The sequence below is a fragment of the Rhizobium sp. WSM4643 genome (assembly GCF_025152745.1).
Classification (GTDB): Bacteria; Pseudomonadota; Alphaproteobacteria; order Rhizobiales; family Rhizobiaceae; genus Rhizobium; species Rhizobium leguminosarum_I.
Window position 1 is genome coordinate 4167523 of sequence record NZ_CP104040.1, and the last position, 55669, is coordinate 4223191.

Annotated in this window: 58 protein-coding genes and 1 pseudogene (2 of these 59 running past the window's edge); 20 read left to right on the plus strand and 39 right to left on the minus strand. The window is 61.9% G+C overall.

Annotated elements, in window-relative coordinates; translation table 11 throughout:
• The 6 genes from N1937_RS20555 to N1937_RS20580 all read left to right on the plus strand — a co-directional run.
• On the plus strand, window positions 1-113 hold the end of the coding sequence (locus N1937_RS20555) for a YkoF family thiamine/hydroxymethylpyrimidine-binding protein (RefSeq protein WP_170278729.1). 520 nt of this gene lie to the left of the window's left edge; the window shows 113 of its 633 coding nt (coding positions 521-633); its start codon lies beyond the left edge, outside the window; it ends in the stop codon at window positions 111-113.
• A 43-nt stretch (window positions 114-156) separates the two neighbouring features.
• A complete protein-coding gene (locus N1937_RS20560) occupies window positions 157-963 on the plus strand; it encodes an ABC transporter permease (protein WP_222292971.1) in 807 nt (268 codons plus the stop codon).
• Window positions 960-1772, plus strand: a complete 813-nt coding sequence (locus tag N1937_RS20565) for an ABC transporter ATP-binding protein (RefSeq protein WP_260056872.1) — start codon at window positions 960-962, stop codon at window positions 1770-1772. The genes N1937_RS20560 and N1937_RS20565 overlap by 4 nt, the downstream gene beginning before the upstream one ends.
• 67 nt (window positions 1773-1839) lie before the next feature.
• A complete protein-coding gene (locus N1937_RS20570; RefSeq protein WP_222292952.1) occupies window positions 1840-2850 on the plus strand; it encodes an ABC transporter substrate-binding protein in 1011 nt (336 codons plus the stop codon).
• A gap of 120 nt (window positions 2851-2970) precedes the next feature.
• Window positions 2971-4191 (plus strand): acyltransferase family protein, encoded by a 1221-nt coding sequence (locus N1937_RS20575; protein ID WP_260056873.1) that lies wholly within the window; start codon window positions 2971-2973, stop codon window positions 4189-4191.
• A 167-nt stretch (window positions 4192-4358) separates the two neighbouring features.
• Window positions 4359-5096 (plus strand): sugar transferase, encoded by a 738-nt coding sequence (locus tag N1937_RS20580; RefSeq protein WP_170281856.1) that lies wholly within the window; start codon window positions 4359-4361, stop codon window positions 5094-5096.
• Between the two features lie 157 nt (window positions 5097-5253).
• Here the strand turns inward: N1937_RS20580 and N1937_RS20585 are convergent, their stop codons facing one another.
• The 8 genes from N1937_RS20585 to N1937_RS20620 form a co-directional block, all read right to left on the minus strand.
• Complete coding sequence (locus N1937_RS20585) at window positions 5254-5661, minus strand: F0F1 ATP synthase subunit epsilon (protein ID WP_017966277.1); 408 nt, start codon at window positions 5659-5661, stop codon at window positions 5254-5256.
• The gene (locus N1937_RS20590) at window positions 5661-5900 is read right to left on the minus strand and encodes a hypothetical protein (RefSeq protein ID WP_003543462.1); all 240 of its coding nucleotides are present in this window, start codon (window positions 5898-5900) and stop codon (window positions 5661-5663) included. The genes N1937_RS20585 and N1937_RS20590 overlap by 1 nt, the downstream gene beginning before the upstream one ends.
• The gene (atpD, locus tag N1937_RS20595) at window positions 5900-7336 is read right to left on the minus strand and encodes a F0F1 ATP synthase subunit beta (RefSeq protein ID WP_017966276.1); all 1437 of its coding nucleotides are present in this window, start codon (window positions 7334-7336) and stop codon (window positions 5900-5902) included. Before atpD ends, N1937_RS20590 begins: the two co-directional genes overlap by 1 nt.
• Before the next feature lie 23 nt (window positions 7337-7359).
• Window positions 7360-8244 (minus strand): F0F1 ATP synthase subunit gamma, encoded by an 885-nt coding sequence (locus tag N1937_RS20600; RefSeq protein ID WP_017966275.1) that lies wholly within the window; start codon window positions 8242-8244, stop codon window positions 7360-7362.
• A gap of 28 nt (window positions 8245-8272) precedes the next feature.
• A complete protein-coding gene (gene atpA / locus N1937_RS20605) occupies window positions 8273-9802 on the minus strand; it encodes a F0F1 ATP synthase subunit alpha (RefSeq protein ID WP_017966274.1) in 1530 nt (509 codons plus the stop codon).
• Window positions 9802-10368: a F0F1 ATP synthase subunit delta gene (locus N1937_RS20610; RefSeq protein ID WP_017966273.1), complete on the minus strand. Its 567-nt coding sequence runs from the start codon at window positions 10366-10368 to the stop codon at window positions 9802-9804. The genes atpA and N1937_RS20610 overlap by 1 nt, the downstream gene beginning before the upstream one ends.
• 255 nt (window positions 10369-10623) lie before the next feature.
• Window positions 10624-11013, minus strand: coding sequence for an AGROH133_08824 family phage infection protein (locus N1937_RS20615; protein ID WP_017966272.1), 390 nt, complete (start codon window positions 11011-11013; stop codon window positions 10624-10626).
• A 79-nt stretch (window positions 11014-11092) separates the two neighbouring features.
• Complete coding sequence (locus N1937_RS20620) at window positions 11093-13309, minus strand: primosomal protein N' (protein ID WP_222279712.1); 2217 nt, start codon at window positions 13307-13309, stop codon at window positions 11093-11095.
• Window positions 13310-13630: 321 nt separating this feature from the next.
• On the opposite strand from N1937_RS20620, the gene N1937_RS20625 reads away from it, so the two are divergent.
• Window positions 13631-14563 carry a dihydrodipicolinate synthase family protein gene (locus N1937_RS20625; RefSeq protein ID WP_260056874.1) on the plus strand — a complete coding sequence of 311 codons (933 nt, stop codon included), beginning with the start codon at window positions 13631-13633 and terminating at the stop codon, window positions 14561-14563.
• Window positions 14564-14631: 68 nt separating this feature from the next.
• Here the strand turns inward: N1937_RS20625 and N1937_RS20630 are convergent, their stop codons facing one another.
• On the minus strand, window positions 14632-15582 hold the full coding sequence (locus N1937_RS20630; protein WP_170281859.1) for a GNAT family N-acetyltransferase: 951 nt from the start codon (window positions 15580-15582) through the stop codon (window positions 14632-14634).
• 139 nt (window positions 15583-15721) lie between these two features.
• Between N1937_RS20630 and N1937_RS20635 the strand changes: the two genes are divergently transcribed.
• Window positions 15722-16657, plus strand: coding sequence for a tyrosine recombinase XerC (locus N1937_RS20635; protein WP_260056875.1), 936 nt, complete (start codon window positions 15722-15724; stop codon window positions 16655-16657).
• Window positions 16658-16824: 167 nt separating this feature from the next.
• Window positions 16825-17901 carry a TraB/GumN family protein gene (locus tag N1937_RS20640; protein WP_026154365.1) on the plus strand — a complete coding sequence of 359 codons (1077 nt, stop codon included), beginning with the start codon at window positions 16825-16827 and terminating at the stop codon, window positions 17899-17901.
• A gap of 12 nt (window positions 17902-17913) precedes the next feature.
• Here the strand turns inward: N1937_RS20640 and N1937_RS20645 are convergent, their stop codons facing one another.
• The 19 genes and pseudogenes from N1937_RS20645 to sdhC form a co-directional block, all read right to left on the minus strand.
• On the minus strand, window positions 17914-18414 hold the full coding sequence (locus N1937_RS20645; protein WP_260056876.1) for a cytochrome b: 501 nt from the start codon (window positions 18412-18414) through the stop codon (window positions 17914-17916).
• 102 nt (window positions 18415-18516) lie between these two features.
• Window positions 18517-19923 (minus strand): dihydrolipoyl dehydrogenase, encoded by a 1407-nt coding sequence (gene lpdA, locus N1937_RS20650; protein WP_017966263.1) that lies wholly within the window; start codon window positions 19921-19923, stop codon window positions 18517-18519.
• 93 nt (window positions 19924-20016) lie between these two features.
• A complete protein-coding gene (locus N1937_RS20655; RefSeq protein WP_017966262.1) occupies window positions 20017-20769 on the minus strand; it encodes an SDR family oxidoreductase in 753 nt (250 codons plus the stop codon).
• Window positions 20766-21296, minus strand: coding sequence for a hypothetical protein (locus tag N1937_RS20660; RefSeq protein WP_222279718.1), 531 nt, complete (start codon window positions 21294-21296; stop codon window positions 20766-20768). The genes N1937_RS20655 and N1937_RS20660 overlap by 4 nt, the downstream gene beginning before the upstream one ends.
• Window positions 21293-21475: pseudogene (locus tag N1937_RS20665) on the minus strand (DUF4241 domain-containing protein); the annotation flags it as partial. The pseudogene N1937_RS20665 and the gene N1937_RS20660, both read right to left, overlap by 4 nt.
• Window positions 21476-21672: 197 nt before the next feature.
• On the minus strand, window positions 21673-22935 hold the full coding sequence (gene odhB, locus N1937_RS20670; RefSeq protein ID WP_222384454.1) for a 2-oxoglutarate dehydrogenase complex dihydrolipoyllysine-residue succinyltransferase: 1263 nt from the start codon (window positions 22933-22935) through the stop codon (window positions 21673-21675).
• Between the two features lie 39 nt (window positions 22936-22974).
• Entirely contained in the window at window positions 22975-23283 is a 309-nt protein-coding gene (locus N1937_RS20675) for a YciI family protein (protein ID WP_017966258.1), read from the minus strand.
• 15 nt (window positions 23284-23298) lie between these two features.
• The gene (locus N1937_RS20680; protein WP_026154364.1) at window positions 23299-26283 is read right to left on the minus strand and encodes a 2-oxoglutarate dehydrogenase E1 component; all 2985 of its coding nucleotides are present in this window, start codon (window positions 26281-26283) and stop codon (window positions 23299-23301) included.
• Between the two features lie 169 nt (window positions 26284-26452).
• The gene (sucD, locus tag N1937_RS20685) at window positions 26453-27355 is read right to left on the minus strand and encodes a succinate--CoA ligase subunit alpha (protein WP_222292922.1); all 903 of its coding nucleotides are present in this window, start codon (window positions 27353-27355) and stop codon (window positions 26453-26455) included.
• 13 nt (window positions 27356-27368) lie between these two features.
• Entirely contained in the window at window positions 27369-27710 is a 342-nt protein-coding gene (locus N1937_RS20690) for a DUF1579 domain-containing protein (RefSeq protein WP_222292921.1), read from the minus strand.
• A gap of 2 nt (window positions 27711-27712) precedes the next feature.
• Window positions 27713-28906, minus strand: a complete 1194-nt coding sequence (sucC, locus tag N1937_RS20695) for an ADP-forming succinate--CoA ligase subunit beta (protein ID WP_222279724.1) — start codon at window positions 28904-28906, stop codon at window positions 27713-27715.
• 34 nt (window positions 28907-28940) lie between these two features.
• Complete coding sequence (gene mdh / locus N1937_RS20700) at window positions 28941-29903, minus strand: malate dehydrogenase (RefSeq protein ID WP_003543522.1); 963 nt, start codon at window positions 29901-29903, stop codon at window positions 28941-28943.
• 175 nt (window positions 29904-30078) lie between these two features.
• Window positions 30079-31242, minus strand: coding sequence for a cell division protein ZapE (gene zapE, locus N1937_RS20705; RefSeq protein WP_222292917.1), 1164 nt, complete (start codon window positions 31240-31242; stop codon window positions 30079-30081).
• Window positions 31243-31305: 63 nt separating this feature from the next.
• Window positions 31306-31821 carry a protease inhibitor Inh/omp19 family protein gene (locus tag N1937_RS20710; protein ID WP_260056877.1) on the minus strand — a complete coding sequence of 172 codons (516 nt, stop codon included), beginning with the start codon at window positions 31819-31821 and terminating at the stop codon, window positions 31306-31308.
• A gap of 136 nt (window positions 31822-31957) precedes the next feature.
• Complete coding sequence (locus tag N1937_RS20715) at window positions 31958-32776, minus strand: nucleotidyltransferase domain-containing protein (protein ID WP_260058996.1); 819 nt, start codon at window positions 32774-32776, stop codon at window positions 31958-31960.
• A gap of 5 nt (window positions 32777-32781) precedes the next feature.
• A complete protein-coding gene (locus N1937_RS20720) occupies window positions 32782-33561 on the minus strand; it encodes a succinate dehydrogenase iron-sulfur subunit (protein WP_003567268.1) in 780 nt (259 codons plus the stop codon).
• A gap of 18 nt (window positions 33562-33579) precedes the next feature.
• Window positions 33580-35421 (minus strand): succinate dehydrogenase flavoprotein subunit, encoded by a 1842-nt coding sequence (sdhA, locus tag N1937_RS20725; RefSeq protein ID WP_222292912.1) that lies wholly within the window; start codon window positions 35419-35421, stop codon window positions 33580-33582.
• A gap of 6 nt (window positions 35422-35427) precedes the next feature.
• Window positions 35428-35808 carry a succinate dehydrogenase, hydrophobic membrane anchor protein gene (gene sdhD / locus N1937_RS20730; RefSeq protein ID WP_010020712.1) on the minus strand — a complete coding sequence of 127 codons (381 nt, stop codon included), beginning with the start codon at window positions 35806-35808 and terminating at the stop codon, window positions 35428-35430.
• 10 nt (window positions 35809-35818) lie between these two features.
• A complete protein-coding gene (sdhC, locus tag N1937_RS20735) occupies window positions 35819-36214 on the minus strand; it encodes a succinate dehydrogenase, cytochrome b556 subunit (protein WP_222292909.1) in 396 nt (131 codons plus the stop codon).
• A gap of 315 nt (window positions 36215-36529) precedes the next feature.
• Between sdhC and N1937_RS20740 the strand changes: the two genes are divergently transcribed.
• Entirely contained in the window at window positions 36530-37021 is a 492-nt protein-coding gene (locus tag N1937_RS20740; protein ID WP_222292906.1) for a hypothetical protein, read from the plus strand.
• 73 nt (window positions 37022-37094) lie between these two features.
• Here N1937_RS20740 and N1937_RS20745 read toward each other — a convergent pair whose 3' ends face one another.
• The 6 genes from N1937_RS20745 to N1937_RS20770 all read right to left on the minus strand — a co-directional run bounded on the left by N1937_RS20745 (window position 37095) and on the right by N1937_RS20770 (window position 42602).
• Complete coding sequence (locus N1937_RS20745) at window positions 37095-37448, minus strand: RidA family protein (protein WP_017966245.1); 354 nt, start codon at window positions 37446-37448, stop codon at window positions 37095-37097.
• Between the two features lie 186 nt (window positions 37449-37634).
• Entirely contained in the window at window positions 37635-38504 is an 870-nt protein-coding gene (locus tag N1937_RS20750) for a LysR family transcriptional regulator (RefSeq protein WP_222292903.1), read from the minus strand.
• 132 nt (window positions 38505-38636) lie between these two features.
• Window positions 38637-39701, minus strand: a complete 1065-nt coding sequence (locus N1937_RS20755; protein ID WP_222292900.1) for an ABC transporter ATP-binding protein — start codon at window positions 39699-39701, stop codon at window positions 38637-38639.
• Between the two features lie 10 nt (window positions 39702-39711).
• Window positions 39712-40551 (minus strand): ABC transporter permease, encoded by an 840-nt coding sequence (locus tag N1937_RS20760; RefSeq protein WP_222292898.1) that lies wholly within the window; start codon window positions 40549-40551, stop codon window positions 39712-39714.
• Window positions 40548-41432: an ABC transporter permease gene (locus N1937_RS20765; RefSeq protein WP_222292897.1), complete on the minus strand. Its 885-nt coding sequence runs from the start codon at window positions 41430-41432 to the stop codon at window positions 40548-40550. The genes N1937_RS20760 and N1937_RS20765 overlap by 4 nt, the downstream gene beginning before the upstream one ends.
• Before the next feature lie 93 nt (window positions 41433-41525).
• Entirely contained in the window at window positions 41526-42602 is a 1077-nt protein-coding gene (locus tag N1937_RS20770; RefSeq protein WP_130701914.1) for an extracellular solute-binding protein, read from the minus strand.
• 261 nt (window positions 42603-42863) lie between these two features.
• On the opposite strand from N1937_RS20770, the gene speB reads away from it, so the two are divergent.
• The 5 genes from speB (at window position 42864) to N1937_RS20795 (ending at window position 47379) form a co-directional block, all read left to right on the plus strand.
• The gene (gene speB / locus N1937_RS20775; RefSeq protein ID WP_222292896.1) at window positions 42864-43925 is read left to right on the plus strand and encodes an agmatinase; all 1062 of its coding nucleotides are present in this window, start codon (window positions 42864-42866) and stop codon (window positions 43923-43925) included.
• Between the two features lie 85 nt (window positions 43926-44010).
• The gene (locus N1937_RS20780) at window positions 44011-44808 is read left to right on the plus strand and encodes a transporter substrate-binding domain-containing protein (protein ID WP_222292895.1); all 798 of its coding nucleotides are present in this window, start codon (window positions 44011-44013) and stop codon (window positions 44806-44808) included.
• A 145-nt stretch (window positions 44809-44953) separates the two neighbouring features.
• Complete coding sequence (locus tag N1937_RS20785) at window positions 44954-45622, plus strand: amino acid ABC transporter permease (RefSeq protein WP_222292894.1); 669 nt, start codon at window positions 44954-44956, stop codon at window positions 45620-45622.
• On the plus strand, window positions 45619-46266 hold the full coding sequence (locus tag N1937_RS20790; protein WP_222292893.1) for an amino acid ABC transporter permease: 648 nt from the start codon (window positions 45619-45621) through the stop codon (window positions 46264-46266). The genes N1937_RS20785 and N1937_RS20790 overlap by 4 nt, the downstream gene beginning before the upstream one ends.
• A gap of 141 nt (window positions 46267-46407) precedes the next feature.
• Window positions 46408-47379: an ornithine cyclodeaminase family protein gene (locus N1937_RS20795; RefSeq protein WP_222292892.1), complete on the plus strand. Its 972-nt coding sequence runs from the start codon at window positions 46408-46410 to the stop codon at window positions 47377-47379.
• Between the two features lie 53 nt (window positions 47380-47432).
• On the opposite strand, the gene N1937_RS20800 is transcribed toward N1937_RS20795, so the two are convergent.
• The 5 genes from N1937_RS20800 to tsaD are packed head-to-tail and all read right to left on the minus strand — an operon-like array spanning window position 47433 to window position 50914.
• A complete protein-coding gene (locus N1937_RS20800; protein WP_222292890.1) occupies window positions 47433-48080 on the minus strand; it encodes a class I SAM-dependent methyltransferase in 648 nt (215 codons plus the stop codon).
• Entirely contained in the window at window positions 48077-48508 is a 432-nt protein-coding gene (locus N1937_RS20805; RefSeq protein WP_003543603.1) for an EVE domain-containing protein, read from the minus strand. Before N1937_RS20805 ends, N1937_RS20800 begins: the two co-directional genes overlap by 4 nt.
• A gap of 1 nt (window position 48509) precedes the next feature.
• Window positions 48510-48803 (minus strand): YciI-like protein, encoded by a 294-nt coding sequence (locus N1937_RS20810; protein ID WP_170278702.1) that lies wholly within the window; start codon window positions 48801-48803, stop codon window positions 48510-48512.
• Between the two features lie 9 nt (window positions 48804-48812).
• Window positions 48813-49796 carry an NAD(P)H-dependent glycerol-3-phosphate dehydrogenase gene (locus tag N1937_RS20815; RefSeq protein WP_222292888.1) on the minus strand — a complete coding sequence of 328 codons (984 nt, stop codon included), beginning with the start codon at window positions 49794-49796 and terminating at the stop codon, window positions 48813-48815.
• Window positions 49793-50914 carry a tRNA (adenosine(37)-N6)-threonylcarbamoyltransferase complex transferase subunit TsaD gene (tsaD, locus tag N1937_RS20820; RefSeq protein WP_222292885.1) on the minus strand — a complete coding sequence of 374 codons (1122 nt, stop codon included), beginning with the start codon at window positions 50912-50914 and terminating at the stop codon, window positions 49793-49795. The genes N1937_RS20815 and tsaD overlap by 4 nt, the downstream gene beginning before the upstream one ends.
• 72 nt (window positions 50915-50986) lie before the next feature.
• Here tsaD and hemC point away from each other — a divergent pair, with 72 nt between their 5' ends.
• The 5 genes from hemC to N1937_RS20845 all read left to right on the plus strand — a co-directional run.
• Window positions 50987-51916, plus strand: a complete 930-nt coding sequence (hemC, locus tag N1937_RS20825) for a hydroxymethylbilane synthase (protein ID WP_222292881.1) — start codon at window positions 50987-50989, stop codon at window positions 51914-51916.
• A gap of 7 nt (window positions 51917-51923) precedes the next feature.
• A complete protein-coding gene (locus N1937_RS20830; RefSeq protein ID WP_260056878.1) occupies window positions 51924-52631 on the plus strand; it encodes a uroporphyrinogen-III synthase in 708 nt (235 codons plus the stop codon).
• Window positions 52632-52698: 67 nt separating this feature from the next.
• Window positions 52699-53970 carry a COG4223 family protein gene (locus tag N1937_RS20835; protein WP_222292876.1) on the plus strand — a complete coding sequence of 424 codons (1272 nt, stop codon included), beginning with the start codon at window positions 52699-52701 and terminating at the stop codon, window positions 53968-53970.
• 4 nt (window positions 53971-53974) lie between these two features.
• Window positions 53975-55591 (plus strand): heme biosynthesis protein HemY, encoded by a 1617-nt coding sequence (locus N1937_RS20840; protein ID WP_222292869.1) that lies wholly within the window; start codon window positions 53975-53977, stop codon window positions 55589-55591.
• A 17-nt stretch (window positions 55592-55608) separates the two neighbouring features.
• Window positions 55609-55669, plus strand: partial view of a TerB family tellurite resistance protein gene (locus tag N1937_RS20845; RefSeq protein WP_017966226.1) — the 5' portion only. 425 nt of this gene lie beyond the right edge of the window; 61 of the gene's 486 nt are visible here — the first part of the coding sequence; it begins with the start codon at window positions 55609-55611; its stop codon lies beyond the right edge, outside the window.

Consider the following 55669-nt stretch of genomic DNA (forward strand, 5'->3'; position numbering starts at 1 on the left):
TTCGTGAGGCCTTCTGTCGCTTCGGCGACCCCGAAGGGCATGTGACCCTCGACATCACGGTGTCGGCCAATACAACGCCGCGCGTCTTTTCAGACGCGCAAAGGACGCTGTAGCACCTTGAATTTGCTGCCGACGAAAGCTTGAAATCGAACGCTGATGACACTGTCAAACCCATCGGATTCGCGCCTTGCCGCGCTCCGCGCCGCTCTCTACCGGGGCATACCCGCCTTGCTTGCCGGTTGCGTTTTTTTGGCGGCGTGGGAACTCTATGTCGATCTTTCCGGCATCAAACCATCCATCCTGCCGGCGCCTTCGCGCATCGTCATCCAGGGCTGGCTGAACCGCGAGGCGCTGATCGCCAATACCTGGCCGACGCTCGGCGCGACACTCGGAGGTTTCGCCCTGTCGCTTGGCTTCGCCTTCGCTGCCTCGATCCTCATGGATTTCGTGCCCTTCATGCGCCGGGCATTGCTGCCGATCTTCATCACCAGTCAGACCCTGCCGCTGGTGGCGATCGCGCCCCTCGTCGTCCTCTGGTTCGGCTTCGGCCTGTTGCCGAAGATCCTGCTGGTGGCGCTCGTCACCTTCTTCCCACTGCTCGTCGCCTTGCTGCAGGGTTATGAATCGACCGACCGTGACATCGCCGAATTGCTGAATTCGATGAAGGCGAGCCGCTGGCGGGTTTTCTGCCTGGCACGGCTCCCCTCCTCGCTGCCCTATTTCTTCGCCGGTCTGCGGATCTCGATCACTTATGCCGTGGTCGGCGCGATCTTTGCCGAATATGCCGGCGCCGCCCGCGGCCTCGGCATCTATATCCTCAATGCCAAGAACAATTTTCGTCCCGATCTCGTGCTCGCCGCCGTTATCGTCAGCGCCGTGCTGACACTCTGCCTCTTCGCAGCGACGCTGATCATTCAGCGCCTCGTCATGCCCTGGCAACCATCCGGGGAGCGGCGGCGATGAGCGATAGAATGGTTGAACTCAGCAATATCTCGAAGTCCTTCGACGGCATGAAGGTGCTGGACGATATTTCGCTCGCTGTCGAAAGCGGCGAGTTCGTTTCGATCGTAGGCCCATCCGGCTCCGGAAAATCGACCGTACTTCGATTGCTGACACAGGCGCTTCGGCCCGATTCCGGCACTATGCTTTTCAACGGCACGCCGCTGGAACAAGCGCCGCATTCCTTTGCCTTCATGCCGCAGCGCGATGCGCTGATGCCTTGGCGCCGGATCATCGACAATGCGGCACTCGGCCTTGAGGTGCACGGTATGAGCCGCCGCGCGGCCCGCGCCGCGATCGCGCCTCTGTTCGAGCGCTTCGGCCTCGCCGGCTTCGAGCATCGCCACCCCTCCGAACTGTCCGGCGGCATGCGCCAGCGCGCCGCGCTGCTGCGCACCGTCGTCCAGACCCAGGACATGCTGCTGCTCGACGAGCCTTTCGGCGCGCTGGACGCGCTGACACGCATGCAGATGCAGGAATGGCTGCAGGGCATGTGGACCGAACATCGCTGGACGGCGCTGCTGATCACCCACGACGTTCGCGAGGCCGTGTTCCTCTCCGACCGGATCTACGTACTTTCGGCCCGTCCGGCGCGTATCATCCGCGAATTCCGCGTTCCCCTGCCCCGTCCGAGAAGCATTGCCGATCTCGGCTCGCCGGCGGCCCAGGCGATCGAAACCGAAATCCTGCAAACCCTGCTTCATCCGCTGGAACAGGATGGTTTTGGGCCGGTCGGCCTAAAATCTGAATCCTATTCTAATTTAAAGAGTTAGAGCATGATGTCGTCCGAAAACCGCTCACACTTTTCGGCATCATGCTTAGAGACCTGAGGAGGTCACCATGCTGCTTCTCACCCGTCGCCAGACGATCTTCGCCGCCATTGCGGCAAGCCTCGCCGGCCGCACCGCCTTCGCCCAATCGGCGCCCGCAAAGGTCCGCATGGCGCTCGACTGGACACCCAACACCAACCATATCGGCATCTATGTCGCCAAGGCGAAGGGCTTCTATGCCGATGCCGGCCTCGATGTCGAAATTCTTCCCTTCACCGATACCAGCGCCGGAACGCTGGTGTCCAACGGCGTTGCCGATTTCGGCATCAGCAGCGAGATCGAAACCCTCACGCAACGCGCTGGCGGCGGTGACGTGAAGATGGTCTACGGCGTCGTCCAGACAGAAACGGCACGCCTGATCTTCAAGGGCGGACGCGACGACATCAAGAGCCCGAAAGACCTCGACGGAAAGACCTATGGTGGCTTTGGCGGCACCTGGGAGAGCGCGCTGATCTCCGCGATGATCCGCAATGACGGCGGCAAAGGCGACGTCAAGACCGTCACCCTCGGCACCTCCGCTTACGAGGCGCTGGACAATGGCTCGATCGATTTCACGCTGGAGATCTACACCTGGGAAGGCATCGCCGCCGAGCTGGAAAATCGGAAGATCGGCCGCTTCCACTATTCCGATTATGGCATTCCCGACGAGCAGACGACGGTCATTGTCTCCAGCGACGCCTATCTCTCCGCAAGCCGGGAGCACGCCCGCGCCTTCATCCAGGCGACACGAAAGGGTTATGCCTATTCCGTCGACCATCCCGACGAAGCCTGCGACCTGCTGATCGCTGGAAGCAACGGCGCACTGATGAATACGGAACTGGTAAAGGCTTCCCAGAAGGCATTGATCGAGGGGCACTTCCTAAAATCCGAGGCCGGTGTGATCGGTACGATCGACCCGGCAAAGGCCGACGCCATCGGCGGCTTCCTGGTCGAAAACGGCATTCTGGTCGATGCCAATGGCGCCGCACTCAAAGAGAAGCCGGATTTTTCCACCTATTATACCAACGAACTCCTCGCCTGAGCCCGCCCCTGCCTTGCCCGTCGCGGCTTTCCGCTGCAAAGTCCGAGACCCGGAGCATGATGTCGTCCGAAAACCGCTCACACTTTTCGGCATCATGCTCTGGGCAGGGCGGGGAACAAGATGCCACAACAGGAGAGACTGGCCGGAGCGGACTTTCTGCGCGCGACGGCCTGTCTGCTGGTGCTCGCCCACCACCTCGCGCTGCGGCTGGATATGCGCAGAATCCCCGATGAACTCGGACCGACTGCACACATCCTCCGCTTCGGCAATTTCGGCGTCGCCATCTTCTTCGTGCTCAGCGGCTTTCTTCTTGCCCATCCCTTCTGGCGCGCGCTCGACGCCGGCAGCGCCATGCCGAGCCTCCGGCATTACGCGATCCGCAGGGCGGCGCGCATCTCTCCGGGCTTCTGGTTCGCCGCCACCATCGGCTTCGCCCTCAGCCTGACGCTGCTTGCCCTGCCGCTGACGCCGGAGCTTGCACTCCGCTACGTCTCGGGGCTGCTGTTCATGAGCCAGTGGCATTGGCGCACCTTGTTTCCTGTCGAAGCCGACGGGCCGCTCTGGTCTATCCCCTTCGAGGTCACCAGCTATGTGCTCCTGCCGATCTGCTTTCTCCTGCTGTTCCGTCTGCCCGTCCTGAGGCAGCGCCCGTTGCTTGCCCGCTTCGCCTGGCTTTGCGTCATCGCAACCGTACTTCTCGCCCATGTGCTGATCCTGAGCTTGCTTCCGCTCGACGACATCGGACGCGGCTGGCAGTACGGCCTGCAGGGCGGGGCGAAGGAGTGGATGCCGAGATATAATCCGATCGGCTTCTTTGCCGTCTTCGCGCTCGGCGCGCTTGCCGCGGGCGTCGAGGTCATGCTGCCAACAAGACGCTCCTCCTGGTTCGATGCCGCAACGGCCCTGGCCCTCGCCGTTGCCGGCTACCGCCTCGTGATATCGCCCGGCGGCTCCGCCGAAGCTTACGGTTGGCTCGAAATCCCCTATGGTTTTCCGGTCTTTCCACTGGCGGTCGCAACGGCGCTCGTTTCGCTCAGCCATTCGCAACACCTGGGCAGGCTGCTCGACAACGCTCCAGTCCGCTACATCGCAAAGATCTCATTCGGCATCTATATCTGGCAGGAGATCATCCTGATATTGATCCAGAGGCTCGACTCAGGCTCGTTTGGCGTCGCCTCGGAGAATGTCGTTATCGGCTGGCTGCAATCTTGCGGGCTGGCGGCGGCGCTCATCCTTCTGGTCGCGAGCCTCAGCTACTTCCTGCTGGAAAAGCCGGCGATCGATTTCGGAAACCGGCTGACGTCGCGTCAACCCATTCGGGCTACTCCTTTCAAAGTATAAATTTCCCGCAAGCGCAACTACAGGCATTAAGGTTAACGCGAAATACTCCCATTTTTGGCGTCTTTAGGGTTATCAAATTTTTATTTATACCGATGACAAACGATACGTGACCCTGTATCTGTCTCACTGTTGTTCAGTACCGCATCTAAACTTCTGGACCTTGCGTAATGAATGCTTTTACTTCGAAGACGAATTCACGCTTCGATCCGTCTCAGCGTCAGGACAAAACCAAGATCCTGGTTATAGCGAACTCCAACATTCGCCAGCCGGATAGCTTTTCCCCTGTCGAAAGAAAAATGGCGGTGCGGCTGGGTGTGAAGCGGTTGATCGACATCGTCGCCTCCGTCAGCGCCCTCATGGTGCTGGCGCCGCTTTTTCTGGCAATCGCGCTTTTCATCAAATTCGACGATGGCGGTCCGGTGTTTTTTCGCCAGATCCGCTGGGGGATGAACGGCCGCAAGATCACGGTCTTCAAGTTCCGGTCGATGCGCGCCGAAGCTTGTGATCCGAGCGGCGTTCAACAGACGGTCAAGGGCGACAGCCGGGTGACCGGCATCGGCGCGGTGCTCCGCAAGACCAATATCGACGAGCTGCCCCAGCTTTTCAACGTCCTCAGGGGTGAGATGTCGCTGGTCGGCCCGCGCTGCCACGCCATCAACATGCGGGCAGCCGGCAAACTCTACGAGGAATTGGTGCCGGACTACCATCAGCGCCACATCATGCGCCCCGGCATCACCGGTCTTGCGCAGACACGCGGTTGGCGGGGCCCGACGACGCGACCGCTGGAAGCCCGCGCCCGCATCGCCTGCGATATCTATTATGTCAGGAATTTCAGCCTGCTGCTCGACCTGAAGATACTGCTCCGGACGGTCTCCATAGAGCTGCGCGGCGGCACGGGCTTCTGAGAATGATCAGGCATCGCCGCCAGAGGTAGGCGGTCCTACGGCGCCGCGTCTTAATTTCAGCTCGGCCGATAGCCCTGTTTTCCGCACATCGACAGATAAAGGCAGAAACAAAAAAGCGGCCATCGCGGCCGCTTTTTATGGATCTTACCGATTGTAATCAATCCTGTTGAACGACGCCGCGCAAATGCGTCAGTTCCATGATGAAGTGTTCGAGCTTCGACTTGTGCTCGTGCAGTTCGGCATGTTCGAGCTCCTTGCGGGCAGCCTCGATGCGGCGCGTCAGCTCGTCCTTGTGGAGCTCCTCGACTGGAACCGCGGATTCGGCCAGCAATGTACAGCCAGTCGGCAGGACATCGGCGAAACCGCCGAACACTACGTAATCCTGCTTCTTGCCGGAGGCCGAGCGCACGCTCACGACGCCCGGCTTGATCGTCGTCATCGTCGGTGCATGGTTTGCCATGACCGTCATCTCGCCTTCAGTCGCGGGGATAACGACCTCGGTCACCATCTCCGACAGCAGCAGGCGCTCCGGCGAAACGAGCTCAAAGTTGAAATTGTCAGCCATCAGTGACTTACCTTCTCGGCTATGGCTTTCGCATCTTGCAATTTAGTCCCGCAGAACGGGCAGTGCATTATCGCTTGGTCGAGATAACCGAGGCCTTCCTCGCTTTGAACCAGACCCACCACCATCATCAGCACGCCGTTATCGGCGCGATAGACGGTCGGCGCGGCTGGTTCCGGAAGATCCGCCACGACCCCTTTCAGGGAGTCGCAGCAGAATATCTCGTCTAGCGCATCGCTCATTAAGCGGCTGCGAGCTTCTTGGCCTTTTCGACCGCTTCTTCCATCGAGCCGACCATGTAGAAGGCGGCTTCCGGCAGGTGATCGTATTCGCCGTTGACGAGGCCCTTGAAGCCCTTGATCGTGTCTTCGAGAGCAACCAGCTTGCCCGGCGAGCCGGTGAAGACTTCGGCGACGAAGAACGGCTGCGACAGGAAGCGCTCGATCTTGCGGGCGCGGGCGACAGCAATCTTATCCTCTTCGGACAGTTCGTCCATGCCAAGGATGGCGATGATGTCCTGGAGAGCCTTGTAGCGCTGCAGCGTCGACTGGACCTTACGGGCGACGTCGTAATGCTCTTCGCCAACGACCATCGGGTCGAGCATGCGCGACGTGGAGTCGAGCGGATCGACGGCCGGGTAGATGCCTTTTTCAGCGATCGAGCGCGACAGAACCGTCGTTGCGTCAAGGTGGGCGAACGAGGTTGCCGGCGCCGGGTCGGTCAAGTCGTCGGCCGGAACGTAAATGGCTTGGACCGAGGTGATCGAGCCGGTCGTCGTCGTGGTGATGCGCTCCTGCATCTGGCCCATGTCGGTTGCGAGCGTCGGCTGATAACCGACGGCAGACGGGATGCGGCCGAGCAGAGCCGACACTTCGGAACCTGCCTGCGTGAAGCGGAAGATGTTGTCGACGAAGAACAGAACGTCCTGGCCCTGGTCGCGGAAGTGTTCGGCGACCGTCAGGCCGGTCAGGGCGACGCGGGCGCGGGCGCCCGGCGGTTCGTTCATCTGACCGTAAACCAGCGCGGCCTTCGAGCCTTCGCCGCCGCCATGCTTGTTGACGTTCGATTCGATCATTTCGTGGTAGAGGTCGTTGCCTTCACGGGTGCGTTCACCGACGCCCGCAAAAACCGAGTAACCACCATGCGCCTTGGCGACGTTGTTGATCAGCTCCATGATCAGAACCGTCTTGCCAACGCCGGCGCCGCCGAAGAGGCCGATCTTGCCGCCGCGTGCATAGGGAGCCAGAAGGTCGACGACCTTGATGCCCGTGACCAGAATCTGCGATTCCGTCGACTGCTCGACATAGGACGGTGCATCCTGGTGGATGGCGCGCTTGTGAGCGGTGACCAGCGGACCGGCTTCGTCGACCGGCTCACCGATGACGTTCATGATGCGGCCGAGCGTCTCGTTGCCGACCGGAACCATGATCGGAGCGCCGGTATCAGCGACTTCCTGGCCGCGGACGAGACCTTCGCTCGAGTCCATCGCGATGGTACGGACGACGTTTTCGCCAAGGTGCTGCGCAACTTCGAGAACCAGGCGGTTGCCGTTGTTGGTGGTTTCCAGCGCGTTCAGGATCTTCGGCAGTTCGCCTTCGAAAGCAACGTCGACGACGGCGCCGATAACCTGGGTGACTCTGCCGACAGAGCCGATCTTGGGGGTAGCTGCCTCAGCCATTTTCTGACCCTCTTTTCCTAGCCTCAGAGCGCTTCCGCGCCCGAAATGATTTCAATGAGTTCCTTGGTGATCTGCGCCTGACGCTGGCGGTTGTAGCTCAGCGTCAGCTTGTTGATCATCTCACCGGCATTACGCGTCGCATTGTCCATAGCGCTCATCTTGGCGCCCATCTCGCCCGCAACGTTCTCGAGGAGCGCGCGGAAGACCTGGACGGAGATGTTGCGCGGGATCAGATCTTCGAGGATCGATGCCGGATCCGGCTCGTATTCGTAGACGGCGCCTGCGTGGGCGGCATCTTCGGCCTGGACAGCTCCCGCCGAAGCCGGGATGAGCCGCTGCGCCGTCGGAATCTGGCTGATCACCGACTTGAATTCGGAGTAGAACAGCGTGCAGACGTCGAACTCACCGGCAGCATACATCTCGATGATGCGCTTGCCGATCTGGTCGGCATTCTCGAAACCGACGCGCTTGACGTCGCGCAATTCCTTGCGCTCGATGATCAGCGACGCAAATTCGCGGCGAAGGATGTCGTAACCCTTCTTGCCGACGGTGAAGATCTTCACCGTCTTGCCTTCGGCAAGCAGCTTGCGGACATGTTCGCGTGCAAAGCGTGCGATCTGCGAGTTGAAACCGCCGCAAAGACCACGTTCGGCCGTGCAGACCACCAGCAGATGGACTTTGTCCTGGCCGGTGCCGGTCATCAGCGTCGGCGCACCGTCGGCATCGGCGACGGCCTTGGCGATATTCGCCAGAACCGCACCCATGCGCTGCGAGTAAGGCCGGGCGGCCTCGGCCGCCTCCTGCGCACGCCGAAGCTTCGCCGCGGCGACCATTTTCATCGCCTTGGTGATCTTCTGCGTCGCCTTGACGGAGGCGATCCGGTTTTTCAGATCCTTAAGTGAAGGCATCCGTGATCCGTCCTAACTTAGGGCCTGATTACGAGAAAGACTTTGCGAAGCTATCGAGAGCAGCGGTGAGCTTGCCCTTGGTATCGTCGCTGATTGCCTTTTCCGTGCGGATCGCGTCGAGGATGGCGGAGCCTTCCGAACGCAGATATGAGAGGAAGCCCTGCTCGAACTTGCCGACCGAAGCGACCGGCAGCTTGTCGAGATAGCCGTTGACGCCTGCAAAGATCACGGCGACCTGCTCTTCCGTCTTCAGCGGCGAGAACTGCGGCTGCTTCAGGAGTTCGGTCAGGCGCGCACCGCGGTTCAGCAGGCGCTGCGTCGCAGCGTCGAGGTCCGAACCGAACTGGGCGAAGGCGGCCATTTCGCGATACTGGGCAAGCTCGCCCTTGATCGAGCCGGCAACCTGCTTCATCGCCTTGATCTGTGCCGAGGAGCCGACGCGCGAAACCGACAGACCGACGTTCACAGCCGGGCGGATACCCTGGTAGAACAGGTCGGTTTCGAGGAAGATCTGGCCGTCGGTGATCGAGATCACGTTGGTCGGAATGAAGGCCGAGACGTCGTTGCCCTGCGTTTCGATGACCGGCAGAGCGGTCAGCGAACCGGCGCCCTTGTCGTCGTTCATCTTCGCAGCGCGCTCGAGCAGGCGCGAGTGCAGATAGAAAACATCGCCCGGATAGGCTTCGCGGCCCGGCGGGCGGCGCAGCAGCAGCGACATCTGGCGGTAGGACACGGCCTGCTTGGACAGGTCGTCGTAACCGATCAGCGCATGCATGCCGTTGTCACGGAAATATTCGCCCATGGCGCAGCCGGCAAAGGGCGCCAGGTACTGCATCGGCGCCGGATCGGAAGCGGTGGCGGCGACGATGATCGAATATTTCAGCGCGCCGCGCTCTTCGAGCACCTTGACGAACTGGGCGACAGTCGAACGCTTCTGGCCGATGGCGACGTAGACGCAGTAAAGCTTTTCGCCTTCCGGACCGTTTTCGTGAATGGCCTTCTGGTTGAGGAAGGCATCGAGAAGAATCGCGGTCTTGCCGGTCTGGCGGTCGCCGATGACCAGCTCGCGCTGGCCGCGGCCGACCGGGATCAGCGCGTCGATGGCCTTGAGGCCGGTCGACATCGGCTCATGAACCGACTTGCGCGGAATGATGCCGGGAGCCTTGACGTCGACGCGCGAACGGCGCGTCGCGTTGATCGGGCCCTTGCCGTCGATCGGATTGCCGAGCGCGTCGACGACGCGGCCGAGCAGCTCCGGACCAACCGGAACGTCAACGATGGCGCCGGTCCGCTTGACGGTGTCGCCTTCCTTGATGTCACGGTCGGAGCCGAAGATGACGACGCCGACATTGTCGGATTCGAGGTTCAGAGCCATGCCGCGGATGCCGCCCGGGAACTCGACCATTTCACCGGCCTGGACATTGTCCAGACCGTAGACACGAGCGATACCGTCACCGACGGAGAGAACCTGGCCGACTTCCGAGACTTCTGCCTCTTTGCCGAAATTTTTAATCTGGTCTTTGAGAATTGCGGAAATTTCCGCGGCGCGGATATCCATCAGCCAACCTCTTTCAATGCGAGCTTAAGGGTAGAGAGTTTGGTACGAAGAGACGTATCAATCTGACGGGACCCGACCTTAACGATCAGACCACCAAGAATTGACGGATCAACCGTGACGGCAATCGTCACGTCTTTGCCGGTAACGCTCTTGAGTGCCACCTTCAATTCGGTTTCCTGCGCTTGCGAAAGCGCATGCGCCGAGGTGACCTCGGCGGAGATTTCACCGCGATGATTCGCGGCGATGATGCGGAAGGCCTTGATCATGCCCGGTAGGGCAAACAGGCGGCGGTTGCGCGCCACGACCTTCAGGAAATTGGCGAAGAAACCGCTGATGCCGGCCTTCTCGCTGATGGCGACGATCGCCTTCAGCTGGTCTTCAGCTGAGAAAACCGGGCTTGCGACGAAGCGCTTCAGATCGGCGCTCTCATCCAGCATCGCCTGGAAACGGTCGAGATCGGCGGTGACGCTGTCGACGGCGCCCTGCTCGAGCGCCAGTTCGAAAAGCGACGAGGCATAGCGTTCTGCAACACCAGAAGTAAGCTGGGACGTGTCTGCCACTGGCACAAATTTCCCTGATTTCAACCCAAAATCCGGCTCTCGGCGGGCGCCGAACCTATGATCTTGAATTCGTTTTGATTTCCCCCAGAAATCACAAGAGAAGCCTCTTGCTTCTTCCGAAATTCGGGGTCCGTCTAACATAGGATGTTCGGACTCGCAACACGCGTAATGCCTGAATACGCCTTTCGCATGAATTTCTGTCTGCAAAATCGCGCAATGGCCTGAAAGCAGGCCAAACGAGCCATCTGCCGGCAGCGAGAGTCACGTCTGGATGAAGCCGAAAACGTAGAGCAGCGGTAGCGCCGCCAAGGCGATCTGCACAACCAGGAGTAAATAGTTGACGAGATTACTCCCCTTATCGGACAGGATCGAGATGACACGGGCAAAGGCTGCCATCGCGAAGGAGGCGCCGAGCGCCATGTAGATCCAGTCCTGGGCGAGCATGATCGCCGACAGCCCGAAGCCGAGATAGAAACCGCCCATCGAGCGCCCCTCGCCGAAGCCTTCCGGCCGCCCCTCCTGCGCCTGCAGACCCAGAAGACGGAAAGTATGGCCCGGCGCGAACATCATGATGAAACCGGCGAGCGCCGTGAAAGCGGCGGAACAAAAGGCAAGCTGCTCGCCAAACTCCGTCGGAAAATAAAACTCCATGCGTCAGCCCCAAATCACCCGGATGAATCAGTGTTTTATGGCATGGGCCGAAAAAGGAGGGAATGGCGGCGCCATTCATTTAGAGAAAACTCTGCGGATCGATATCCAGCTGCACCTGCACCGATCCGCGCTCCTTGGGCGATTGCGACAGCAGTGCCCGCAGGAATCCCTGCATGTCCGAGTTCCGCCGGCCGTGCACCAGAAGACGGAAGCGGTGGCGGCCGCGCACCAGCGCGAGCGGCGCTTCGGCCGGACCGAGCACCGAGATGCCCGAAACCTGTGGGGCGGCGTTGCGCATGCCGCGCGCATGGTTTTCGGCGTCGTGGCGAGTTTCGGCCGAGACGATGATCGATGCCAGCCTGCCGAAGGGCGGCAATAGGGCGCGTTCGCGTTCGGTGATCTCGCGCTCGTAGAAGGCGTCGGAATCGCCGGAGACAATTGCCTGCATGACAGGATGCTGCGGCTGGTAGGTCTGCAGCAGCCCGTGACTCTCGAGGCCGGTGCGCCCGGCCCGGCCCGTCACCTGCGACAAGAGCTGGAAGGTGCGTTCGGCCGCGCGCGGGTCGCCATTGGCAAGGCCGAGATCGGCATCGACGATTCCGACCAGCGTCATCAGCGGAAAATTGTGCCCCTTGGCCACGAGCTGAGTGCCGATGACGATATCGGCTTCGCCCTTGGCGATCGCTTCCAGCTCCAGCCGCAGCCGCTTCACCCCGCCCATGATATCCGAGGAGAGAACGATCGTCCGCGCCTCCGGGAAATGCCGTTCCACCTCCTCGGCGATGCGCTCGACGCCTGGCCCGCAGGCGACGAGATGGTCGAGCGTGCCGCATTCCGGGCAGGCCTCCGGCGTGCGCTCGGCATGGCCGCATTGATGGCATTGCAGCTGCTTACGGAAACGATGCTCCACCAGCCAGCTCGAACATTGCGGGCATTGGAACCGGTGGCCGCAGACCCGGCAGAGCGTCAGCGGCGCATAACCGCGCCGATTGAGAAAGAGCAGCGCCTGTTCGCGCTTTTCCACAGTCTTGCCGATCGCCCGGATCAGCACCGGCGACAGGAAGCCGCCCCGCTCCGGCGCATGCCGGCGCATATCGATGAGATGCAGGTCCGGCATTGCTGCATCGCCGAAACGCGTCGGCAGGTGAACGGTGCTGTAGCGCCCGCTCTGGCCGTTGACCTGGCTTTCGACCGACGGCGTCGCCGACACCAGAATGACCGGAAAATCGCCGATGCGGCCGCGCACGACAGCCATATCGCGAGCATTGTAGAAGACGCGATCCTCCTGCTTGTAAGCGGGATCGTGTTCCTCGTCGACGATGATCAGGCCGAGATCCTCGAAGGGCAGGAAGAGCGCCGAGCGCGCGCCCGCCACCACCCGCACTTCGCCGGTCACCGCCTGACGCCAGACCTTTTCGCGCATGCGCGGCGCAAGATCGGAATGCCATTCGGCCGGCTTTGCCCCGAAGCGGTCCTGGAAGCGCTCCATGAAACTGGCCGTCAGCGCGATCTCCGGCAGCAGGATCAGCACCTGCTTGCCGCGTTTCAGCGTTTCGGCAATCGCCTCGAAATAAACCTCGGTCTTGCCGGAGCCGGTCACCCCGTCGATCAGCGACACCGAAAATTCGCCCTTGCGGACGTCGGAAACGATCTCTTCGGCCGCCTGCTTCTGCGGCCCTTCGAGACGTGCGGCGGCAAAATTCGGATCGGGCATCGCCACCACCGGCGGCGGCGGCAGGAAGATCGTCTCGAAGATGCCGAGCGTGATCAGCCCGTCGACGACACTCGTCGAGACACCCGCCGCATGCGCAAGGCCGCTGCGTGTCCAGGAAAAGCCGTCGGAGGCCGTATCGAGCACCCGGGCGCGCGCCGGCGTCATCCGCTCCGGTTCGCCGCCGACGAGCTTCAAGCCCTCCACCATCGGTTCCGGCTCGAAGGCGTTCGGTGCCCGCAGCGCCATGCGCGCGACCAGGCCGGGCGGCGAGAGCGTATAGGTCGCCACCCAATCGATGAAATCCCGCATCTCCCTGGCAAGCGGCGGGCAGTCGAAGACATGGCTGATCGGTCGAAGCTTCTTCGGATCGACGCCGTCCTCGCCGCCGTCCCAGACGACGCCGATCACCTGCCGCGGCCCGAGCGGTACCTGCACGACCGAGCCGGGCTCGACCGCCATGCCATCCGGCACTGAATAGGAATAGGGTTTCGGCGCCGGCATCGGCACCAGCACGGGAACCGTTCGGTTCGCGGGCGGTGCCTCGAAAAGCGCGCCAAAGAGATCGGACGAATCTGTGCTCATCGCGCGAGACCATGCCCGCAAATCGATGGAATTGGAACCGCAAAGACGAGGCGATGCGTTCCGCGTCATAGCGACGATTTAAAGATCCGAGCCCGGTTACAATGCAGCGAATTTTGTCTTAGCTCTCTACGGTGAAGCCCTTGCGCATGATCACCCCGCGGTTGCAAATGGAGTGTGCAGTCGCATGGGGGACGGCATGCCCGATGACGCCGAGCTGATCGAGACCATGCAAGCCGCCATCGACGATCGCACGATTGCCGAAAAGGTTTTTGTTCGAAATGCCGAAGCGCTGTTCTTCGGCCGCTGAATTGGAGAGCACCAATGGCCAGACTGACCGAAGATGCCAAGGGCGTCTATGTGATCGCCGTGACCCCCTTCACCGATGACGGCGCGCTCGATCTCGCCAGCATCGAGAGCATGGTCGATTTTTACGAAGGCGCCGGCGTCACCGGCCTGACGGTGCTTGGCCAGTTCGGCGAGGCCCCGAAGCTGACCGCCGAGGAATCGCGGATAGTCGTCGAACGGGTGCTGAAGCGCCTCGACGGCCGCCTCCCCGTCGTCGTCGGCGTTTCGGCGCCAGGGCTTGCGCCGATGAGCGAACTCGCCGAAGCCGTCATGGGTGAGGGTGCGGCCGGCGTCATGGTCGCGCCACCCTGGACCATCAAGACCGACGATCAGGCTTTCGCCTTCTATCAATCGGTCGGGGAGGCCCTGGGCGATACACCCTTCGTGCTGCAGGATTATCCGCTCACCACCAATGTGACGATCGCGCCCAAGGTCATCGAGCGCATCGTCAACGAGGTGCCGGACTGTGTCATGCTCAAGCACGAGGATTGGCCGGGTCTTTCGAAGATCTCAGCACTTCGCGCCGCCAGCGACAAGGGCGCCATGCGGCGTATCTCGATCCTTTGCGGCAATGGCGGGCTTTTCCTGCCCGAAGAAATGGGCCGGGGCGCCGATGGCGCCATGACCGGCTTTTGTTATCCGGAGATGATGGTTGGCGTCGTCGAGGCCTATGCCGCCGGAAATCCCGATCGCGCCCATGCGATCTTCGACGCCTATCTGCCACTCGCCCGCTACGAACAGCAGCAGGGCATCGGTCTTGCCTCGCGCAAATATGTGCTTGCCAAGCGCGGTGTGATCAAGTCCGCCACCCTGCGCAAGCCAAGCGCCAAGCTGTCGGCGCTCGATATTGCCGACGTCGAGCGCTTGCTGGCGCGCCAGGCCATCCGCCTCAAGGAAATCGGGGCGTGAAGCACCGGTCAAATCCGAAGCCGCTGGATCATCGCTGCGGATATCGATCGTCATGGCAATGCCGGTGGTTAGATGGCAGGAACCGGAATTTCGCGGCGCGTCGGCGCAATCGGCAGGCCGACCGGCACGAAACTCGCGTCACCATTTCTCGCCATGTCGTGTACCGTATGTTTCTCCAGCGCCTTTGTCACCTCGTTGAGGTCGCCGTCCAGCTGTTCGGCCGGAATGAGATTGCCGATGACGAAATCGAAGCGGTCGCCGCGTTTGTTCAGCAGTTCATGAAAGACCGTCATGTCGCGAAGCTCCGTCGACCATTTCGCCAGCCAGTAGAACAGGCCGGAATTGCGTGCCGTCACATGGACGGGAAGGATCGGAAGATTGTATTTGCGCGCCAGCCCGACGGCCGAGGTCTTCCACGGACGTTCGTTCAGCCGGCCGTTCGCCCAATAGGCGATGCGGCCTGAGGGAAAGAGCACTGTCGCCTTGCCTTCCCTGACCGCATGGTTGGTCAGCTGCAGCGTTTCGCGCGCCTTCGGCTTGCTCTTATGCTCCTCCCGCCATTCGACGGGAATGATCATCTCGGCAAACCGTGGATTGACGCGGATGGCATCGCGATTGGCAAAGAACATCATGTCCGGCCGGCGCGCTTTCAACAGATCGAACACGGCAACGCCGTCGGCGATGCCGGTCGGATGGTTGCTGACGAGGATGAAGCCGCCGGTATCGGGAATGCGTTCGCCGTTGGTGATGCCGATGTCGAGTTTCAGCATGTCGCTCATATATTCGAACGACTGGAAGCCCGGCATTTTGGCGACCGCATTGGCGAATTCGAGCGCCTTGTTGTAGCGCAGCAGCGTATAGAGGAACGGCCGCATGAGCGGCCAGAGCGGATTTTTCACGATCCTCTGGCCGCGTTCGGCAATCAGCGTATCGACGATATGACCGGGCTTTCCCTGTGAAACGAGAGCGATCGCTTCCGCGAGCTGTCCGAAAGCCGTCATGGAATCGCGCCGTGCCATGAAAGATCCTGTTTATGGGGTATAAGCTATCGCAGTACAATATGATCGAAGGATGACAAAGGCTTGGCCGGCATTAGCAATTCCATAACTGTTCCTGCTCCAAATTGGCGGACTTGAAGGCAAAATCAAGGCCCGCAACGTGAACGAACTGCTTGTTATCGCCGATCAGCGCCTGATGGCGGAACGGGCCGCGTGGCTCGAAAACCTCGCCAGGGAGCGCCGTCTTTCCGAGCATACTCTCGACGCCTACGAGCGCGATACCCGCCAGTTTCTGACCTTTCTGACCGGCCATCTCGCCGGCCCGGCGACGCTCGGCGATATCAGGGAGTTACGCCCCGCCGATTTCCGCGCCTTCCTGGCGGCCCGGCGCAAGCAGGGCTCCGGCGCCCGATCGCTTGGCCGCAATCTCGCCGGTCTTCGCTCACTGCTGCGCCATCTCGAAAAGAGAGGCCTGGTCAACGCCGCCGGTGCTGCCGCGGTGCGCTCGCCGAAACAACCGAAATCGCTGCCCAAGCCGCTGTCGGACACCCAGGCGATCAACGTCGTCAGCGACGACGCCCAGCTCCATGACGAACCCTGGATTGCGGCCCGCGATGCGGCGGTCATGACGCTGCTCTACGGCTGCGGCCTGCGCATCTCCGAGGCGCTGGATCTTACGCCCGCCGACCTGCAGAAGGGCGCGACGACTCTGCGCATCACCGGCAAGGGCAACAAGACGCGGCTGGTGCCGCTGCTCTCCGTGGTTTTCGACGCCGTCGAGAAATACCGCACGCTCTGCCCATATCATCTCGAAAGCGGCGAGCCGCTGTTTCGCGGCGCCCGCGGCGGCAAGCTGCAAGCGGCAATCATCCAGCGGACCATGCAGAAGATGCGCAGCGCCTTCGGCCTGCCGGAAACGGCGACACCGCATGCATTGCGCCACTCCTTTGCCACCCACCTGCTGGCCGGCGGTGGTGATCTGCGCACCATCCAGGAATTACTCGGCCATGCCAGTCTTGCCACAACACAGGTCTATACCGGCGTCGATGCATCGCGGCTGCTCGAGGTGTATGATCGGGCGCATCCGCGCGCCTAGCGCATCGGAGAAGTACGACGCGCAAATTGAAAGTGTTAAAGCGCATGGCATCGATCCAATTGAATGTGAGGCGCTTTAAGCTTTCGTTAAGGCCTTCTCTTAAAGGAATATGCGCAAGCCGAGCGTAGAGCATGAAGCCTACGGAGCATGTGATCGGAACACCCATCATGACGACATCAATCGGCCGCCGGACGTCTTACCTCGCAGTGCCGGCCAATCTGTTGCTCTGGCTGATCGCGGCCTTTCACATGCTGCTTCTTGCCGCCCTGTTTGCCGCCTTCCTGACGGCAAGGCCGGCGGCGGCCGAAGATGTCGCCTGCACCGGCCGCAACCTGATGGTCGAACTGCAGCAGAGCGACCCTGCCCGCTATGCCGAGGCGCTGAAGGAAGCCGACGCCACGCCGAACGGCAAGGGCATCTTCTGGAAAATCGAGAAGCCGGGACTTGCACCCTCGTGGCTGCTCGGCAGCATGCATGTCACCGATCCGCGCGTGCTTGCCCTGCCGCCGCGCGCCCAGGCAGCCCATGACGCCGCCGACACCATCATCATCGAATCCGACGAGATCCTCGATGAGCGGAAGGCGACCGCCGCCCTGCTCGCAAAGCCAGAGCTGACGATGTTCATCGACGGCACGACGATCGATAAGCTGCTCTCCCCCGAGGACTACAAGCGCCTCGAGACCGGCCTCAAACAGCGCGGCATCCCGATCAGCGCCGTTTCCCGGATGCGGCCCTGGATGATTTCCAGCGCCGTCGCGCTTCCGGCCTGCGAAATCGCCCGTAAGGCGAAAGGCGGGCAGTTCCTCGACCAGAAGATCGCCACCGACGCCGTTGCTCAGGGCAAGCAGGTCAAGGGGCTGGAGACGCTTGCCGAACAGATCCAGGCTATGGCCGATCTGCCGGTCGAATTCCATCTAAAATCGCTGATCGAGACGCTGGAACTCGGCGACAAGATGAGCGATGTCGTCGAGACGATGACCGACCTCTACCTCTCCGGCGATATCGGCATGACCATGCCGATGCTGAAAACCGTGACACCGGAGGAGGAAGGCGAAAACAGCGATTATGCCGCCTTCGAACAGCGCGTCATCCTCGACCGCAACAAGGTGATGGCCGAGCGCGCCGCGCCCATTCTCGACGGCGGCAACGTCTTCATGGCCGTCGGCGCCCTGCACCTGCCCGGCAAGGAAGGCGTTATCGAGCTGCTGCGCCAGCAGGGCTTCACCGTGACCGCGGTAAACTGAGCCCGTCGGCGCTCAGCCGAGCGTCATGCGGCGCAGAACATTGCTTTTCCAATAGAACTGATGGACGAGGGCGCCGGCGACATGCGCCGCGATCAGCGCCCAGAGAATGATTTTCAGCACATCCGCGTGGAACGAACCGGCGGCATCGATACCGAAATAGTAGGCGGCGACGCCGGAAAGCGGCATCGCGAAGATCAGGATGTAAAGGCCGGCATGGGCAAGCCTTGCTGCAAGACGGAAGATCGCCGGCTCCTGCGCGATCTCATCCGGAACGCCCTTCGTAAAACGCAACCCGAGCCTGAGCGCAGCAAGCACCAGAATGGCGATGCCGACATAGGCATGGATATTTGCCGATGAAATCTGCTCGGGCGTCGGCACCTGGCCCCTGCGCATGAGGCGATGCCAGATATTCATGCCATCGGGAAACAGCAGGTTGAAGAAGATCAGCAGCGCTATGGCCCAGTGAAGAAAACGCTGGCTCAGGCTGTAACTCATGATGGGCGGCTGCTGCATTTCTGGACCTTCAAGGGATGCTGAACTCAACGATACGCAACAACTAAAACAGCCGCCTGCCTTCCGGCAAGCGGCCATATGCTTTGTTACGAATATGTAAGATTACATATGGATCGGCTTGAAGAAGGTTGCGAGCGCAGCCTCTTTTACCGCTTCCGACATTGTCGGATGCGCGTGGCAGGTACGGCCCAGATCTTCCGACGAACCGCCGAACTCCATCAGCACGGCGATCTCGTGGATCATCTCGCCGGCGCCGAAGCCGACGACATGGCCGCCGAGCACCCGGTCGGTTTCCTTGTCAGCAAGGATCTTGACGAAGCCGTCCGTTGCCAGCATCGCGCGCGCCCGGCCGTTCGCCGTGAAAGGGAACTTACCGACCTTGTAGGCGACGCCTGCCGCCTTCAGCTCTTCCTCGGTCTTGCCGACGGAAGCGATTTCCGGCTGGGTGTAGACGACGCTCGGAATGACCTCGTAGTTCACATGGCCATGCTGTCCGGCGAGGATTTCGGCAAGCGCCACGCCCTCGTCTTCCGCCTTGTGCGCCAGCATCGGACCCTTGACCACATCGCCGATCGCATAGATGCCTGCGACATTGGTCTTGAAGTGACCGTCGATCTCGACACGGCCGCGGTTGTCGAGCGTCACACCGGCTTCTTCGAGGCCAAGACCGGCCGTATAGGGGTTGCGGCCGGTGGCGATCAGCACGACCTCGGCGTCGAGCGTCACCTTGTCGCCGCCCTTGACGGGCTCGAAAGTGACCTTGGCGCCCTTGTCGCCCTTTTCGACGCCGGTAACCTTGGAACTGAGATTGAATTCGATGCCCTGCTTGGCCAGCATGCGCTGGAATTGCTTGGAGACTTCGCCGTCCATGCCGCCAAGGATGGTGTCGAGATATTCGACGACGGTGACTTTGGCGCCGAGGCGCGACCAGACGGAACCGAGCTCGAGGCCGATGACGCCGCCGCCGACGACGATCAGCGTTTCCGGCACCTTCTCCAGTGCGATGCCGCCGGTGGACGAGATGATGGTCTTTTCGTCGATCTCGACCTGCACGCCGGGAATGCCGGCGACGTCGGAGCCGGTGGCGATGACGATGTTCTTGCCTTCGATCTCCTGCACCTTGCCGTCATCGGCGGTGACGGAGACCTTGCCGGCCGAGACGATCTTGCCGGTACCCTGGAAGGAGTCGATCTTGTTCTTCTTGAAGAGGAAAGCGACGCCGTCGACATTCGACTTCACCGTCGCATCCTTGTGGGCCATCATATTGCCGAGATTGAGCGTCGGCGCCGGGACGTCGATACCGAGTGCGCTCATCCCGTGGCCGGCCTGATGGAACATTTCGGAGGCATGCAGCAGCGCCTTCGACGGAATGCAGCCGACGTTCAGGCAGGTGCCACCATAGGTCGCCCGCTTTTCAACGACGGCGACCTTGAGGCCAAGCTGGGCCGCCTTGACGGCACAGACATAGCCACCCGGGCCGGTTCCGATAATGATCACATCGTAGGACATTGCTTCTTTCCCTTTGGATTTCGTTTAATCGGCCGCGTGCGACATCAGGCCGAGGAACTCGAGAATATATTGCAGGCTGTTTTCCCAGTCGTTCTAGCGGCCGCCGCTCACATTGAGGATCGCGCCGGTGATATAGGAGGCCGAAGGCGACAGAAGATAGAGGATCGCATCGGCCACCTCCTCGGGCGTGCCCGCGCGCTGCATCGGGATCGACGGCGCCAGCTCGCGCGGCCGATCCGGCAGGCCGCCGGAGGCATGAAGGTCGGTTTCGATGACGCCGGGCCTTATCGCATTCACGCGGATACCCTCGGCTGCGACCTCGCGCGCCAGCCCGACGGTGAACGTATCGATCGCCGCCTTCGAGGCGGCATAATCGACATATTGCGTCGCCGAACCGAGGACCGCCGCCATCGACGAGATGTTGACGATCGCGCCGCCCTTCCCGCCATGCCGGCTCGACATGCGACGTATGGCCTCTGCGGCGCAGAGGATCGACCCGGTCACATTGACGCGCAGCATGCGCTCGATCCGCTCTACCGACATCTCGTCGACGCGCTGCGGAAAATCGACGACGCCGGCATTGTTGACGAGCCCGTCGAGCCGGCCAAAATGCCGGTCGACCGCAGCAAACATCGAGACGATATCCGCAGCCTTGCCGACATCGCCCTGGATCGCCACGGCCTCACCGCCATCCTCGACAATCGCAGCCACGACGGCATCCGCGGCTTGACGGTTGGCGGCGTAGTTCACCGCAACACGCCAGCCCTGGCGCGCGGCGAGCCGCGAAGCCGCGGCGCCGATACCCCGGCTTCCGCCGGTAATGAGAACCACAGGTGCATCGCTCATGTCGCACACTCCTTAAATGTCAGCACGTCCCAGGGTGCCACCACGGCCTTGCCCTCGCCCCAGGCGCTGGATTCGCGGATGGCGGGACCAAGGCCGGGGAGCACGAGCTTTTCGGCCGCCGCAGCGCCTTCAGGCTGCAGATTGTCCATCTCGCCATCGGCATCCATGCCATAGACGGCGCCCTGCCAAACCGTGCAGGCATCGAGATCGGCGCCGGTCGCATCCCCTTCGGGGCAGTTGAACATCAGAATGCCGATGGCGCGCACCGGATCTTCCGAGGGCATGACATAACCGTCCATCACGACGGATGTCTTGAGCGCGCTGACCTTGAACTGGTTGCTGGCGGCGGCCGATGGAGAATTCAGCGGCGCAAAGCGCAATTCATAGGCGCCGTCACGATCGACGTAGACCGCCCGTTCCTGCTTGCATGCCGCACCGAACGTGGACGCCGGAACGGCGAAAAACGCAACGGCTGCGATTGCAGCCACGCCTTTCCGTCTCGTCGTGATCACGATCCTTCCGCTCATTGCAGCTTCGGCTCCTTCCGCCCGTCGGCATTCTCGAGGAAGCTGAAATCCGTCAGCAGCACCAGCGCGCGGCCGTCCCTGTCGAGCCCCCAGAAAACCGGATAGAGACCGTCGCCCCAGCCGCTCCAGAACACTGCGACATTGCCCTTTTTGCGGGCAACAGGCCGGTGCAGCGCATAAGGCAGCCGAGGCGGAGACTGGGACATGCGCGGCGGCAGCGCAAAGAAGAAGGCGCGCCGCTCGCATGATCCGGTTCCGCATCGAAAGCGCTCCCCTTGAGCAATTCCAGCAAAAGTGTGCAGCGGTTTTGCGTTCGGAATTGCGTGAAAACAAATAGTTAGAGTATTTCCGTGATTCGAAGAAAAACGGAAATACTCTAGAGATCGAGAACCAGACGTTCCGGATCTTCCAGGCTTTCCTTGACGCGCACGAGGAAGGTGACCGCTTCCTTGCCGTCGACGATGCGGTGATCGTAGGACAGCGCCAGATACATCATCGGGCGAATGACCACCTGACCGCCAATCGCAACCGGCCGCTCCTGGATCTTATGCATGCCGAGAATGCCGGACTGCGGCGCGTTGAGGATCGGCGAAGACATCAGCGAACCGTAGACGCCGCCATTGGTGATGGTGAAGGTGCCGCCCTGCATGTCGGCCATGGAGAGCGAGCCGTCGCGGGCTGCCTTAGCAAGGCGGCCGAGCTCCTTTTCGATTTCTGCGATCGACATCTGGTCGGCGTCGCGGATGACAGGAACGACGAGGCCTTTATCCGTGCCGACGGCCATGCCGACATGGCAGTAGTTCTTGTAGATGACGTCGGTGCCGTCGATTTCGGCGTTGACGGCCGGCAATTCCTTCAGCGCATGCGTCACCGCCTTGGTGAAGAAGCCCATGAAGCCGAGCTTGACGCCATGCTTCTTCTCGAAAATGTCCTTGTACTTGTTACGCAGATCCATGACTGCCTTCATGTCCACCTCGTTGTAGGTGGTCAGCATGGCGGCGGTGTTCTGCGCGTCCTTGAGGCGCTTGGCGATCGTCTGGCGCAGGCGCGTCATCTTCACGCGCTCTTCGCGCGAGGCATCCTCGACCGTCGACGGGCCGCGCGCGGCGGCAGGCGTTGCTGCGGGTGCGGCCGCCGGAGCGGAAATGCCCTTGGCGACGGCGGCGATGACGTCGCCCTTCAGCACCTGGCCGCGCTTGCCGCTACCGTCGATCTGATCGGCGGAAAGATTGTTTTCGGCAAGCATCTTCGAAGCCGCCGGAGCCGGCGGCATGGTGGAGACGGAGGCGCTCGACGACGACGCAGCAGCAGCAACTGGCGCTGGCTGGGCAGCCGCCGCCGGGGCTGGCTGCGCAGGCGCGGCGGCCGGTGCGGCAGCAGCCGGCGCGGCCGCAGCGGCAGCACCTTCGGCGATCTGGCCGAGCAGCGCGCCGAGGCCGACGGTCTCGCCGGCAGCAACGACGATTTCCGAAAGCGTGCCGGAGGCCGGTGCCGGAACTTCGATGGTCACCTTGTCGGTTTCAAGCTCGAGAATCGGCTCGTCGGCCTTGATGGCGTCGCCGACCTTCTTGAACCAGGTGCCGACGGTTGCCTCGCTGACGGATTCACCGAGAGTTGGAACGCGGATTTCTGTGGCCATTGTTCAGATCCTGATTTCGTGTGTTTTCGTTTATGCGTTTCAGACGGCGGGCGGCCGCGAGATGATCGAGGGCATCGGCAGGATATCGAAGCGGAAACCGAAACCGGAAGCGATGATAGGATCGCCGTCGGCAAGAAGCTGTGCCGCTGCTTGATCCTCGACTTCGACGATCGCCATGCCCCAGGCGCCTTCACCCTCGAAGACCGGGCCGACGACGATTGCCGATCCCGCAAGGGCGTTCCGATGCCAGTATTCGGCATGGCGTTTCATCGCCGCCATTTCCTCCCCGGTCCCGTCATGCGGGAAAGTGGGGCGCGGCGGCTGTAATCTCAGAAAGAAATAAGCCATTGCGCCCCCCTTGTTTTAACCGCCCAATGCATCCTCGAGGAATGCCGCGAGCTGCGACAGATGCTTGGACATCAGGCCCGTCGCCGGCGAGGCGGCGGCCGGACGGCCGGTATAGCGGACGCGCTGGTACTTCGCGTCGATATGGGCGAGCACCCATTCGAGGAAGGGGTCGATGAACGACCATGCGCCCATGTTCTTCGGCTCTTCCTGGCACCAGACCATCTCGGCATTGCGGAAGCGCGACAGCTCGTTGATCAGCGCCTTTGCCGGGAACGGATAGAGCTGCTCGACGCGTAAGAGATAGACGTCGTCGATGCCGCGCTTTTCACGCTCTTCGAGAAGATCGTAATAGACCTTGCCGGAGCACATGACGACGCGGCGGATCTTGTTGTCCTTCTGCAGCTTGATCGGGCCGTCCTTGATCACTTCGGCATCGTCCCAGAGCAGGCGATGGAAGGCAGATTCGCCGGCCATTTCGGCAAGCGTCGAGACCGCCCGCTTGTGGCGCAGCAGCGACTTCGGCGTCATCAGGATCAGCGGCTTGCGGAAGTCGCGCTTCAGCTGCCGGCGCAGGATGTGGAAGTAGTTCGCCGGCGTCGTGACGTTGGCGACCTGCATGTTGTCTTCGGCGCAAAGCTGCAGGAAACGCTCGAGGCGGGCCGAGGAGTGTTCAGGACCCTGGCCTTCATAGCCGTGCGGCAGCAGGCAGACGAGGCCCGACATGCGCAGCCACTTGCGTTCGCCCGACGAGATGAACTGGTCGAAGACTACCTGCGCACCGTTGGCGAAATCGCCGAACTGGGCTTCCCAGAGCGTCAGCGCATTCGGACGCGCGAGCGAGTAGCCGTATTCAAAACCGAGCACGGCCTCTTCCGAAAGCATCGAATTGATGACTTCGTAGCGCCCCTGCGTCGGCGAAAGATTGGCGAGCGGGATGTAGCGCTCTTCGGTTTCCTGATCGTAGAGAACGGAGTGGCGCTGCGAGAAGGTGCCGCGCTCACAATCCTGACCCGAGAGGCGGATCTTGCTGCCTTCGACGCAGAGCGCACCGAAGGACAGCGCTTCAGCCATCGCCCAGTCGATACCCTCGCCGGTGGCGATCATGTTGGCGCGGTTTTCCATGAAGCGCTGGATCGTCCGGTGCGCATTGAAGCCCGCCGGGATCTCCGAGAGCTTGCGGCCGATCTCCTTCAGCGTCTTCATCGGCACGGCGGTCTTGCCGCGGCGCTGCTCGTCGGCATTGTCGGCCGTGCGCAGGCCCGACCACTCACCATCAAGCCAGTCGGCCTTGTTCGGCTTGTACTGCTGGCCGGCCTCGAATTCCTGTTCGAGATGGAGGCGCCAATCGGCCTTCATCTTCTCGACTTCGCCGTCCGTGAGCAGACCCTCGGCGACGAGGCGGGCCGCATAGAGCTGCAGCACGGTCTTATGGGCGCGGATCACCTTGTACATCTTCGGCTGCGTGAAGGACGGTTCGTCGCCTTCATTGTGGCCGTAGCGGCGGTAGCAGAAAAGGTCGAGCACAACGGGCTTGTGGAACTTCATGCGGAATTCGGTGGCGATCTTGGCCCCATAGACCACCGCTTCCGGATCGTCGCCGTTGACGTGCAGGATCGGCGCCTCGATCATCTTGGCGACGTCGGACGGATAAGGCGACGAGCGCGAGAAGGCCGGGTTGGTGGTGAAGCCGATCTGGTTATTGATGATCACATGCATGGTGCCGGCGACGCGGTGACCGCGCAGACCGGAAAGGCCGAGGATTTCGGCAATGACACCCTGGCCGGCAAAGGCCGCGTCGCCATGGATCAGCAGCGGCAGCACCTTGGCGCGTTCGGAAAGCGGGATGATGTCGCCGTCCCAGACGGTTGCGTTCATATCCTGCTTGGCGCGGGCCTTGCCCATGACGACGGGATCGACGATTTCGAGATGCGACGGGTTCGCCGTCAGCGAAACGTGGATCTTGTTGCCGTCGAATTCGCGGTCGGAGGAGGCGCCGAGATGGTACTTGACGTCGCCCGAGCCCTCGACTTCGTCGGGAGCGGCCGAGCCGCCCTTGAACTCGTGGAAGATCGCCCGGTGCGGCTTGCCCATGACCTGGGAGAGCACGTTCAGGCGGCCGCGATGGGCCATGCCGAACACGGCTTCCTTGAGGCCGAGATGGCCGCCACGCTTGAGGATCTGTTCCAGCGCCGGGATCAGCGATTCGCCGCCGTCGAGACCGAAACGCTTCGTGCCCTTGAACTTGACGTCGAGGAACTGTTCGTAGCCTTCGGCTTCGACGAGCTTGGCAAGGATCGCCTTTTTGCCTTCCGGCGTGAAGGCAACACCCTTGTCCGGTCCTTCGATGCGCTCCTGGATCCAGGCCTTTTCTTCCGGGTTGGAGATATGCATGAATTCGACGCCGAGGGTCGAGCAATAGGTGCGCTCGAGGATTTCGATCATCTCGCGGATGGTCGCGTATTCCAAGCCGAGCACGTTGTCGATGAAGATCTTGCGATCGTAATCGGCGGCCGTGAATCCGTAATTCTCCGGCGAAAGTTCGTGATAGTCGTCAACGGGAGCGGCGATGCCGAGCGGGTCGAGCTTGGCATGCAGGTGGCCACGCATGCGGTAAGCGCGGATCATCATGATCGCGCGCACGGAATCGCGCGTCGCCTGCAGCACCTCGGTGCTATCGGCAGGCTTGCCCTGAGCTTCGGCCTTGGCCTTGACCTTGGTCTCGATCACCTTCTCGACGATGCCCCAGTCGCCATCGAGAGCCGATACCAGATCGCCGCCGGCCGGAATCGGCCAGTTCTTCTTGCGCCAGGAAGCGCCCTTGGCCGCCCTCTTCACATCGCTGGGATCCTCCTCCAGCGCCTTGAAGAAGGACCGCCACTGATCGTCGACCGATGCCGGGTCCTCTTCATATCGCGCATAAAGCTGCTCGATATAGGCAGCATTGGCGCCATCCAGAAACGAGGTGATCTGAAACTGCTCGTTGGCTTCTTGCCGTGCCATGGTGATATGCGGACGCTTCCGTCCGCCTCCTGACTTTGATGAATTTGCCGGCTTGATGGCCGGCTGCCGCATTCCGATTGCCGCCTGTCCGCGGCGCATCTGCTGGTGTCGTGTCGTCGAGGCCGGGCGGGAGCGCAGATGCCGTTCCTCCGCCCGGTCTATAGGTGGCTTAGCCCTTGAGGACTTCAACCAGCGTCTTGCCGAGGCGGGCCGGGGATGGCGACACCTTGATGCCTGCCGATTCCATCGCCGCGATCTTCGATTCCGCATCGCCCTTGCCGCCGGAAACCACGGCGCCGGCATGGCCCATGGTGCGGCCCTTCGGGGCCGTACGCCCGGCAATGAAGCCAGCCATCGGCTTCTTGCGGCCCTTCTTGGCTTCGTCCTTGAGGAACTGGGCTGCCTCTTCTTCAGCCGCACCGCCGATTTCGCCGATCATGATGATCGACTGGGTGGCTTCGTCGGCCAGGAACATTTCCAGGACGTCGATGAACTCGGTGCCCTTGACCGGGTCGCCGCCGATGCCGACGGCCGTCGTCTGGCCGAGACCTTCATTGGAGGTCTGGAACACGGCTTCATAGGTCAGCGTGCCCGAGCGGGAAACGATACCGACCGAACCCTTGCGGAAGATCGAGCCCGGCATGATGCCGATCTTGCATTCTTCCGGCGTCAGGATGCCCGGGCAGTTGGGGCCGAGCAGGCGCGACTTGGAGCGGTCGAGGCGAGCCTTGACCCGCACCATGTCCATGACCGGAATACCTTCGGTGATGCAGGTGATGAACGGGATCTCGGCGTCGATCGCCTCGATGATCGCATCGGCGGCTCCTGCCGGCGGAACATAGATGACAGTCGCGTTGGCGCCGGTCTTTTCCTTGCCCTCGGCAACGGTTGCGAAGATCGGCAGGCTTTCGCCCTTTGCGCCGGTCCAGGTTTCGCCGCCCTTCTTCGGGTGGATACCGCCGACCATCTGGGTGCCGTAATAAGCGAGCGCCTGTTCGGTGTGGAACGTGCCGGTCTTGCCGGTTAGGCCCTGAACGAGAACCTTGGTGTCTTTGTTGACGAGAATGGACATGCGAGGCCTTTGTTTAGGAGAGGTTGGAAGACGTGGAGGACGCGCGACGATAGACGCCGCTGACGACCTCCTGCCAAGTATCGCTGCCTGCAGGCGAAAAGCTGACGCCCATCCGGTAGCAGTCTTCATTTTCAAATGTGAATACGGTGCGCTGGCTGCCGCGCTTACCATCGCGCGTCTGGCGATAGCGCTGCTCGAGAAAGAACCCGCCGAACAACGCCTCACCAGAAAAGTCAGCACTGGCCTTGCCTTCACTCGTCCACGCCGACGCCGCGACACGCTCGTCCCCTTCCCACACGCCGGCGAAGGCGTTGAGGCGGAAATGAGCAGCGGAGGGCGTGGACTGGAAGGTCATGATCAGCCGTTGATCGCCGCGACGATCTTCTTGGCTGCATCGTCCAAGTCGTCAGCCGCCGTGATCGCCAGACCCGACTCGTTCAGGATCTTCTTGCCGAGTTCGACATTGGTGCCTTCAAGGCGCACGACGAGTGGAACCTTGAGGCCGACTTCCTTGACCGCGGCAATCACGCCCTCGGCAATGACATCGCACTTCATGATGCCGCCGAAGATGTTGACGAGAATGCCTTCGACCTTGGGGTCTGCGGTAATGATTTTGAAAGCAGCAGCAACCTTCTCCTTGCCGGCACCGCCGCCGACGTCGCAGAAGTTAGCCGGCTCCTTGCCGTAGAGCTTGATGATGTCCATCGTTGCCATGGCAAGGCCCGCGCCGTTGACCATGCAGCCGATATTGCCGTCGAGCGCGACATAGGCGAGGTCCCACTTCGAGGCCTCGATTTCCTTGGCGTCTTCTTCGGTCTCGTCGCGCAGCGCCTTGACGTCGTCGTGACGGAAGAGCGCATTGCCGTCGAAAGACATCTTGGCATCGAGGACGCGCAGATGGCCATCCTTCATGACGATCAGCGGATTGACCTCCAGCAGAGCCATGTCCTTCTCGCCAAAGGCCTTGTAGAGCGCCGGGAAAAGCGCCTTGGCGTCTTCGGCGGCAGCGCCGTCGAGCTGGAGAGCCTTGGAGATTGCAGCAACGTCAGCAGCCGTCACGCCGGCTTCCGGATCGATGGCGATCGTCTGGATCTTTTCGGGCGTATCGTGGGCGACAGCTTCGATGTCCATGCCGCCTTCGGTCGATACGACGAAGGCAACGCGGCCGACCGAGCGGTCGACAAGGATCGAGCAATAGAGTTCGCGGGCGATGTCGGCGCCGTCTTCGATGTAAAGGCGGTTGACCTGCTTGCCGGCTTCGCCTGTCTGGGCAGTCACCAGCGTGTTGCCGAGCATTTCCTTGGCATGGGCGACAACTTCGTCGATCGACTTGGCGAGACGCACGCCGCCCTTGGCTTCCGGCGACAGCTCCTTGAACTTGCCCTTGCCGCGGCCGCCGGCATGGATCTGGCTCTTGACCACGTAAAGCGGACCGGGAAGCGACTTGGCGGCAGCTTCGGCTTCTTCAACCTTGAGAATAGCCACACCCTCGGCAACCGGGGCGCCATAGCCCTTCAGCAGAGCCTTGGCCTGATATTCATGAATGTTCATGGGTGTATCCCTATTTCGATTACTTCAGCGCCAATCACTTCAGGGCAGGCGCGATGTTGATGCAGGCTTCGCAGAGACCGGCGACGGCGCCGACGGACTTGTCGAAGGCTTCCTTCTCGGTCTTGTTGAGATCGATCTCGATGATGCGCTCGACGCCGCCGGCGCCGATGACGGTGGGAACGCCGACATACATGTCCTTGACGCCGTACTGACCGGAGAGGTGGGCAGCGCACGGCAGCACGCGCTTCTTGTCCTTGAGGTAGGATTCGGCCATCTCGATCGCCGAGGCGGCCGGCGCATAATAGGCCGAGCCGGTCTTCAGCAGGCCGACGATTTCGGCGCCGCCGTCACGGGTGCGCTGGATGATCTCTTCGAGACGTTCCTTGGTGACCCAGCCCATGGTGACGAGGTCGGTGAGCGGAATGCCGCCAACCGTCGAGTAGCGGGCGAGCGGCACCATCGTGTCGCCGTGGCCGCCGAGAACGAAAGCCGTGACGTCCTGGACGGATACGTTGAATTCCTTGGCGAGGAAGAGGCGGAAGCGCGAGGAGTCGAGAACGCCGGCCATGCCGACGACCTTGTTGGCGGGAAGGCCGGAAAACTTCTGCAGCGCCCAGACCATGGCGTCGAGCGGATTGGTGATGCAGATCACGAAAGCGTTCGGGGCATATTTCTTGATGCCGGCGCCGACCTGCTCCATGACCTTGAGGTTGATGCCGAGAAGATCGTCGCGGCTCATGCCGGGCTTGCGGGCCACACCTGCCGTGACGATGCACACATCGGCGCCCTCGATCGCGGAATAGTCGCTGGCACCCGTCAGATTGACGTCGAAGCCTTCGACCGGCGACGACTGGGAGATATCGAGACCCTTGCCCTGCGGAATGCCGTCTGCGATGTCGAAGAGGACGATGTCGCCCAGTTCCTTCAGGCCGGCGAGGTGTGCCAGCGTGCCACCAATCATGCCAGAACCAATGAGTGCGATCTTGTTACGCGCCATTTCGCTGTTTCCTTTGCGATCAAATTCGTCGAACGGACGCCAAGGCACCGCCCAATGACGCAATCGCATAGACCCAAAGCCTAAAAATGGCAATTCATTATTTTTGATGCAGCGTTTTCAATCGTTTAGATACAAAAATCCTTACGTAAACGTAAGATCTTCTGTCACCGAATTGTTACTCTGCGGCGCGTCTCTCATGGTGCAGCGCAAGATATTCCGCACTGCGCATCTCGAACAGGCGCGAAGCCGTGCGGTCAAATTCGAAGCCCTCGATGCCCCGCCGTTGCAGCAGCAGTTCCTCCGGCATGGCCGCCGCGGAAATGTAAAGCCGCACGGCATGATCGTAGAACGTATCGACCATAATGATGAACCGCTTGATCTGGTTCCGCTTTTCCGGTCCAAGCAAGGGAATGTGATCGACGAAGACCGTATCGAAACGCTCGACGATCGCCAGGAAGTCGACTGCCCCGAGCGGCTTGTCGCAGAGATCGGCAAAAGAGAACCGCGCCATGCGGTCGACGGCGAGCGGCACATGGATGTGGCGCCCCTTCATCGGAATATCCAGCGGCTGCGCCTTGCGCCCATGCAGCGCCTGCGTCCAGGACGCATCCATCGCCATGTCGTTATGGTCGTTGATCGGCACCAGATAGACGGGCTGGCTGCTCAGCTTCTCCATCCGGTAGTCGGTCGGCGAATCCAGGGTGACGACATCGACATGCTGCTTGAGCAGGGCAACGAAGGGCAGGAACAGGCCGCGATTGAGACCATCCGTGTAGAGATTGTCGGGTTCGACGTTCGAGGTCGCGACCAGCACGCATCCGCGCGCGAAAAGCTCGGAGAACAGCCGCGACAGGATCATCGCATCGGCGATGTCGGTGACCGTGAACTCGTCGAAGCAGAGCAGTTCTGCCTCGTCGTAAAGCGCTGCGGCGACCGGCGGCATCGGGTCGGCCTGTCTCGTCTCGCCGTTCTTGAGCTTCAGCCGGTGCGCCGCGATGCGGTTGTGCACATCCGCCATGAATTCGTGGAAATGCGCCCGGCGCTTCTTCCTGCACGGCGCCATCGCGAAGAACATGTCCATCAGCATGGTCTTGCCGCGCCCGACGCTGCCGTGGATATAAAGCCCCTTGATGCCGTCTGTGGATTTCTTCTTGGCGGCAAACAGCCAGCCGAGCGCGCTCGATTTTGCCGCCGGCAGCCGCTGCTTCAGCCCGGCGAGGACCCGGTCGAGGCTCTTTGCCACGTCCAATTGGGCAGAATCGACCTGGAGGGCGCCCGATGCGGTCAGCGCTTTAAGCTGTTCGCAGACGCTGAGCGCATAATCCGGCATTGGTTGCATGAGCGCATATCCGCCTGTCAGTCAACGGCGGAGACCCGCCGGAGCATTTACCGCGCCGGTTGTTTACCGGCTGAGGCTGATCGACTGGCCCGTGCTCGTCTGTCCCTGGAAGCGGTTGTCGGCCATCTTGTAGACGCTGCCAAGCTGGTTGCCCGAGCGGTCCTTGAGCAGCACCTGCTTGCCGGCGACCTCCCAGGAGCCCATCGCCGTCAGCTCGCCGACGCAGCCCCGCGTGCCGCCGCGCGAACCGCTGCCGAGATTGGTGAGCGTCAGGAACATGTCGCAGCTGCCGTTGACACGCCAGCTTCCGACCATCGATTCCTTGGTAATATCGAGCGCATTCGCGGCCATTGCCCCAGGCTGAGCGCCCGGCATCGGCGACGCCGACGCTGGTGCGGCCGGAAACTGCGAGCTGCCGGTCGGCGGCGGAAGCTGCCCGCCCTGCACCGAGGGCACCGGCTGCGCCGTCAACGGCGCCGGCACCGAGTTTGAGCTGGAGTTGTAATTATATGCCGTCCGATCACAACCGGCTAGCGCGAGAGCCACCACCAGACCTGTCATCGCATATCGCAACTGCATCATCATACTCCTGAATTCGGCCATCGCCGCAGAGAAACGGGCGTGAGACAAGTCCGATTATCGTAATTCGCTTTGGTTAATCAAGTCGGGCGGCATAAATTGCCCGCGACAACACCTAACCGAAAAACGATACAGTTCAACTGTCCCGCTGCAAAACTTCCTGCACATAGAATTTGTCAGCAAGGTGTTGCCCGCGTTCATCTCTGTCAGGATCCCTGTCGAACTCGCGCAATGTCTCGGAATAGCGCTCCAGTGCACCCTGCAGGAACACTTGCACCAGTGCCGGTGGCAGGCCCACACCCATTTCGCGCGTCTGCTTCTTGACATGCACGAGGTCGAGTATCGCCGCCCGAAGTTCCGGCGCGATGGAGATCGTCTCAAGGCATTCCAGCATATTCATCGGCGGCAGCGCGCGATATGAACGCTGCCGCATCCATTCGAGCGCGATCGCCGGACGCAGGGCATAGAGCAGCGTCTTCAGCTTGATCACGTCTTCGCCATGGCTTTGAAAATGCCGCCGCATAAGTCCGACATAATGCGCAGCGACCTTCTCCGGCACCATGACGTGATCAAGAAACGCGCCGAGACGGGAGCGAAAACCAGCTTCCTCTTCGTAGGCGATCGGCGATTTCAGCCATTCAACCACCACGGCGTTTCCCTTGAGCGCGAGCCGCAACGCCTTTCTGAGATCCCAGCCGCCTGTATCGATATCGCCAATGATCGGGAACTCGATGACATCGCGCGCCGAAACAAGAGCAAGATGATGTTCGACGGGACGGATGTAGACAAAGCGACAATCATAATCGCTGTCGGGAGATGGAAAGCCCCAGGCGCGGCTGCCACTTTCGATCGCAAAACCGATGCGGATGCCCTGTTCGCGCACCGATGCAAGCCGCGACCTGATCTCCGTGACGGCTTCGGGATCGAAGCCGTCGATTCCGCCATCGGTATGCATGCTGATCAAACCCGGCGCTCGACCATCATCTTCTTGATTTCGGCGATTGCCTTGGCCGGGTTAAGACCCTTCGGACAAGTCTGCGCACAGTTCATGATCGTATGGCAGCGATAGAGGCGGAACGGGTCTTCGAGATTGTCGAGGCGCTCGCCGGTCGCCTCGTCTCTGGAATCGATCAGCCAGCGATAGGCCTGCAGCAGAACGGCCGGACCGAGATAGCGGTCGCCGTTCCACCAGTAGCTCGGACAGGAGGTCGAGCAGCAGGCGCAGAGGATGCATTCATAAAGGCCGTCGAGCTTCTGCCGGTCCTCGTGGCTCTGCTTCCACTCCTTGGCCGGCGCCGGCGACACCGTCTTCAGCCATGGCTCGATCGAACGATGCTGGGCATAGAAGTTGGTGAGGTCCGGAACCAGATCCTTGACGACGGGCAGATGCGGCAGCGGATAAATCTTCACCGCACCCTTGATATCGTCGAGGCCCTTGGTGCAGGCGAGCGTGTTCGTGCCGTCGATATTCATCGCGCAGGAGCCGCAAATGCCCTCGCGACAGGAGCGGCGCAGCGTCAGCGTCGGGTCGATCTTGTTCTTGATGTAGAGCAGACCGTCGAGCACCATCGGCCCGCAATCGTCGACATCGATGTAGAAGGTATCGATCGACGGGTTCTGACCATCGTCCGGGCTCCAGCGGTAGACGCGGAATTCGCGGGTGTTCTTGGCGCCCGCCGGCTTCGGCCAGACCTTGCCTTCGCGCATCTGAGAATTCTTGGGGAGAGCGAGTTCAACCATGTCCGGTTCCTCTTGAGATCAGTACACGCGAGCCTTCGGCTCGATCTTATGCGGATCGATGCCTTCCGCGATCAGCTCGGTGTGGACCGGCCGGTAATCGAGTTTCACGTCGCCTGCCTCGTCCACCCAGGCGAGCGTGTGTTTGCGCCAGTTGACGTCGTCGCGGCCGGCGAATGCACCCTCGGCATAGTCCTCGCGGGCATGCGAACCGCGGCTCTCCTTGCGGGCCTCAGCGCCGTAGATCGTCGTGATGGCGTTGGCCATCAGGTTCTGCAGCTCAAGCGTCTCCACGAGGTCGGAGTTCCAGATCATCGAGCGGTCGGTGACCTTGATGTCCTTCATCTCGCCCCAGATTGCCGAGATACGCCGGCAACCGGATTCCAGCGATTCCTGCGTGCGGAAGACGGCCGCGTCTTCCTGCATGGCACGCTGCATCTTCTCGCGCAGTTCTGCCGTCGGCGTGCCGCCGCTGGCGTGGCGCAGACCGTCGAAACGGTCCATGATCTTGTCGCAGGCGGCGACATTGAGATGCGGGATCGGCGCGGCGCGGTCGATCACCTCGCCGGCGCGGATCGCCGCGGCGCGGCCGAAGACCACCAGGTCGATCAGCGAGTTGGAGCCGAGGCGGTTGGCGCCGTGCACCGAGGCGCAGCCGGCTTCACCCACAGCCATCAGGCCGGGGATGATCCGTTCGGGATTGGCGCCGTCGGCGTTCAGCACTTCGCCCCAATAATTCGTGGGAATGCCGCCCATATTATAGTGAACGGTCGGCAGAACCGGGATCGGCTCGTGCGTGACGTCGACGCCGGCGAAGATCTTGGCGCTCTCGGAAATCCCCGGCAGGCGTTCATGAAGAACGGCCGGATCGAGATGGTCGAGATGCAGGAAGATGTGGTCCTTCGCCTTGCCGACACCGCGGCCCTCGCGGATCTCAAGCGTCATGCAGCGCGAAACGACGTCGCGCGAGGCAAGGTCCTTGGCCGAAGGCGCGTACCGCTCCATGAAGCGCTCGCCCTCGGAGTTGACGAGGTAACCGCCTTCGCCGCGCGCGCCTTCGGTGATCAGACAGCCCGAACCGTAGATGCCGGTCGGGTGGAACTGAACGAATTCCATGTCCTGCAGCGGCAGGCCGGCACGCGCCACCATGCCGCCACCGTCGCCGGTGCAGGTATGGGCAGATGTTGCCGAGAAATAGGCGCGGCCGTAGCCGCCGGTCGCCAGCACCACCATCTTGGCGGCAAAGCGATGGATCGTGCCATCGTCGAGGCACCAGGCGATGACGCCGGTGCAGCGGCTGCCGTCTTCCGACATGATCAGGTCGAGCGCGAAATACTCGATGAAGAATTCGGCATTGTTGCGCAGCGACTGGCCGTAGAGCGTATGCAGGATGGCGTGGCCGGTGCGGTCGGCAACGGCGCAGGTGCGCTGGACCGGCGGGCCTTCGCCGTAATTCTGCATATGGCCGCCGAACGGGCGCTGATAGATCTTGCCTTCCTCGTTGCGCGAGAACGGCACGCCGTAATGCTCGAGCTCATAGACCGCCTTCGGCGCTTCCATGGTGAGATACTGCATGGCGTCGACGTCGCCGAGCCAGTCGGAACCCTTGACGGTGTCGTAGAGGTGCCACTGCCAGCTGTCCGGCGTCATGTTGCGCAGCGAGGCGGCGATGCCGCCCTGGGCCGCGACCGTATGCGAACGGGTCGGGAATACCTTGGTGATGCAGGCCGTGCGGAAACCCTGCTCGGCCATGCCGAGCGTCGCGCGTAAGCCCGCGCCGCCGGCGCCGACGACGATCACGTCGTAGGAGTGATCGACATACTTGTAGGCCTTGCCGTTCTGGGCGGGGGAAGTCGGTGCCATGTCAGCTTATCCTACGAATGCGATTTTCAGAATGGCGAAGAGACAGAGGCCGGCGATCACGATCGCAAAGAACGTGTTCAGCATCAGGAGAGCGATCTTGCCGAACTCGCCATGCACGTAGTCCTCGATGATGACCTGCATGCCGAGCTTCATATGGATGACGCCAGATATTACCATCAGGCCCATGACGACCGCTACAAACGGGTTCGACAGCGCGCGAACCACATCCGCATAGGGCGCGCCGGCATAGGCGATCATGAAGATGACGAAGAAGAGGATCAACGGAATATTGGAGACTGCGGTCAGCCGCTGACGCCAGAAATGGCTCGTGCCTTCCTTGGCGGAGCCGAGCCCGCGAACCTTGCCGAGGGGGGTGCGCATATCCATGAGAGGACCTTCAGAAGCGAATGAGGAAGCCGATCACCCAGACCAGCACGGTCAGACAGACCGACCCGATGATGTTGGCGATGGCGAGCTTGGTCGAGAATTCTTTCTCGAGGCCGTAGCCGAGATCCCACATGAGATGGCGGAAGCCGCCGAGCATGTGGTGCAGCAGCGCCCAAGTGTAGCCGAGAAGCACGAGCTTGCCGAGAAGGCTGCCGAGCACCCAGTTGGCCCAGTCGTAGGAGCCCTGGCCGCTCGCCGCCGCGATCAGCCACCAGGCGACGAGCAGCGTGCCGACGTAGAGCGCGCTACCGGTGATGCGGTGAACGATGGACATGACCATGGTGGGAATAGGTTTGTAAATCTGCAGATGCGGCGATAGGGGCCGGTTATTTGTCACATTCGCCATCAGAACCTCGCGGCGGCTTCTCTGCGCTCCCGGATTTCGGAGCATGCTCAGTCAACCACACGAATGACAAAATTCTCTGTGTGCGTTGCATCAATTGCGACGTTTAATCACCGGGAACGCCGACGACAAGCACAATCGCTGTCTGCTTTTAATTTAATCGATTCGCGTTACCGGGAAGTTTGCAGGCTAAAGAAACTGGTCTCTTCCGCTCAAATTTTGTGCCGGTTGTCCGACCTGAATGGACATGCTCCGGATTTTGGCGCAATCTGGCGTTAACGATTTGTTAGGGATCGGAATTCCGGAGGCCGGCCACCCATGTTTCGCAGTCTGTCCGCACTCGCCCTGCTTGCCCTGTCCGCGCTTGCTGCACTTCCCGCCGAAGCCGGTGACCGCCGCGACGATCATCGCTTTCCCGGCCACCGTCACGATTTCCACGGTGGATTATTCCTCGGCGAACGTATCGGCTGGCGCGATCGCGGCATCCGTTTCGACAACGCCTATCGATATCGGAACCGCAAAGCACGGATGCCGTTCCTGAAACAGTTTTCATCGCCGGCAACCAATCGCTTCGCCCGCAGCAATCTGATCGTCGTCGTGCCCCAGGCGCAGGGTGGTGACGGCGGCACCTATGCCGGCTCTTCTTATGTCTATCAGGCTGATGGCGGAACCTATGTCGGCGGCGACGGCTATGGCTTCTATCCCACAGCACAGCCTGAGCAACTGGCACCGAAGGCGAAAGTCATCGATATCGCGGTGCAGGATGATCCCTGCGCCTACGAGGCCAATGTCTGTGTCATCCGGCCTTAGCGCATGATGCCAAAAGTGCGGAATTCCGCTCGGCTTCGCTGACAAGGCTATGAGGATGACGAGCGCAGGCGGCTCAAATTTGCCCGGCCCTACTCTTTCGCGACGCGGCCACGTCAATACGGATGGCGCACATCGGCGGCAGATTCTTGTCCTCAAACGTCGCCCGCCGTGGCGTTCCGCTATCCGGCATCCAAGCATCCCAAGCTCTGTTCATTTCCTCGAATGAGGCAAGGTCCCTGAGCCAGATGTTGACGAGAATGATCTCTGACTTGTCGGTGCCTTCGCGCAGCAGCATGTCATCGATGCGCTCCAGTATTTCGTTGGTCTGCGCTGTGACGCTTGCTCCCCTCGTCAGGTTTGCGACCTGGCCGGGCAGATAGGCGGCATCTGCGAGGAGAGTTTCGTCAACTTTGGCTTGCCCCATCATCGTATTCGCAGACTTCCATGTATGCTTGAGATTGGGCCGTCGACCCTTCATGGATCACTGTGGGGCTTCGCTCGCCATTCCGGTAGGAGGAATTAAATTGACCCGATATAATGGAAGGTGAACGCTCCCAGAAGGAGTTGGAGCAGGATGTCGTCCGAAACCGATCACATTTTTCGGCATCATGCTCTAGCTGGACAATATGGCCGTATGCCGCGAAATGAAGTCCACAAGATAGCGCGCGCCTTCGGCCGTCTCGGACTGAGCATACAGACCGATCTCGATGCGCACCGGACCGGGCAGGTCCGCCGATCTGTCAAGCGTCCGGCAGCCCTCCGGTTTCGTGTTGAGCATCATTGGCGCGATACCGATACCGACGCGAACCGCGGTCGCCATGGCCACCAGCGTCGATGCGACGCACGCCGTCTTCCACTTGATGTTCCGCTGGGACAGAGCCGCAATCGTCGGAAGCGTCCAGGGACACTCCTCCTCGAACATGATGATGGGAAGCGGCTTTTCCGTATCCGCCACAAAGTCGGATCTGACCGTCCACATCAAATATTCGGTCCAGATCAGGGTCGGTTTTCGCGCGAGGCAGGTGATGTCGCAAACTACGAGATCGAGCTTCCTGTCTTCAAACAGGCTGGCGAGGCGACGATTCGGCTCGACGATGATGTCGATCTCGACCTTCGGGTTCTGGGCTCTGAAGGCACTAAGAATGTCGATCAGGTGGCCGGCTGCGAAGTCCTCGACGACGCCGAGGCGAATGCGGTCCTCGATCATCTTGCCTGTCAGCCTTTTCCCGACCTCATCGCTGAGGGCGACCATTTCGCGGGCATAAGCCAGCATGATCTGCCCATGGCTCGTCAGCTCGAGGCCCTTTGACGAACGCGAAAACAGCGTAACGCCGACAAGCTCCTCCAGCTTGCGGATCTGCATGCTCACGGCCGCCTGCGTTCTGTTCAGCTTGACGGCTGCTCCATTGACGGTGCCGATTTCCGCGACGGTCAGAAATGCACGAAGCAGATAGGAATCAAGATCAAGCATCGGAAGCCGCATTCCATACTTTGTGGCGCTCGAGAGCCGAGGGCCTCTCTGCCCGTAAGTGGACATTGGACGAACCATGTCCTTCCGGCAACTGGTGACCCTTAGCCCGGGCGCAGTGTAAAGCTGCGCCCCATCCATGCCAGCTTATCGCGCAAAGAGAACGCATGCCTCGGGGGGAATGGAAACGCTGATCTCCTGCCCACGAGCGAAGGCTATGTCTGGACGGTTCGGGCAAGCCGAGATTATGCGGTCGCCAGTGGCGAGGTCCAGAACGACATGCCTGAAGGCACCGAGTGTCACGACGTCGGCAACGCGCCCGGGCATGGCTCCGGCAGCCGGAACACCGGACGATATCTCGATGCTTTCCGGCCTCACGCAAATCTCGGCGGCACCTGAAAGACTTGCCGTGGACGCGACCGGGAACTCCCAGCCGGATTCGGAGCGAAATTTGCCGGCCGTTCCGCCCGCGGCCGAAATCGAGCCATGAATCCAATTCGTCCGACCCATGAAATCCGCGACGAAACGCGAGTCTGGACGCCAATACACATCATCCGGCTTGCCGGATTGCATGATTGCTCCACGGTTCATCACGAATATCCGCTCTCCCAGGCTCATCGCCTCCTCCTGGTCGTGGGTTACCACGATGGCGGTCGAGCCGACCGCGGCGAGCACATCCTTCAATTCGGTGCGCAGCTCGTGGCGAAGTTTGGCGTCGAGGGCCGACAGCGGCTCATCCAGAAGAACGAGGCTTGGATGGGTGGCGAGCGCCCGCGCAAGCGCAACACGCTGCTGCTGGCCGCCGCTCAACTGGTGCGGCCGCCGCTGTCCGAAACCGACGAGCCGGACGAGCTCAAGCATCTCGGCAATGCGGCGCGGTATTTGCCCCGGCGGATGGTTGCGATGGCGAAGTCCGTAGCCGATGTTCTGTTCGACGGTCATATGCGGGAAAAGAGCGTAGTGCTGGAACAGCAGCCCGACATTGCGCTCATAGGGTTTCAATCCGGCCATCGGCTCGCCGTCGATCAAGATCGAACCTTTGTCGGGCCGCTCGAATCCGGCAATGAGCCGAAGAATGGTGGTCTTCCCGCAGCCGCTCGGCCCAAGCAGTGCGATTGTTTCGCCTGGGTTCACCGACAAGGAGATATTGCCAAGGGCGACCGTTTCGCCGAAGCGCTTGCTGACCCCTTGAAATTCCACGGCAGAAATCATCGTGTTGTCCTCATGAACGAAACAGGCCTTGGCCGACGACGGTGTCGAAGCCGACGACACGGTCCAGCACAACGATCAGCAACGCGGTGACGGCAATCAGGACCACGGCCGCCGCAGCGATCGTCAGATCGAAAGCCGCGCGCATGTTGCTGACCAGCGTAACAGGCAAGGTCGTTGCGGACGGATCGCTCAGGAAGAGACTGATCGATACGTCATCCATCGAAATTGCGAAGGCGAAAATCGCGCCGGTGACGACGCCCGTCCGCATCAGCGGCAGGGTAATGGTCCAGAAGGCCTGGCCCTCCGTGGCGCCGAGAACCATTGCGGCTTCCGTCAATCGTTGGTCGCTGCCGAGAAGGCTGGCGAGACTGGTCCTTATGCAATAGGGCAACGTCACGATGACGTGGCCGAGGAGCAGGCGCGCCATACCATTTGTGATACCGGCCTTGGAAAGGAAGAGCAGCAGGCCGAATCCAATCACGACCGGCGGGACGATGAGTGGCGAGAGGAAGGCCGAAGTCAGCGCTGCCTTTCCCGGAAAATTACCCCGGGCAAGACCGACAGCTGCCGCAGTTCCAATCGTGACGGACAAAGCCGTCGTGAGTACCGCCAGGATGAAGCTGGTGCGCAGGCTGGCAAGGATATCCGCCTGGGAGACGAGCCGTTCGAACCAGTGAAGCGACAGGGCAGGTGGCGGCATCGGGCCGAGATAGGTCCTGGCGTCGAAAGCCATGACGCATGTTATCACCAACGGGATGGCGAGGAACGCCAATCCAAGGCCGATGACACCGTAGGCAAGGGAACCGGCGATCCGGTCTCCGGTTCGCGCTGCAAGAGACCGCATGCTCATCGGGAAACCCTCCGCGCCTGCGCAAACGTGATGACAGCGACGACCGCCAACGCCACGGCAAGCATGACGAGCGAGATCGCCGCGCCGCTCGGATAGTTGGCGATATCGCTGAACCGGGTGTAGATGACGTTTGACATGAAAAGCACCCGGCCCCTCCCGAGCACCATGGGAATGACGAAGGCGCTGATCGCGAAAGTCAGCGACACCAGCGTGCTCGAGACCAGAGCCGGGAAGCTCAGCGGAAGCGTGATCGACAGATGGGCTTTCCATCCCGGCGCGCCGAGCGACTGGGCTGCATCGAGCAGACGCGGGTCGATCGATTGCATCGCGCCAATCAGCGTCAGGGTTGCGACCGGTATGATCGAGTGAACCAGACCCGCAATAACGACGATATTGATATATTCGCGGCTGTTGGGAAAAAGGCCCAGTGTCAAGAGGAAGGGTCGGAAGATGCCGACCGAGCCGAAGGTCAGTTCGATCGCATACGTCTTGATCAGGACGCTGGAAAGAACAAGCGTAATCAAAAAGCCGAGGGTAAGCGTGCGCATCCGCGGCGAAATGCGCCGCACGATGAAATAGGCCAGCGGGAATGCCACAAGCTGGCCGATGATCGCGGCCACTCCACCAATCCAGAAAGTCGTCAGCAGGACACTCGCAAACGCCTGGTTTGCAAGCTCGTAGTAGTTTTGAACCGTTGCCGCGGCATTTTCCACGGAGCCGACGCGCCCCGGCGTAAACTCCTTCAAGCTTTCGATTGCCAGATTGATGAGCGGTGACAGAAAACCGAATGCGAACACCAGCAGGGCTGGCCCGAGCGTCAGGGCAGCATCTCGGCGATCCGGAATAGAAATGGCAACGGGTTGCCGCCTTACCTTGGTCATGGTGGAACTGCCTTTTCCTCGCCCTTGCGGGCCATGAGAAAGGGAGATTGTCGAAGCCGCGCCCGCGCCTTCGACAACCTGCCGCGACACGCCTCAGAGCAATGGAGCGATATCCTGCTCCCAGCGCTTGGACCAGGCATCCTGCTGTTCGAGAACGGCATTGTAGTCCGGCACATAGACGAAGCTCGAAAACTCGTCCGACGTGAAGGACAGATGCTTGAGATTGTCGGGCGTAACCGCCTTGCTGTTCAACGGCGCTTCGCCAGCCACCTTGGCGTAGAGCGAGTTCATGTCCGGGCTGATCGCGAAGTTGACGAAATCGAGCGTTGCCTTGGTGTTCGGTCTATTCTTCAGGACGCCGAAGCCGCTCTGGTAGAGGAAGGCCTTGAAGTTGCTGTCCTTGGTGAAACGCGTAACCGGGAAGTTTTTCGCCACCGCCGCCCAGCCGGGCTCGGCGAAGAAGCCGACGGAGGTCTCGCCAGACGTCAGCGAATTGGTGAAATCGATATCGGTGACGGCGACGCGGCCGATATTGCCGGATTTCGCCAATTCCGTCATCAGCTTCCATCCGGGTTCCATATTCGTTTCACTGCCCCCAGCGTGAAGGGCGAGCGCAACAATCTGGAGCATCATGCTCTGTGTCGGGCCTGGCCAGCAGATCGCGCCCTTGAGATCGGGGCTCAGCAGATCATCGATGGTCTTCACGGCGATCGGAGCCGTATCGGTTCGGGCGCCGAAATACATACCGCCAACTGCGCGCGGGACCGCTTTGATATTGCCCTTGCCGTCACGAATGATGATTTTCTCGGGAATATTCGCGAGGTTGGGAACATCGGCCGGATTGATGGTCTCGAGCCAATCCTCCTTCACCATGCTGTTGAATGAGCCTTCCCAGCCGGCGACGTAGTCGTAGTCGACATTCGGCCAGACGGCCTTGATCTTTGGCAGGATCGCGCCCGCACCGCCCTGATGAAGAACCCAGTTGAATGTCGCCGCATTCTGGTCGGCGGCAATCTGCTTCATCGCTTCGACGACATCGCCGCCCCATTCGACGGCGGTGAGATTGCCGCTGCCGGCTGCGGCGGATCTCGCAAACCCGGTCATCGTGCCGGCAATCCCCGCGGCTGCGGCGGATCCGAGGAAGCGGCGGCGTGTCATATCGTGCAACATGGTAGGTTCCCTTTGTTGTCGGCCCTCTGCCGGACCGTTCGCATCGGAGACTGCTTGGAGGTTGCCAGCCGCGGTAGTGGGAAAATTCTCGCAGGGTTATAAAGTTTTCTGAATGCACCGATGGACGCGCTACCCGCATCGCGGAGCCTCGGCGGATTCGAGCTATCAATAATCGTTATATCCCCTCTCGAATTTTCGCGGTTCCAAGAGAAGCGGATGGGGCCGATGATGATGGCAGCATCAATACCGTGGGAGCCTGCCTTGACCATTGACCGGGATTTTCTGGAAGACTTGAGAAAGCGCTTCGGCAGCGCTGCAGGCGGAGAGATGGAAGATCCGCACTTCCGCGCCGTGGCCGCCAGCGTATTCAAGGACGGCGACAGCCGGAAATGGCCCTTCGCCGATCCTGCGACCTTTCTGGATGCCCGTTTCATCGAGAACGGCTTGCGGCCCGAGGTGCTTGAGGCCCTTGACGTGGCTCTGATCGGCGTGCCGATGGACCTCGGCGTTACCAATCGCGCCGGTGCGCGGCTGGGGCCGCGGGCCGTCCGGGCGATCGAGCGTATCGGCCCCTACGAGCATGTTCTGCGTGTCGCGCCGATGGGAGGGCTAAAGGTCGCCGATGTCGGCGACGTGCCGATGCGCAGCCGGTTCGGCCTGGCCGAATGCCATGCCGACATCGAGACCTGCTACCGGATGATCGCGGCAACCGGGGTTATCCCGCTGTCGGTCGGCGGCGACCATTCGATCTCCGGCGCCATTCTCAAGGGCCTGGCGGCCGGCCAGCCGGTCGGCATGATCCACATCGACGCTCATTGCGACACCGCTGGTCCCTATGAGGGCTCCAAATTCCATCACGGCGCGCCCTTCCGCGAGGCGGTTCTGGCAGGCGTGCTCGATCCGAAGCGTACGATCCAGATCGGCATCCGCGGCGGCGGCGAATATCTCTGGGAGTTCTCCTTTGCCTCCGGCATGACCGTCATCCACGCGGAAGAGGTGGCGGAGATGGGCCTCAAGGCGGTGATCGCAAAGGCTCTGGAGGTTGTCGGCGCCGGTCCGACCTATCTCAGTTTCGACGTGGACAGCCTTGATCCGGCCTTCGCTCCAGGAACCGGCACGCCGGAAGTCGGCGGGCTTCAGCCGAGGGAGGCTCTGACCCTGCTGCGCGGTTTCAAGGGCATCAACCTCGTCGGCGGCGACGTCGTGGAAATCGCGCCGCAATACGACAACACCACCAACACCGCGCAGATCGCCGCGCAGGTCCTGTTCGAACTCCTGTGCCTCGCGATGTTCAGTCCCGCGGTCAGGACAAAGCTGACCTGAGAACCAGCTCCACAACGGCAGCGTGCATGGTGCCCGTTGCCATCCATCACCTGTCGCACAACACGTCTCAAAAAGGGGGAACGACATGACTGCTCTTATGAAATTGCGCTACACCGCCACTGCGGCAATTGCCGTGTTCGGCATCCTGGCAGGGGCCGCGCAGGCCGACGAACTTGCCGATATCAAAGCCGCGGGCGAGATCAACATCGGCATCTTCTCCGATTTCCCGCCCTTCTCTTCGGCAAGCGCCGATATGAGCATCAAGGGCTATGACGTCGACGTTGCCCAGAAGATCGCCGACGGGCTCGGCGTGAAACTCAATCTCGTCAGCGTTACCGGCCAGAACAGGATCGCCTACCTGAACGACGACCGCGTCGACCTGCTGATGAGCGTCGGCTATTCGAAGGAGCGCGCCGAGGTTATCGATTTTGCCGCCCCGTACGCCCCCTACTATATCGCCGTCATCGGACCGGCGGCGCTGAAGGTGAGCGGCAAGGAAGACCTTGCCGACAAGACAATTGCCGTCAATCGTGGGACGCTCGAAGACACGTCGCTGACGGCCGCGGCCCCCGGCTCGGCCGCGATCCAGCGTTTCGAGAACTATAATTCGGTCATCCAGGCCTTCATATCCGGCCAGACCCAGTTGATGGTCGTCGGCAACGATGTCGGTGCGCAGGTTCTGGCACGACAGGAAGCCCTGAAGCCGGAGCAGAAGTTCCAGCTCCTCAGCTCCCCCTCGCACATTGCGCTCCGCAAGGGCGAGGATGGCCTGAAGAAGGCTGTCGATGACAGCGTCGCCGCAATGATCGCCGATGGTTCGCTCGACGCCGGCTCGAAGAGCTGGCTGAAAGCGCCGCTCAACCCGGAAAACCTGAAGGACTGACGAGGACGGCCTCCCGCGCACCAGAGCATGATGCCGAAAACTGTCAGCGATTGCGGTGGCATCATGCTCCAATTCTTTGCTTGAGAGGCGGACCCAGATTTCCGGGGCCACCCGGCCCAGATCATCCGGCTCCAAAGGACATGCGATGAGATACAGCCTCGATTTCAATTGGCTTTGGGACGGAATGGGAGCCCTGGCTTATGGCGCAGGCACGACGCTTGCATTGACAGCCTCCACATCGGTCCTCGGGATCGTTCTCAGCGTTCTCGGCGCGGCTGCGCGCCGGGGACATTATCCGTGGTTGCGCAAGGTCGTCGGCCTCTATGTGGAAATCATGCGCAATACGCCGTTCCTGGTGCAGCTGTTCTTCATCTTCTTTGGCCTGCCTAGTCTCGGCATTCGCCTCGATCCGGTCACTGCCGCCGTCCTTGCCATGACCCTCAACATGGCCGCCTACACGATCGAGGTGGTCGGGGCCGGGCTCGATGCCATACCGAGAGGCCAGAAGGAGGCGGCGCAGGCACTCGGCCTGAGGCCCCGGCTGGTGTTCTTCAAGATCATCCTGCCGCAAGCAGTCGCCATCATCTTTCCTGCACTGACGAGCCAGATCATCATCATGATGCTGGAATCGGCGGTGGTTTCGCAAATATCCGTCCGCGAACTGGCGCAGGAGGCCGATCTGCTTCAGTCGCGCACCTTCCGCTCCTTTGAGACCTATCTGGTGGCGACGTTGATCTACCTTTCGATGTCCGCCGCACTTCGCCGGCTCCTGGTCGCCGGGAAACGCCGTTTTCTGGGAGCCGGTCTGGCATGATTGAGTTCACCTTCTGGGACATTCTGCGCAATCTTGCCTTCGCGACACGCTGGACCCTTATGCTTTCGCTCGCAGCCTTTGCCGGCGGCGCCATCTTTGGCCTGGCGATCCTGTCTGCACGGATATCGAAAACACGCTGGCCGCGCAGCTTCGCGTCCGGCTACATAGCCCTGTTTCAGGGAACGCCGCTCCTCATGCAGCTCTTTCTGATGTTCTTCGGCCTGCCGATGCTCGGTTTCCGGATCGAGTCATGGACCGCCGCCGTTTGCGGCCTGACGTTCTATGCCAGCGCTTATCTTGCGGAAATCTGGCGGAGCGGCGTCGAGGCGGTGCCGCGCGGGCAATGGGACGCCGCGGCCAGCCTGGGCTTGCATCGTCTCCTCGAACTTCGCCTTGTCATCCTGCCGCAGGCTTTCCGGATCACGCGCGCGCCGACGGTCGGGTTCTTGGTCCAGTTGATCAAGAGCACCGCACTGGCCTCGATCCTCGGCTTCGACGAACTGCTGAAAACCGCAAACGCCATCAACAACGCGACCTTCGAACCTTTCAAGGTCTACGGTCTCGTCGCAGTGATCTTCTTCGCCCTGTGCTATCCGCTGACGCAATACGCCAGAATTCTGGAGAAGAAAGCGGCGTTTGGCTGAGTGGTGTTCAGTGCTCTGCATTCCCCAAAAGGCCGGTGCCGGTTGAAAAGCCGGTGCGCCGCGCGGCGGCGACGCGGCTCTCGTTCAATCACACAGAACTCGCCTTATCCCGCCGTTAGAACTTCCTGAGAGATCGCTTCAATGACCGACACACAAATCCGTATTCTCGATGCCCGCACAACGGGCGAGCTTCTGCCTTTCGGCGGGCTGGTCGCGACCTTGCGGCAAGCATTTGCCGAAGGCTGTGTCGTGCCGGTACGGCATCACCACACGATAGCCAACAGCGGCGAGCCGGATGCGACGCTGCTTCTGATGCCGGCCTGGCATGAAACGCACCGGTCGGACCGCTACCTTGGCATCAAGATCGTCACCGTCTTTCCCGGCAACACGGTGCGCGGCATTCCCGGTTTGACCTCGACTTACATGCTCTACGATGGCCGGACCGGGATGCAGCTTGCGCTACTTGACGGAAACACCATCACCACGCGCCGCACGGTAGCGGCATCGGCCCTTGCCGCGGATTATCTTGCCCGAAAGGACGCAAGCCGTCTGCTGGTAATCGGCGCAGGCCGCGTCGCGAGCCTCATACCTGATGCCTATCGCGCTGTCCGGCCGATCGCACATGTCGATATCTGGGATATCGATCCCGCCAGCGCCGAACGGCTGGCGCAGAGCCTCCGGCAACAAGGACTCAAGGCCGCTGCCGTCACGGATCTGGAAGCAGCAGTGCGGCAAGCCGATATCGTCAGCGCGGCGACGCTGGCGACCGCGCCGCTTATCCGCGGCGAATGGCTGCGGCCGGGCACCCATGTCGATCTGATCGGCGGCTTCACCCCGGCGATGCGCGAGGCCGATGACGAGGCGCTTCGGCGCTCCTCGGTCTATATCGACACGCACGAAGCCCTTCACGAAGCGGGCGATCTGGTCCAGCCGATCAGGGCCGGCGTCATTGCTGCAGATGCGGTGCGTGCGACACTTGACGAATTGTGTCGTCGGGATAGTCCAGCCCGGGCGTCCAACGATGAGATCACTCTCTATAAGGCCGTCGGAACGGCATTGGCTGATCTTGCCGCCGCAACGATGGTGTATGAGGCCGCCTTGATCGCCGGCTGACGTCTTTTGGTCCGGGCGATCGCGAATGATCGAATCCTGAATGTCGATCGGACTTAGGGAGTGAACCGCCACACTGTCGTCTTCTTGATTTCGCTGTCCTCCAGCGCCCGAGTTACCGGCACCTCATAAACCGCGCAGAATTCCAACCGATCCCGCGGCAGGTAACTGCGTCCGGGGTCTCCGACCAGCACCCGATCGCCGTCGGCTGCCAGCTTGGCGAACCAGGGAACGAGCGCATCGGCGAAAGCGCGATCGTAGAAGACGTCGCCGGCAAGTACGATATCCGCATCGACAGCCCGCCCGATCAGATCGGCGCCAGTAAATCCGAGCGAGACGCGATTGGCCTCGGCATTCAACCGGACTGCCGCCTCCGCCCAGGGATCGATATCGCTAGCCATGACCTCCCGGGCACCGGCCATCACAGCCGCGATGCCGACAAGGCCGGAACCGCTGGCGAAATCCAGCACCCGCTTGCCGCGCACGGTCTCGGGATGATCGAGAACGTAGCGTGCCAGTGCCTGGCCGCCCGCCCAGGCAAAAGCCCAGAACGGCGGCGGCAGGCCGATCGCTTCCAGCTCTTCCTCCGTCTTCAACCAGAGCTCATGCGCCTCGCTCGCCAGATAGAGCGAAATCTCCGGCACATGCGGCGGCGGCGTCAGGCTGGTATTGGCGCGGATGAAAGCTTGCGGATCGGTCTTCAACGCGGCGGATTGTCCAGCCCGCCCATCCGGCAGACTTCGAGATATTCTTCCTCGGTGACCGGCTGCACCGAAAGCCGCATCGAGGTGACGAGCGCCATCTTGGCGAGCTTCTCGCTCGCCTTGACGTCCTTCAACGTCACCGGCTTCGGCACGTCCATGACGGCGCGGATATCGACGCAATCCCACTTCGGATCGCCCTTGGCGGAAGAATCGGGATGCGACAGGGCGCAGACTTCGACGATGCCGACGATCTCCAGCCCGTCATTGGAATGATAGAAGAACCCTTTGTCGCCGATCTGCATCGCCCGCATATTGTTGCGCGCCAGATAGTTGCGGACGCCGGTCCATTCCGTGCCTTTTTCGCCGGCAGCCTTCTGCTGCTCCCAGGACCAGGAGGCGGGTTCGGATTTATAGAGCCAGTGCGCCATGTCACGCCTCCGGTTTGTTGAAGACCCAGTTGTAGGCCTTGACGTCGACGCTTTCGAATAGTCCGGCTTTGGCGTAAGGGTCGGCATCGGCAAGCGCACGCGCCGCCTCTTTCGATTCCGCTTCGACGACGATCAGGCTGCCGCAGGGCTTGCCGTCGTCATCGAGAAACGGGCCGGCGATCTTCAGCGTGCCCTCGGCATTCAGCTTGTTCAGATGTTCGATATGCGTCGGGCGCGTATCCATGCGCACGTTCAGATGTCCCGGTTTGTCCTTGCAGAGAAGGGCGAAAAGCATGTCTGTCTCCTATTCGGTGGTGATCGGACGCGTCATCAGTTGCTCTATCGCCTCTGATATATCGAGCCTGCCGTCGATGATGGCGGAAACGGCATCGGTGATCGGCATGCTGACCTTCAATTCCGCCGCAAGCCGCGAGGCAACGGAGGCAGCAAACGCGCCTTCCACCAGCGCGCCATGCAGCGGATCGGTCTTTTCGCCGCGCCCGAGTGCGATGCCGAAGCGCAGGTTTCGCGATTGATGGCTCGTCGCCGTCAGCACCAGATCGCCGAGGCCGGAAAGCCCGCGCACCGTATCCGCCTGCCCGCCCTTGGCGACGACGAAACGCGACATTTCCGCAAGCCCGCGCGCAATCAGCGCCGCACGGGCGGAATCGCCGATGCCGCGGCCTTCGACAATGCCGCAGGCGATCGCCAGCACATTCTTCAGCGCGCCGCCAAGCTGCACGCCGATCCGGTCGTTGGAAGCGTAGAGCCGGAAGGTCCTGCCCGATATGGCCTGAGCGAGGCGCTCCGCGGTCTCCATGTCGGCTGCCGCAATCGCCATCGCCGTCGGCAAGCCTTTCGCGATATCGGCGGCAAAACCGGGACCGGAGAGCACCGCGACGGAATGATCCGGCAGTTCCCGTTCCAGCATGTCGGTCAAAAGATTGCCCGTCGCCCGCTCGATGCCCTTGGCGCAGGTAACAATCACGGCATCCTTGGAAAGATAAGGTCCGTATTGCCGTGCCGCATCGGCCTGCGCCTGCGACGGCATCGCAAAAAGCACGATGGAGGCACCAGTGATTGCATCCGCCTCGGCGGAAAATTCCAGCGTATCGGGCAGGAGAATGCCGGGCAGCGCCGCATCATGCAGCCGTTCGGCCTTCAGATCGGCAATCAGTGACGGATCGCGCCCGACGAGTGTCACGGCGCTGCGGCCGGCAAGGGCGATGACGGCCGCAAGCGCCGTGCCGAAAGCCCCCGATCCGACGACGGCGATGTTTTCGCTCATGCCTTGGCCCCTCGTTTTCCGAAACCGATCAGCGTTTCCGCATTGGAATCGAGCGGCCAGCGCGAGCGCGGCTGGACGTCGAGCGTATCCGGCGCGGCGCCGGTCGCCATCCGCTCCAGTCCCGCCCAGGCGATCATCACGGCATTGTCGGTGCAGAGGTGCAGCGGCGGCGCAATGAAGCGGAAACCGTTCTTGTCGCACAGCGCCTGCAGCGTGCCGCGCAGTTCGAGATTGGCGGCGACACCGCCGGCAACGACCAGCGCCGGCTTTTCGCCAGTCGCTGGGCCAGGCGCTGGGAATGTCGCAGGAAATTCGGTCTTGAACCGCTGCAGGCCACGGCCGATGCGGTCTTTCAGCGTCCGCGAAACCGCCTTCTGGAACGAGGCGCAAATGTCAGCCACATCCTGATCGCTGAGCGGCGCGATATCCTGCGCCGCCTGCCGCACCGCCGTCTTCAGGCCGGAGAAGGAAAAATCGAGCCGTGCCTCGCCGACCAGCGGCCGCGGAAAGTCGAAGCGACCGGGATTGCCGTCCCGCGCCATCCGCTCCACCGCCGGGCCGCCGGGATAGGGCAGGCCGAGCAGCTTTGCCGTCTTGTCGAAGGCTTCGCCCAGCGCATCGTCGATCGTCGTGCCCCAGCGCTCGTACTGCCCGACGCCACGCACCAGGATCAGCTGGGTATGACCGCCGGAGACGAGCAGCATCAGATAGGGAAAGGAAAGCCCGTCCGTCAGCCGCGCCGTCAGCGCATGGCCTTCGAGATGGTTGATCGCATAGAGCGGCTTGCCGGCGGCTCTGGCGATCGCCTTGCCGGTCATCAACCCCACCAGCAGCCCGCCGATCAGCCCCGGCCCCGACGTGGCGGCGATGGCGTCGACATCGTTGAGCGACACATTGGCGCGCTTCAGCGCCTCCTCGATCAGCTCGTCCAGTGCCTCGACATGGGCGCGGGCGGCGATCTCAGGCACCACGCCGCCATAGGCGCTATGCTCGTCGAGTTGGGAAAGCACGACATCCGACAGCACGTTGGAATGCCCCTCCGCATCGCGCTCGACGACCGCCGCGGCGGTCTCGTCGCAGCTCGTTTCGATGCCAAGGATGCGCAGAAAGGGAACCATAAGGCCTGTTCGTTGATTGCGATGGGATGGAAACCCGTTTACGAGAACTCCGGTAACAACGGAATAGAGCCGATGCAAACAAAACCTTTCCGGATCGGCACGCGCGGCAGCCCGCTGGCGCTTGCCCAGGCGCATGAGGCCCGCGACAGGCTGATGGCGGCGCATCATCTGCCCGAGGACATGTTCGAGATCGTCGTTCTCTCGACCAAGGGCGACCGCATCACCGACCGGTCGCTGGCCGAGATCGGCGGCAAGGGCCTGTTCACCGAAGAGCTTGAACAGAAGCTTGCCGCCGGCGACCTCGATTTCGCCGTGCATTCCACCAAGGACATGGCGACGAAGCTGCCCGAAGGGCTTTATCTCTCCGCCTACCTGCCGCGTGAAGATATCCGCGACGCCGTCATCGGCCGCACCGCGCGCAAACTGATCGACCTGCCGCATGGCGCAACCGTCGGCTCTTCCTCGCTCCGCCGGCAGGCGCTGATCCGTCGCATGCGGCCGGATATCAACGTCGTCACCTTCCGCGGCCTCGTCGAAACGCGCCTGCGCAAGCTCGAGGAGGGCGAGGTCGATGCGACCCTGCTGGCGCTTGCCGGCCTGAAACGCCTCGGCAAGGTCGATGTGCTGACCGATATCCTCGATCCCGACACCTTCCCGCCAGCGCCGGCGCAGGGAGCGATCTGCATCGAAAGCCGCATCGGCGATTCCAGGATCGACGATCTGCTGGCGCCGGTCAACGATGCCACGACCTTCGACACCGTCTCCTGCGAACGCGCCTTCCTCGCCGCACTCGACGGCTCCTGCCGCACGCCGATCGGCGGTTATGCCGTCTGCGAAGGCGACCTGATCCGGTTCTCCGGCCTCATCATCACTCCCGACGGCCGCAGCCAGCATGCGGTGACGACGGACGGCCACCGCCGCGATGCGGCAGCGCTCGGCACCCGCGCCGGCCAGGACGTGCGCGCAAGGGCCGGCAGCGCCTTTTTCGACGACTGGCACTGACGCGGCCATGCGTGTGCTCGTCACCCGCCCCGCGCACTCGGCGACTAGAACCGCACAACGATTACGCGATTTGGGCCACGAGCCCTTGCTGCTGCCGCTGCGTCAGCCGCTGCACGACAGCGCTGCTGCCGCAGCCGCGCTTGCAGCCACCAGGGGCGCAATCGCGGTGACGAGCGCCGAAGCCATCAGGGTCCTCTCCGCACTCGGCGAAAAACTTCGTCCGCATCTCGCCCGCCCGCTTTTTGCGGTCGGCAAAACGACGGCGGAAGAGGCACGCAGCCTCGGCTTCCGATCCGTCGCTTCATCCCAGGGCAACGGCCGCGATCTCGCCGATCTCATCGTGGCGGAGAATTCGGGCACGCTGCTCTACCTCGCTGGCACCCCGCGCGCCGAGACTTTTGAAGGAAGATTGCGCGAACTCGGCATCCATTTTTCCGTCACTGAATGCTACCGTATGCAACCGGCCGTCCCCGATCCCACCGAGATCGGCGCTATCTTCGCTAGCGGTTACCCGGACGCCATCCTCTTCTATTCCCGCCAGACGGCAGAGGATTTCTTTCGCGTGCCGGAACTACGATCAGCCATGCCGAAACACAGTGGAATCCGCCTTCTCTGTCTCAGCGAAGCGGTGGCGCAAGCCATACCGGCGGCTCTGAAAAAAGCCGTAACGATTTCACCGATGACGGATGAGAAAAGCCTTTTGTCGCTGCTTTGAGGCTCTAACCACCCAAATTTGATCTAACCTCTTCCCTTAACTGGCATCACTGTCTAGTTTCGTTGCAATGCAGGATAAAGAGGACCTCATGGTATCGGGAAACCCGCCACGCCATTCGAAGAGCGCCGACGAGCCGGTCACGATCGACCTCGATTCACAGGAATTCGCCTCTGCAGCCGATACCGAAAAACCGGTGGACGATGATGCTGGCGAGGCCGACGGCACCGCCGCCGCGGATGAGGGCCTGCCGCCCGAAACCGAGACTGCGTCGCATGCCGAAGATGACGAGAAGCCTGTGATGGATGCGCCGGAGGAGGAACCGGCAGCTCCAGAACCTTCCTTCACCCCTCCTCCCGAACAGCCTGCGCCGAAGAGCGTCGGCACCTCCGGCCTCATTGCCGCCGGCATCGTTGGCGGCCTCGTGGCGCTGCTTGGCGCCGGCGCCATCCAGTATGCCGGTTACCTCCCTGGCTCGTCTGCGCCACAGACGACATCGCCGGAGACGGCCGATCTTGCCGGCCAGATCGACGGCCTGAAACAGACCGTCGCCAATCTTGCCGCCAATCCGGCGAGCGCGGATAACGGCGAGCTTGCGAAACGCGTTGCTGCGCTGGAAGCGACTGCCAAGGCCCCCGCAGCCGGTGCGCCGGCCGATGCTGCCAATGTCGAGGCACTCAACCGGAAGATTGCGGAACTGACCGGTCAGGTCGACCAGCTACGCTCGACACTTGCCCAGTCATCCGAGCAGCAGACGACGAACGGCGCCGATATCACCAAGCGCCTGGAAGAGGCCGAAAAGAAGCTGAACGAGCCGCGAGAGGATGTCGCCGTTGCCCGGGCGATCGCGGCTGCCGCCCTGAAGGCGGCGATCGATCGCGGTGGCCCGTTCCTGGCCGAACTCGACACCTTCGCCGGCGTCGCACCCGACGATCCAGCCGTCGCCGACCTTAGAACCTTTGCCGAGACCGGCATTCCCTCACGCACCGAGCTGGTGCGCGAGGTTCCCGATGTCGCCACCGCGATCGTTGAAGCCGTCAACCAGCCGGACCCGAACCAGAGCTGGTCGGATCGGCTGATGTCGAGCGCCAAGTCGCTGGTGAGCGTCCGCCCCGTCGGCAACATCGAGGGCGAAAGCGTCGAAGCCATTGCCGCCCGCATGGAGGAGAAGGTGAAGAGCGGCGACCTGCCAGGCGCCTCCGCCGAATGGAACAGCCTGCCCGCTTCCGGCAAGCAGGCGTCCGCCGCCTTCAAGCAATCGCTCGAAGCGCGCATCCGCGTCGAGGAACTGGTTGGCGGGGCGCTGTCGAAAGCGGTTTCCGGCACCGGCAAGGAAGGATAAGACCATGCTGATCCGCCTTGTCGTCTTCGCCCTCTTCGTATTGCTTCTCGCCCTTGGCTTCGCCTGGCTCGCCGATCGTCCCGGCGACCTCTCGCTGATCTGGGAGGGCCAGATCTACCAGACGAAGCTGATCGTCGCCGCCAGCGCGATCATCGCTCTCATTGCTGCCGTGATGATCGCCTGGTGGTTCGTCCGTCTCGTCTGGACCTCGCCGCACTCGGTGACGCGTTATTTCCGCGCCCGCAAGCGGGACCGCGGTTATCAGGCACTGTCGACCGGCCTGATCGCCGCGGGCGCCGGCAATGCGCTGCTTGCCCGCAAGATGGCGGCCCGCTCGCGCGGCCTCATTCGCGCCGATCAGGAGCCGTTGATCAACCTGCTCGAGGCTCAGGCCGCCCTCATCGAAGGTCGCCATGACGAAGCGCGCGCCAAGTTCGAGGCCATGGCCAACGATCCCGAGACGCGCGAGCTCGGTCTGCGCGGTCTCTATCTGGAAGCCCGCCGTCTCGGGGCCAACGAGGCCGCCCGCCAATATGCCGAAAAGGCTGCGGACAACGCGCCCTATCTTCCCTGGGCCGCACAGGCGACGCTCGAATATCGCAGCCAGGCCGGCCGTTGGGACGATGCGATCCGCCTGCTCGAGCAGCAGAAGGCTGCCCGCGTCGTCGAAAAGGCCGAAGCCAACCGTCTGCACGCCGTCCTCCTGACGGCGCGCGCCGGCGAGAAGCTGGAGAGCAACCCGACCGGTGCCCGCGACGACGCCCTGCAGGCGCTGAAGCTTGCCGCCGATTTCATTCCTGCGGCCCTCATTGCCGCAAAGGCGCTGTTTCGCGAAGGCGGCGTGCGCAAGGCCGCCTCGATCCTCGAACAGGCATGGAAATCGGCACCTCATCCCGAGATCGGCCAAGCCTATGTCAGGGCCCGCAGCGGCGATTCCACGCTCGACCGGCTGAAGCGTGCCGAGCGGCTGGAAGGGCAGCGCCCCAACAATGTCGAATCCCTTCTCGTCGTCGCCCAGGCAGCCCTCGACGCGCAGGAATTCGCCAAGGCCCGCGCCAAGGCGGAGGCAGCGGCCCGCATGCAGCCGCGTGAAGCCGCCTACCTGCTTTTGGCCGACATCGAAGAAGCCGAGACCGGCGACCAGGGCCGCGTGCGCCACTGGCTGGCCCAGGCGCTCAAGGCGCCGCGCGATCCGGCTTGGGTGGCAGACGGCTTCGTCTCCGACAAGTGGCTGCCGGTATCGCCCGTGACCGGCCGCCTCGACGCCTTCGAATGGAAGGCGCCCTTCGGCCAGATCGAGGGTCCGCTCGAAGACGGTTCGGCGCCGGCCTCGATCGAAACGGCTTTGAAGACATTGCCGCCGCTGCGTGACGTCAGGCCGGAAAGTCCCGTCAACGACCATCGCATCATCGAGCTGGAACGCGCCGCGACGATTGCCGAGGCTGTGCGCCCCACGCCGGCACCGACGGCGGCCAAACCGAAACCAGCCGAACCGACCGCGGGCGATAAACCGCCCGCGCCGAGCGAGACAAAACCTTTCTTTGGCGGATTGCCGGATGATCCCGGCGTTCGCGATCCCAGGGTGGAACCGGAACCCAAGACACGGCTCCGCCTTTTCTGAAATGGAACGAAAACCGCATGTTCGAACGCTTTCAGGCATTCTTCCAGAATCTCACCGCCGACCACCCGAAGAAAGGTT

Coding starts and splice junctions, on each gene's coding strand:
- sucC (WP_222279724.1), bottom strand. CDS start 28,906: ATGAACATTCATGAATATCAGGCCAAGGCTCTGCTGAAGGGCTATGGC.
- N1937_RS20640 (WP_026154365.1), top strand. CDS start 16,825: ATGACGACATCAATCGGCCGCCGGACGTCTTACCTCGCAGTGCCGGCC.
- N1937_RS20690 (WP_222292921.1), bottom strand. CDS start 27,710: ATGACCTTCCAGTCCACGCCCTCCGCTGCTCATTTCCGCCTCAACGCC.
- N1937_RS20770 (WP_130701914.1), bottom strand. CDS start 42,602: ATGTTGCACGATATGACACGCCGCCGCTTCCTCGGATCCGCCGCAGCC.
- N1937_RS20570 (WP_222292952.1), top strand. CDS start 1,840: ATGCTGCTTCTCACCCGTCGCCAGACGATCTTCGCCGCCATTGCGGCA.
- N1937_RS20585 (WP_017966277.1), bottom strand. CDS start 5,661: ATGGCTGACAATTTCAACTTTGAGCTCGTTTCGCCGGAGCGCCTGCTG.
- N1937_RS20560 (WP_222292971.1), top strand. CDS start 157: ATGACACTGTCAAACCCATCGGATTCGCGCCTTGCCGCGCTCCGCGCC.
- N1937_RS20590 (WP_003543462.1), bottom strand. CDS start 5,900: ATGAGCGATGCGCTAGACGAGATATTCTGCTGCGACTCCCTGAAAGGG.
- N1937_RS20780 (WP_222292895.1), top strand. CDS start 44,011: ATGACTGCTCTTATGAAATTGCGCTACACCGCCACTGCGGCAATTGCC.
- N1937_RS20710 (WP_260056877.1), bottom strand. CDS start 31,821: ATGCAGTTGCGATATGCGATGACAGGTCTGGTGGTGGCTCTCGCGCTA.
- N1937_RS20830 (WP_260056878.1), top strand. CDS start 51,924: ATGCGTGTGCTCGTCACCCGCCCCGCGCACTCGGCGACTAGAACCGCA.
- tsaD (WP_222292885.1), bottom strand. CDS start 50,914: ATGGTTCCCTTTCTGCGCATCCTTGGCATCGAAACGAGCTGCGACGAG.
- N1937_RS20795 (WP_222292892.1), top strand. CDS start 46,408: ATGACCGACACACAAATCCGTATTCTCGATGCCCGCACAACGGGCGAG.
- N1937_RS20840 (WP_222292869.1), top strand. CDS start 53,975: ATGCTGATCCGCCTTGTCGTCTTCGCCCTCTTCGTATTGCTTCTCGCC.
- N1937_RS20565 (WP_260056872.1), top strand. CDS start 960: ATGAGCGATAGAATGGTTGAACTCAGCAATATCTCGAAGTCCTTCGAC.
- sucD (WP_222292922.1), bottom strand. CDS start 27,355: ATGTCCATTCTCGTCAACAAAGACACCAAGGTTCTCGTTCAGGGCCTA.
- hemC (WP_222292881.1), top strand. CDS start 50,987: ATGCAAACAAAACCTTTCCGGATCGGCACGCGCGGCAGCCCGCTGGCG.
- N1937_RS20675 (WP_017966258.1), bottom strand. CDS start 23,283: ATGGCTTATTTCTTTCTGAGATTACAGCCGCCGCGCCCCACTTTCCCG.
- N1937_RS20645 (WP_260056876.1), bottom strand. CDS start 18,414: ATGCAGCAGCCGCCCATCATGAGTTACAGCCTGAGCCAGCGTTTTCTT.
- N1937_RS20745 (WP_017966245.1), bottom strand. CDS start 37,448: ATGATGGGGCAAGCCAAAGTTGACGAAACTCTCCTCGCAGATGCCGCC.
- sdhA (WP_222292912.1), bottom strand. CDS start 35,421: ATGGCACCGACTTCCCCCGCCCAGAACGGCAAGGCCTACAAGTATGTC.
- N1937_RS20760 (WP_222292898.1), bottom strand. CDS start 40,551: ATGAGCATGCGGTCTCTTGCAGCGCGAACCGGAGACCGGATCGCCGGT.
- N1937_RS20600 (WP_017966275.1), bottom strand. CDS start 8,244: ATGCCTTCACTTAAGGATCTGAAAAACCGGATCGCCTCCGTCAAGGCG.
- N1937_RS20750 (WP_222292903.1), bottom strand. CDS start 38,504: ATGCGGCTTCCGATGCTTGATCTTGATTCCTATCTGCTTCGTGCATTT.
- N1937_RS20815 (WP_222292888.1), bottom strand. CDS start 49,796: ATGAGCGAAAACATCGCCGTCGTCGGATCGGGGGCTTTCGGCACGGCG.
- N1937_RS20620 (WP_222279712.1), bottom strand. CDS start 13,309: ATGAGCACAGATTCGTCCGATCTCTTTGGCGCGCTTTTCGAGGCACCG.
- N1937_RS20715 (WP_260058996.1), bottom strand. CDS start 32,776: ATGCATACCGATGGCGGAATCGACGGCTTCGATCCCGAAGCCGTCACG.
- mdh (WP_003543522.1), bottom strand. CDS start 29,903: ATGGCGCGTAACAAGATCGCACTCATTGGTTCTGGCATGATTGGTGGC.
- sdhC (WP_222292909.1), bottom strand. CDS start 36,214: ATGGCGAATGTGACAAATAACCGGCCCCTATCGCCGCATCTGCAGATT.
- N1937_RS20660 (WP_222279718.1), bottom strand. CDS start 21,296: ATGAGCGGAAGGATCGTGATCACGACGAGACGGAAAGGCGTGGCTGCA.
- N1937_RS20765 (WP_222292897.1), bottom strand. CDS start 41,432: ATGACCAAGGTAAGGCGGCAACCCGTTGCCATTTCTATTCCGGATCGC.
- N1937_RS20580 (WP_170281856.1), top strand. CDS start 4,359: ATGAATGCTTTTACTTCGAAGACGAATTCACGCTTCGATCCGTCTCAG.
- atpD (WP_017966276.1), bottom strand. CDS start 7,336: ATGGCTGAGGCAGCTACCCCCAAGATCGGCTCTGTCGGCAGAGTCACC.
- odhB (WP_222384454.1), bottom strand. CDS start 22,935: ATGGCCACAGAAATCCGCGTTCCAACTCTCGGTGAATCCGTCAGCGAG.
- N1937_RS20625 (WP_260056874.1), top strand. CDS start 13,631: ATGGCCAGACTGACCGAAGATGCCAAGGGCGTCTATGTGATCGCCGTG.
- N1937_RS20575 (WP_260056873.1), top strand. CDS start 2,971: ATGCCACAACAGGAGAGACTGGCCGGAGCGGACTTTCTGCGCGCGACG.
- N1937_RS20755 (WP_222292900.1), bottom strand. CDS start 39,701: ATGATTTCTGCCGTGGAATTTCAAGGGGTCAGCAAGCGCTTCGGCGAA.
- N1937_RS20630 (WP_170281859.1), bottom strand. CDS start 15,582: ATGGCACGGCGCGATTCCATGACGGCTTTCGGACAGCTCGCGGAAGCG.
- N1937_RS20720 (WP_003567268.1), bottom strand. CDS start 33,561: ATGGTTGAACTCGCTCTCCCCAAGAATTCTCAGATGCGCGAAGGCAAG.
- N1937_RS20835 (WP_222292876.1), top strand. CDS start 52,699: ATGCAGGATAAAGAGGACCTCATGGTATCGGGAAACCCGCCACGCCAT.
- zapE (WP_222292917.1), bottom strand. CDS start 31,242: ATGCAACCAATGCCGGATTATGCGCTCAGCGTCTGCGAACAGCTTAAA.
- sdhD (WP_010020712.1), bottom strand. CDS start 35,808: ATGGATATGCGCACCCCCCTCGGCAAGGTTCGCGGGCTCGGCTCCGCC.
- N1937_RS20655 (WP_017966262.1), bottom strand. CDS start 20,769: ATGAGCGATGCACCTGTGGTTCTCATTACCGGCGGAAGCCGGGGTATC.
- atpA (WP_017966274.1), bottom strand. CDS start 9,802: ATGGATATCCGCGCCGCGGAAATTTCCGCAATTCTCAAAGACCAGATT.
- N1937_RS20810 (WP_170278702.1), bottom strand. CDS start 48,803: ATGCTTTTCGCCCTTCTCTGCAAGGACAAACCGGGACATCTGAACGTG.
- N1937_RS20805 (WP_003543603.1), bottom strand. CDS start 48,508: ATGGCGCACTGGCTCTATAAATCCGAACCCGCCTCCTGGTCCTGGGAG.
- lpdA (WP_017966263.1), bottom strand. CDS start 19,923: ATGTCCTACGATGTGATCATTATCGGAACCGGCCCGGGTGGCTATGTC.
- N1937_RS20740 (WP_222292906.1), top strand. CDS start 36,530: ATGTTTCGCAGTCTGTCCGCACTCGCCCTGCTTGCCCTGTCCGCGCTT.
- N1937_RS20615 (WP_017966272.1), bottom strand. CDS start 11,013: ATGGAGTTTTATTTTCCGACGGAGTTTGGCGAGCAGCTTGCCTTTTGT.
- N1937_RS20680 (WP_026154364.1), bottom strand. CDS start 26,283: ATGGCACGGCAAGAAGCCAACGAGCAGTTTCAGATCACCTCGTTTCTG.
- N1937_RS20790 (WP_222292893.1), top strand. CDS start 45,619: ATGATTGAGTTCACCTTCTGGGACATTCTGCGCAATCTTGCCTTCGCG.
- N1937_RS20785 (WP_222292894.1), top strand. CDS start 44,954: ATGAGATACAGCCTCGATTTCAATTGGCTTTGGGACGGAATGGGAGCC.